Genomic DNA, 44990 nt, shown 5'->3' on the forward strand with positions numbered 1-44990 from the left:
CTGAACCCCGGCGAGAACGCCTGAGCAGCTCGTCCCTGGTTCACCAAGCCTATGTGCGGATGGTCGACCAAGACCATGTTGATTGGCAGGGCAAGACGCACTTCTTCGCAATCGGTGCGACGGTGATGCGACGGATCCTGGTCGATCACGCTCGGCGGACCCAAGCTCAAAAGCGTGGCGGTGGTTGGATTCGGCGTCAGCTGGATGACGAAGTCACTTTTTTGTTGGACCAAGATGATGACGTTGTCGCACTGGATGAACTGCTGCTGCAACTGGCGAGCCTGAGCCCGCGTCAAGCCCGAGTGGTCGAACTGCGATTCTTTGGTGGGCTGGGCATGAAAGAGATTGCTGCGGAACTGAACCTTGGACTTCGCACCGTCGAAAAAGAATGGGCCATGGCTCGTGCTTGGATGCGACGCGAACTTCGCGACCCAGACGAAGAGAGCCGAGAAGAAGCTGACCCAGGAGAAGTCGACTCAGCACCCAAGGCCGATGACGTGCCCGCCGACGATCAATCGCCCACCTCATGATGGATGCGGATCGTTACCAACGTGTCCGCGACCTGTTCTGGGAAGCCGAAGAGATCGAAGAGGACGCGAGAGAGAAATTCATTCGCGACCAAGCTTCCGGCGACGAAGAACTGATTCGCGAAGTCCTTTCGCTTCTTGCCGAACATGATCCCAACGCGGCTCGTGTGGAAGGCGCAGCGGCACGGCCAAAGCCTGGCAATGGTTCGGTGCCCTTTGGGACAGGACTGCCAACACCTCGCGAAACGACGGAATCGGAAGTTATAAGAGCGATCCGTTCCATGTCGGCAACCGCCTCGGGTGCAAAGTCCGATTCCAGTGCGGATCTTTCGCGTAGCTCCACCCCAGGTTCGATGCCTAGCAACGCCAGTGCGGGACACACCGTGCACGCCGCGCAGCGAACCCATGCGATGCCGCGTCACGATGCGAACCGTCCGCAACCGTCTCGCAATCGGCAACGAAAAACGTTGACCTCGATTGGACCAATCAATCGAGCAAAGCAATACAACTGGGTCGTTTGGCTGCTCACCGCCGTCACGATCGCGTGCATCTGGGTGGTCGCCGCATGGGTGGACCGCCGTCTGCAACGACAAGCCGATTCGTCGATCCAGCGTTCACTTTCGTTAGCATTGAATCTATCCACGATCAAAGTGGAACAACTGCTGAACCGCGACAAACAATTCGCCATCGATTTAGCTCGTCAGCCAGGAGTTCGAAACGCGATCCGTTCACGGTCTCAAAATTTGTCACCAGCTGAACTTGCCGACTCGATCGACGATCAGACACAGCAATTCACCGACGCCGTTCGCAACGTGAACGCCGATCGACCTGAACTTGAGTCGCACGATCTTCCGACGTTCCAACCGCCTGACGTCATCTTCTTCAGTCGAGACCTTCAACCTTTAACCATTGTCTTCGGCAACGATCGCGGCCGCGCCGTGACCGACGAAGCCAATATCCAACTCCCGCCCGATGGGGCGGCTGATTTGGCTCGAGCACTCAGTGGACGGACCGTGCTCCATGCTCCATCGCCTCTGGCAACCTTGCTCGGCAAAACGCTCGCCGACGAACTGGATCATGCGGTGTCCAATCCATTGGCGTGGATCGTTCCCATTCACGAACAATCATCCACCGAAACTGAAAAACAGAACTCGCTTCGACCGGATGTACTCGGCGCGGCTGTCATCATTCCGCCGAACACGAATCGATGGTTGAATGAAACGCTTGCCTTTATAAGCCAAGCGAATTCGGTCGATGCCTACATGGTCGACCGCGAGGGTTTCATGCAAACTCGCAGTGTGAATTTGCCCGAACAGATCGCACAGTCGCTGGGAGCTAGATTTCGCGTCACTGAAATTGCCAACCCGTCCGAAGCGGAAGAACGTCTGAATCAGCTCGTCGCCCAACTCGACCGCCTGACCGAATCGGCAATGCTGAATCCAAACGGTGAATTGCCGATCGGTCGCACGATTCACCCACTGACAATTGCGGCAGCCTCGGTTTCACACAGCCCCGAACCTCAAGTGAGTGGCCAGACTTACCGCACCTACACCGGCAAGGACTGCGTCGGTGTATGGCGATGGCTGCCCGAGTTTGGAATGGGACTGATCATCGAGAGTGATTCCCATCAACTTACCTATCCGTTGGCGTCGACTTGGCCGTGGGCTTTATTGCTCTCGGTCACATCGCTGCTTCCGATCTTGGTTGCCAAACGCCTGTCCAAAAGCCCGGCACCATCGGCTCTGAAACAACCACTTGGACGCTATCACATCCATGAGGAACTTGGTGCCGGCGGAATGGGAGTCGTTTATCGAGCCAGTCACACGGAACTGGGACGCGAGATCGCATTGAAAGTGCTGCGGGTCGACCGGCAAGACGACGATGACCATCGCCGATTTGACCGCGAAGCACGATTGGCAGCAAGTTTGCGCAGCCCTCACAGCGTGACGATTTACGATTACGGGCACAACGAACACGGCGAAGCATTTTGCGTGATGCAACTGCTCGACGGTCTGACGTTGTCCGAAATCGTCGCCCGAAGCGGTCATCAAGAACCGGCTCGAGCGATATGGATCATGCGTCAGGTTTGCCAAGCCGTTCTGGAAGCTCATTCCCAAGGCCTGATGCATCGCGACCTCAAACCACAAAACATCATGCTCAGCTTTGACACGATTGTGGGTGACTGGGCGGTGGTGTTTGACTTTGGATTGGCCAAACCGCTCGAGCCCAATCAAGGCGTCTTCCAAACCGCCGAAACCGTTTGGGCGGGAACCCCGATGTACATGGCACCCGAACGATTCCGTGCCCCCTCGGTGATGGACCCGCGAAGCGATGTCTATTCACTGGGTTGTGTCTTATACTTTTTGTTGTCGGGTCGTCCGCCATTTGCCGAATGCGATCCCGAGTCCATGTTCGCGTTGATTTTGACGCAACAACCGCTCGAGATTGAAACGCATCGCGGCGAGTCGGTCGAAGACGAATTGAATGCACTGGTGCAAGCCTGCATGGCCAAGGAAAAACACGACCGTGTGGGCTCCATCGCGGATCTGATCCAGCGGTTGGATACACTCGCACCGCGGTATCCTTGGACACAAGAAAACGCACGCCATTGGTGGCAACGTCACGCCGATGAAGAACTCGCCAAAAAGCTTTGAACTCATGCGACGATGGTGGACACAACTTTGGCGACGTCCACGATCTTGGGTGATCCTTGTTCTCTTCGTTGCCGTTGCCGATGCCATGACGCCGCCGGACTGGGCGGTCGTGGTTGCTCATCTAATTTTCTTGCCGCTGGCCTGGCGAGTTCTCCACCGTCGCTTCATCACCTGGATGACAGCGATTCAAAGCGTTGCCGTCGCCGCGGTGGGTTTGTTCCATGTCTTTGGCCCGATCGCCCAACGGTTCGCGGGCGAGGTTGGTGCGGAACCATTCGCCTGGATCGAACCAGTCCGCCTCTGGACATTTTTCGCGTTGATGGCCACGGGCTATTTTCACATCTACTTGCAGGGCCGTTTGCGCACACGACTGAAACACCAACGGATGCTCCAGCACCGAGTGCATCGGCGATCGCTGCAGATCCGGCGAGTCAACCGAGCCCTGCGTAACGAAGTCACGCGACGGCAAGAGACTCAGCATCGTCTGGACCAGAGCGAAACAACGTTCCAATCGCTGATCGATCGCATGCACCTGCAGGTCGCACGCAAAAGCGCCGAAGGCGTGTTCACCTACGCCAACGAACAGTTTTGCGCCGACATCGGAATGACTCCCGTCGATGTGATCGGCAGTACCGATGCGGAACTTTTTGGTGATTCCATCGGTGCCAAATATCGCGCCGATGATTTGTCGGTGATGTCGACCGGACAAGCCGTCGACAAAGTGGAAGTGCACCCGGGCCCCGATGGTCGCATTGGTTTTGCCCAAGTCTTCAAAGCGCCGGAGTATGATCAAAACGGACAGTGCGTTGGCGTTCAAATCATCTTTTGGGACATTACCGAAAAACATCGCAACGAGATCGCCCTTCGAGACAGTGAGGCTCGAAAAAGAGCGTTGTTCGATGCCGCCGGTGACGCGGTCCTGTTGATCGATGACCAACGTGCGATCGTGGAAGCCAACCCGTCGGCCAGCGAACTCCTACAAGCCGGTGGCGGACGATTGGTTGGGCGTCCCCTCAATGATTTGATATCGCCGGTGTCCGATCAGTGGAGTGGATTGCCACTGGCCGAACGCCATCAACTACGACTCCGACGCGGCGATGGCAGTTCGTTTGAGAGCGAAGTGTCCATCCACCACATTCCGGTCGGTGACGCGACCGGCCAAGCCGTCATCATTCGCGACGTCACGTTGCAACGGGCCGCGTTTGAAGCGATGCGGGAAGCGAAAGCAGCCGCTGAACAAGCCAACCGTACCAAGACGCAATTCATGGCGGGCATTTCACACGAATTGCGGACACCACTCGGCGGCATCCGAGGACTGACGGATTTATTGGGTCAGCAAACCCTTCCCACGGCGGCGCGTCGTTACGTCAACCTCATTGCTCAAAACACAGAATTGCTTCGTGATGTCATTGAAGACATCCTTGACTTCGCCGCCATCGAAGCCGGTCGCGTTGCCATCGATCCGGTCCCAGTCGATCTGCATGAGGTCGTCGGTGACGCCTTTGGTTGCCTCGCCGTTCGCGTTGCCGACAAACCTGTTCGCTTGTGCTTGTCGATTGCTCCCGACACACCTCGACGAGTGATCGCCGACCCAAAACGCATTCGCCAAATCGTGATCAACTTGGCTGGCAACGCGATCAAGTTCACCAATCGAGGCGAAGTTAGTTTGCGACTGAGTCCCATCGGCGACGCCCCCGGGTCAAACGACAATAATGGCGACTCGCTCGGAATCACAACCAGCGAATCCGCAAGCGACGCTCCGATGGCGTGGTTTGAATTGACCGTGTCAGACACCGGCATTGGTATCGCTCCCGAGAATCAATCGCGAATTTTTGACGCGTTTGAACAAGCCGATCGCGGCACCAACAAGCAGTTCGGCGGAACGGGATTGGGCCTGGCAATCGCTCGCGGTTTGGCTCAACGAATGGGTGGCGACATCACCGTGACCAGCCAAGTAGACCTGGGCAGCCAATTTCAGTGCGCCCTTGCATTGCCACTGGATACGAACCCGAAACATGCAGAAAAGAAGCGAACTGTTCCGGCCACCGATGGCGCCACCGCGGTGGTCTCGGTTGGCAACACAACCATGCAAGATGCAATCGCGGAAACGTTGTTGCACTGTCGCTGGCCAATCCGCACGCCGTCGATGCTGGAACCCGAATGCGTTCACCTTCACTGGATCCTCACGGACCAAACCGCGGACGCCGCCTTCCGCATCCGAGCTCGTAAATCGAGCGACCGAGTCCTCTGGGTCACCAGAGCCGGTGAACCTACGCCCAGGCGTGCCAAGCGTGAAGACGCGGTGGTGATCGAACCACTGCATCCCGACGAACTTCGTCGTTGGCTGGCAGGGAAACCGCTCTTGCAATCGAGCCGCGGACAACGCAAACGCCGCCGAGGAAACAAACTTTCGACAACGACCAAGAGCGATCCAACCACTTCGAAATCACAGGCTCCCGGCGCCGCGTTGCTTACCAATTCACAATCAACCAACGAACCGATCAACGCTTCACCGACCGACGCCGGCCAGGGATACAAGTTGCTCGTTGTTGACGACAGCGCCACCAATCGTTTGGTGATTCATGACCAATTGGTTGCTTCGGGCCATCGCGTCCAAACCGCGGACTCAGGTGAAGCGGCCGTTGAGCGATTGGCATCCAACACCTTCGACTGCGTCCTCATGGATCTGCAGATGCCGAACATGGATGGAACCGAAGCGACCCGAATCATTCACCAACATGCCTCACAAGCGGGCAAGACTCCGCCACCAATCATCGCGTTGACCGCCCATGTCACCGACCAGCATCGTCAGCTTTGCCGCGAAGCAGGAATGGATGGCTACATCACCAAACCGGTCGACCTGGATCTCTTACTGACGGAAATTGAACGGGTCCTTGGTGTTTCTCAGTCCTCGGAATCGGATGCAATGTTGCCGCCGACATTGTCGCAGGCAACGAATTCACAAACGCCCTCCAACCTGAACATCGCGAATTCAAGTTCCGATGATTCATCGTCTTCCACCGAAGCAGCATCCGACGAAACAAGCGTCGTGACGGAAGACAACCATCAATGGGATTGGCGTTCGCAATTGTCGAAGCATTGCGGCGGTGATTCCGAGACGATGGATTCCGTTTGCGATGCGTTCTTGATGGAAGTCCCTTCGTTGCTGACCAATCTTCAACAAGGTGCCAAACAAGGCGACGCGAACAAACTGAGATCGGCATCTCATACGCTGAAATCATGTTTACGTTACTTCGCGCCAAAAGAAGACGTGGCGATGGCCGCTGAAGTCGAATCCGCTATCCAGGATTCCGATTGGGTGGAGCGACTGAAAGATGCCACCAACAATCCCAACACCAACGATGCCGATTCGCCGGAATCCAAAGCCATCGCGGATCTTCAAAGCAAAGCAACCGATTGGGTCTCTCGCATTCGCGAATCGGTCAGGCAACGCTAAAATATTCGCTCCCAATGCGATGATGATCGTCCACGACGATCTTCCCCTCCTCTTTTGATGAATGACTTCTTCAGCGAGTGCCCCCATGAAAGCCGCCTTCATCACCGAAACAGGACCTGCCGACACTCTTCAAATCGGTGAACTGCCTGACCCTACTCCGGGTCCCGGCCAAGTTGTGATTCGAGTGTACGCCTCCGCAATCAATCCGATCGACACTTACATCCGGAACGGCACCATCGCGATGGAATTGCCGCAACCGTTTGTTCCCGGATGCGATGCTGCCGGCGTGGTCGAAAGCGTCGGCCCGGGTGTCAAGCGATTGTCTATCGGTGATCGGGTTTGGTGTACCAACCAAGGCTTGCTTGGACGGCAGGGCACCCTGTCTGAATTGATTGCCGTCGATGAACACTGGACATTCAAATTGCCTGAACCGGTGCCGTACGAAGACGCCGCCGCGTGTGCATTGGTTGGAGTCACCGCTCACCTTGGTCTCTTTCGTGAAGCTCAGTTGGAACCAGGCGAAACAATCCTGATCATCGGCGGCAGCGGCGGTGTGGGTTCCATGGTGGTGCAAATGGCGGCTGCAACCGGTGCTCGCGTGATCACGACTGCCGGCAGTGAAGCGAAGGCACAAGTATGCCGCGATCTCGGTGCTGAAGAAGTGATTCTCTACAAAGATGAATCCATCGCGGATCGCACCAAAGCATTCGCTCCCGACGGAGTCAATGTGCTCTGGGAGACGCGGCGTGAGCCAGACTTTGACATGGCAATCGATCTGATGGCCGGTCGGGGACGCATGGTCTTGATGGCGGGACGCGATGCCAAGCCCGCATTCCCCGTGGGTCCGTTCTATGTCAAGGAATGTTCGCTGCATGGCTTTGTGATGTTCAAAGCCACCCCGATGGAAATGAAAAACGCCGCCGAAGACATTTCCCAGTGGTTGGCGTCCGGCAAATTGTCCGCGAACATCAGTGCTCGATTCAGCCTGGACGAAGCCGCCCAAGCACACGCCTTGCAAGAATCCGCGACGCTCGAAGACAGCAGTCAGCTGGCGGGCAAAATCATTGTCAAACTCAACACCTGATCATCCTCATGTCATCCCCCATTCCCAACTTTGATGCTGGAATCCCGTGTCCCAAGACCGGTCAACCATTGCTGCCCGCCATCGCCCAAGACGCCACGACCGGGCGAGTGCTGATGCTGGCGTGGATGAATCGCGAAGCTTGGGACGAAACCATCTCGGGCAACCGAGCGGTTTATTTCAGCCGCTCGAGAGGCAAACTTTGGCGGAAGGGTGACACCAGCGGCCACGCTCAAGTCGTGCGAGAAATCCGAGTGGACTGCGACGCCGACACGATCCTGTTGTCCGTCGACCAAACCGGAGCAGCCTGCCACGAAAACTACGAAAGCTGCTTCTTCCGACGCGTCGATCCCGATGGCACAACCCACATCACCGAAGAACGCATCGCTTAGATGAGATGCATGGCAGGTGATAGGCCATCTGGAAGAGGGTGGACTTCAGGGTGAAGGGCATTGGCGAGAATTTCTAGGCTGTCGACTAAGCGTGGGCCTGGCCGGCTGAAGTAGGCCGAACCGTCGACCACGTAGACACGTTCTTCGCGAACACACTTCATGTCGGACCATCCGGGATAGCCACGCAGAATCGGCATGTCTTCCAATGTTCGCGACACGCTGAAACCGCAACACGCGATGAACAACACGTCCGGATCCGCTTCTCGAATGCGGTCCCAAGAGGTGGTCTCCGAACGCTCACCGGCCTCGCCCACACATTCGTGGCCGCCGGCTAGTCGCACCAACTCCGGACTCCAGTGACCGGCACTGAACGGAGGGTCGATCCATTCCAACAACATCACGCTCGGTACCTTTGTCTCGGGCCGTGACAACAAATCCTCCGAGCGTTTTCGTACTCGAGCGACTCGTGATTGCAATTGGTCAATCAGAGCTGTCGCCCGGTCCGGACAACCTGCGGCTTCACCAACCAAGGTGATGCAATCAAACATCTCCGACAAAGAAGTCGGTTCCAGGTTCACCACACGAGGCTGTCCGGGCAAGGAGCACGCCGCCGCGTTGACCTCCGACTCAGCCACCGCGCAAACGTCGCACAAAGCTTGGGTCACGATCAGATCCGGCGCCAGCGATTCCACCACCGGCATATTCAGTGAGTACAAAGCTCGCTCGGTCTGCAATCGCTCTCGCACCATCGTGTCGATCTCGCCGCTGGTCGCATCATGCGGAATCAACGTCTGAGTGACCTTCGCAAGACGATCAACTCCGGATGGATAATCGCACTCATGTGTGACACCTACCAATTGGTCCTGCAATCCCAACGCGCAGATGATTTCGGTCGCACTGGGCAGAAGTGAAATGATGTTCATGAAACGTTTGCTGAGGTGAAGTGGCTTTGAAAGCAACTTATCAGGCCGGAGCAATCTTCCCACCCGTGATGTTCATCTGTTCGCGGCACTTGCTTGGCAACTCTCCAGCAACGATGATCAGATCCCCCTCACGCGATCTTACGCGGAAGGATCCCACCCCAACAGCATCCCACCGAGCGATTCATCATGCTTCACCCCGTCGATCCGATAGCAGTCTTTCCAGCGAAGAAGCATTTCGCTTCATGGATCCGGTCGTGCTCCTGTCTTTGGATGCTCGCCGCAGTTTTCGTTGCCTCGACCGCACTGAGTGCAAACGCAGACGACGAATCGCTGCGAACGGTTCAGGATGACGTGCCACAGGGCGAAATCACGAAGGGAGTGTTCGACACCAGCGAGATCTATCCGGGGACTCGGCGAGACTACGCCGTCTATGTTCCGTCGCAATACGATCCCGAGTCACCAGCCAACTTGATGGTGTTCATGGACGGAATGAACTACGCCAAACCAAACGGCGCGTTCCGCGTTCCGATCGTCCTGGACAACTTGATCGACAACGGTTCCTTGCCTCCGACGATCGCCGTCTTTGTCAATCCAGGCACCGTCCCGGCCACCAAACCCGGTGCCAAGAACCGTAGTAACCGTTCATTCGAATACGACTCTTTGGGTGATCGTTATTCGAACTTCCTGATCAACGAATTCCTCCCAGTTGCACTGAAGGATTTGAAAGTCTCGACCGATCCCAAACGCCGCGCCGTTGCGGGCATCTCTTCCGGTGGCATCTGCGCCTTCACCGTGGCTTGGGAACGGCCAGATCAATTTGGCAAAGTGCTTAGTCACATCGGCAGCTTCACCAACATTCGTGGCGGTTGGGCCTATCCCGGTTTGATTCGCAAAACAAAGTCAAATCCGAAACCCATCCAAGTCTACTTGCAAGAAGGCCGCGATGACCTGAGCAACCTACATGGCAACTGGCCGCTGGCAAACCGCGACATGGCCGCTGCACTTCAATTCGCGGGCTACCAATACAAGTTCGTCATGACCGAAGGCGGACACAGTGGTCAGTGGGGCGGCAAAGAACTGCCCAGTGCCTTGCAGTGGTTGTGGAACGACGACGCGGAGTCCACTCTCATCCCGCCGTCATCCACCAAACCCAAGTGGGAACCACACCCGCTCGCGATCGTGAACGAAAACGTTCCGCAAGGCAAAGTGGAATCGATGCCGCCTTGGCACTCAGAGATCTTTGGCAACACCATTCGCGACTGGTCCATCTACGTTCCGGCTCAGTACGACGCGAGCAAACCAGCGACATTGATGGTGTTCCAAGACGGTGAGCGGATGCGTGACACAAAGGGTCGCTGGCGTATCCCAACCGTGTTTGACAACTTGATCGCAAGCGGTGACATGCCGCCAACCATTGCGGTGTTTCTCAATCCAGGGCACGACAAATCCAAACCTCGAAAGGGCCGCAAGTCTTCCAATCGAGGTTTCGAATACGACAGCTTGGGCGATCGGTACAGTCGATTCTTGTTGGAAGAGATCCTTCCCGAGGTTGAAAAGAAATACAACCTTTCCAACGATCCCAACATGCGTGCGATTGGCGGATCCAGCTCCGGTGCGATCTGTGCCTTCACCGTTGCATGGGAACGCCCCGACCAATTCCGCAAGGTTTACTCCAATGTCGGCAGCTTCGTGAATTTGCGTGGGGGAGACCTTTATTCGTCTTTGATCCGCAAGACCGAACCCAAACCCATTCGCGTCTACATGTCAGATACCAGCGGCGACAACGACAACCCGTTTGGTCATTGGCCGATTGCCAATCAACGCATGGAATCATCTTTGTCCTACATGGGATACGACGTTCGCCTGGATTGGGCAGAAGGTTTCGGGCACAACGCTGACTTCGGCAGCATGCAGTTTCCCGAGGCAATGAAATGGTTGTGGCGCAGCAAAAAACACACACCATCCATCGACACTTCCGATGACCTTCGTGGCGACCTGACGCTCTTGAATCTTCTCGTCCCAGGTAAGTCATGGGAAGTCGTCGCTGACAACCTTGGATTTTCTGACGCTCCCTGCAGCGACGCAGACGGCAATTTTTATTACTGCGACATGCGTGCTCCGGCAGTGGTGCGAGTCGACGCGAAAGACCAAAGCAAATCGGTCATCGCGAAGGAATCCATCAGCGGATTGATGTTTGGTCCCGGCAATCTGCTCTACGCCTGCCAAGGATCCAAGAAGCGAGTGATCTCAATCGATCCAAAATCAGGTGAAGTGAAGACGATCGCTGAAAACGTCGCCCCCAACGATCTCGCGGTTTCGGACGAGGGCTATTTGTTCATCACCGAGACTAGAGCTCACCAAGTCACTCGAATCGACATCAAGACTGGTGAAGTGACCGCGGTCGATGTGGGCATCACCCGTCCCAACGGCATCGCACTGTCCAACGACGGCGGCACGCTGCTCGTTTCGGATCATGGTGGACCATCGACATGGACATTCCGAGTCAACAAGAACGGTGTGCTCGATGCAAAGATGCCAACCATGCCGATGCGATTGCCGATCGATCCCAAGGGCGATTTCAATTTCAACGAACCACCCCAGTACATCCAAGCGTCCAAGGGAGACGGCTCGGCGGTTGACAAGCTCGGCCGCTTCTATGTCACCAGCGAACTGGGCGTGCAGATCTTTGATCCCACCGGTCGCCCCTGCGGAGTGCTTCCCAAACCCGATTCGGATCAACCTTTGACCAGCTGCGTGCTGGCCGGTCCGGAACACTCACACTTGTACGTGACCAACGGTACGACCATCTATCGGCGTGAGCTGACCGTCGAGAAGTGATCTTTGTTTGATCCCGTCCCTTCAAGGCATCCAGGCAGGATTCCTTGAAGGGGTCTTATCGGCGACTTGTTCGTCCGTTCAGGCGGACAGATTCTTGGGAAGCAGTGCTCGCAAAAATTGAGGCATCATGCCCATGTAGCAAGCACACTTCGGGCACACCGTGGACTGATCGCTGACCAAGTACTCGCACCGCGGGCACGGCCGGTGTGATTCTGGATTCGCTTGATTCGCGTCCGGCTGGGTTTCGGTAGCGGGAGCCACCGCGGTCTCACCTAGAATTCGCATGACGCCGGTATCGGACAGCGTGTCGCGTACGGGGGGTTCTTCAGGAACCGTGAACGCTTCTTCCCACGGAATGGTGACTGCGACACCACATTTCGGACAGGGCAGAGTCTTGCCGGACAGCGCCCCGGCGGCTCGCAAATGGTGCCCATTGCTGCAAGTGATTGATTTTCGATTCATTTTTTCCTCCTGTTGGTGAAACCGTGTGAGTCTCCACTCACGGCAAGGCTTCAATGCCGATACGGGTAGGAGGTTCCGCCAAATTGAGTCGAAAATTGGTTTCAAGTCGGTTTCATCACCGCCCCCCGTTTCCGCCGGAACCTTTGACGGGGACTGGGGTTTCAGTCGGTGAACGTTCATGTCCGAGAAGGAATAGATGTAATGCAAGATCGACTGCTATTGGTCGAAGACGACACCCATTTGGCAGCGATGGTGAGTGACTTCCTTCATGAAAATGGATTTCATGTTGAGGTCGAAAACGATGGCAAACTCGCTGCTCAAAGAATCGTCCACGACCGATTTGATGCGATTGTTTTGGACATTGGATTGCCCAGCATGAACGGGATCGATGTGTGTCGATCGGTGCGCAATCAATTCTCGGGCCCAATCATCGTCCTGACCGCACGCGGCGAAGAAATCGATGAAGTGGTCGCTCTAGAAGTGGGTGCGGATGATTTCATGAGCAAACCGGTTCGTCCGCGTGCATTGCTGGCCCGGCTAAAGAATCATCTGAAAAAATCAGACGCTCAACTGACCGACGAAGATCGAATCATCGTTGGTGATTTGGTCGTGACGCCCGCCCGACGACAGGTCACCATTGCGGGCGACCCGGTCGACATGACCACCGCGGAATTTGACTTGATCGAATACTTAGCACTTCGTGCGGGATCAGTGGTCGCTCGCAAAGACATCTATGTCGATTTGCTGGGGCTGCCCTACGACGGACTCGACCGATCGATTGACCTGCGTGTCTCACGAGTTCGACGCAAACTGGGCGATGACCCCAATCAACCCACGCGAATTAAATCGGTCCGCGGGGTTGGATACCTGATGGCAAAGTAGTGCCGCTCGACGAGCCAGTTAGGCATTCGTCCTGGCTACGAAGAGACAGGATCACTTGGCCGTCGCGTGTTGCTCCATTCTCTTCGCCAGCTCTTTCGCGTGCTCACCCAACAGCATGGTGAAGTGATCACCATCGGTTTGTTCAACAAGCACTTCGCTATCCAGGTGAGAAGCCCAATCCAAGTGATCGGTCCAACGTTCTCCTGAAGAACCTTCCAAGGCCGTCGTCTTCGCCGGAAGAATCAACTGCACACTTGGACTGGACGGGTCGATCTCATACGACTTGATGAACTGCACGTGCTGACGGCTGGTATCGATCAACTTACGAACCATTTCTGCCGATGCGGACTGGGTGAGGACTCCGGCACGCTGGGCTTCTTCCAAGACACGCTGCCAAATCTGATCGGTCCCACGAGCGTCCTCCAACTCTTCCGCCGACAAGTGCATGTCTGTCCCAGAGAATGCATTGGAGAACTGGATCAGATCGGCGACGAACTGCACATCATCATTCGGATCCACATTGCGGTAGATCGATGGAAGAGGCGTGTCCAACAACGTCACCGCGACGTTGACTCGGGCTTCGCTTTCCAATCGGCGTGCGAGTTCAAGAGCAAAGACACCGCCCGCAGACCAACCAATCAGACGCAACTCATCATCGCCGAACTGTTCTTGCACGAGCTCAACATACTCTTGCATCATGGCATCCAACGACGCCGGCGGTTCGCTGACGCCATCGGATCCTCCACCGACCAAAGCGTACACCGGTTGGTCGTCGTCGACCTGTTGCGAAAACTCGGAGTAGCAAGCGGTCGATCCTCCCAGCGGATGAATACACAACCAAGGCGAACGAGCACCATCGGCTTTCAAGGGCACGATCAACGCGGTTCGGTCGCCGCCAGGTTGTTGTGACTTCTCCGACGTCTTCTTCATCTCGCCGTCTTCGTCGGCAAACTGAGAAACCACATGACCGACCAAACTGTTAATCGACGGCGACTCGACAAGTGCTGACATTGGAATCGTGATTGCCAAGCGTTGCTCGAGATTATTCTTCAGTTCCATCGCGATCAGCGAATCCATGCCCAATTCACTGAGTTTTTGCTTCACGTCAATCTGCTCCGCTTCCCAGCCCATCAACCGGGCCAGTTCAGAAGCAAAATACTGACGCAAAAGGTCGGTTCGTTCGCTTTCAGAAACTCCCGACAATTGGGAACGGAACTCCTGGTCGACTTGATCCACGCTCGCTTTGCCATCGACATCGGAGTGATCCGCAAACTCGGCGAAGAACGGCCGACTGCGCCGCATGCTTTTCGTCATCGCGGGCCAATCCACATCCATCACGGCCACGTATCGATCGCCGGCATCGATGAGTTGCTGCATTGTTTGCAGACAAGCATTGGCGGGAAGCAATCGCATTCCTCGCGATTCAAGTTGCGACGACCGATCCTCGGTGGCCGCCATTCCGGACTCAGCCCACGGGCCCCAAGCGATACTAGTCGCCGGCAAACCTTTGCCACGGCGATATTCTGCCAGGGAATCCAAAAAGCTATTGGCTGCCGCGTAGTTGGCTTGTCCGGGTGATCCTAAACAAGCGGCGATGGAAGAGAACAGCACAAACGATTCGATCGGAAGATCCTTCGTTGCCACGTGCAGGTTCCAACCACCTTGGATTTTGGGTCCCATGGGAACATGCAACTGTTCTTCGGTCATGTCCATCAACAATCCATCCTGCAGAACTCCTGCTGCGTGATAGACATGCCCGATAGGCGGCAGATCGCCGGGCAGTTGTTTGAGTGCCGACTTCAACGAATCAAGGTCACCCACGTCACCTTGCAACACAGTCACCCGCACCGAATCAACGTCCTGCGTCAACGCATCGATCTTAGCCGCGACTTCACCAACCGGTTGTCGGCGAGATAGCAAAGCGATGCTGGTCGTACCTTCGTCGATCAATTGCTTCGCGAGCTTCAAACCAATCGCACCGGTGCCTCCGGTGATCAACACGGTCGAGTCGGATGCTTCTTGTTGCGGCACAGCATCAGTCGTCGCATGCGTCGACATTCGCGTGATGACTTTGCCGATGTTCTTTCGCTGCGCCATGTAACGGAACGTTTCGACCATCTCGGTCTGATCAAACTCGGTGCAAGCGATCGGTTGCAAGTCGCCGGCCTCGAATCGCTCAGCAAGTTCCGCCCATAACTTCTCGATCTTCGCCGGACGCTGTCGCAACACTCGATCCAAATCGATCGCGTGGTAGGACAGGTTGTCTTGGAATGGCAACAATCCAACCTTGCGATCCTGGTAGATATCAGTCTTTCCGATCTCTAGAAAGCGACCGTATGCGTTGAGCACACCGAGACTTTTTGGAATGGCCTCGCCGGGAAGCGAATTCAAGACCACGTCCACACCTTCACCTGAGAATGCACGACGGATGTCGTCGGCAAACTCCGTGGTTCGAGAGTTGAAGACATGCTTCACGCCGCATTCACGAAGGAAATCACGTTTCTCGTCGCTGCCGGCGGTCGCGATGATTTCGGCACCGAGGTATTGAGCGATTTGGGTTGCCGCCAATCCGACACCGCCCGCCCCCGCATGAATCAACACACGTTCGCCAGGCTGAACGTCAGCCAAATGCACCAATCCATACCATGCGGTCAAGAAAGCGATGGGGATGGTTGCGGCTTCGACATCGTCCATTCCAGCCGGGCGTTTGACCAACGTGTACTCAGGCGTTTTCGCGTGCGAACCAAAGCTGAACGGAGCGACCCCCATCACTTGATCGCCAACTTGAAAACGCTTCGCTTCTTTGCCAACCGCGGTAACCACACCGGAGCATTCAATCCCCAATGGCACCACTTTGTCAGTGATTCCGGGATACAGCCCCATGACTTTCAGGACATCGCTGAAGTTCAGTCCCGCCGCATTGACCCGCAGTTCCACCTCACTTCCCTGAGGCGTCTCGCGTTCCATCGGCTCGAAATACAACGAATCGAAACTACCGGTTTGTCGAAAACGCAGCCGGTGCGGCTGTGACGGAATCGTGACTATCGTGTCGCTTTCTGATGCCGCTGGGGCACGTCGCTTCACCAACCGTCCCAGGTGACGCATGCCATCTCGGTAAGCAACGTGATCCTCGTCATCCGCAGCAATCATCTCGGCCGCGATGGCTTGCCCATTGGATTGATCGGAAGCGGACGGATCCACCTCCAGCAACGAAGGTTTCAGATCGGCGAGTTCCATCATCGCGACGCGAATCATTCCCCACAAAGGTGAATGGACCAAGTCGATGGACGACTCCGATTCCGAAACTGATTGTGCCCCCTGTGTGACATGCCACCAACCGCGAAAATGTTTGCTCACCGGTACGTGCGTGATCGCCGAGCGAATCTGCTTGAGGGCCAACTGACAAACCGCCTCCGCATCATCGGCTGGATTGCTTGATTCGTCGCTCAGGTCCCAAAGCGTGATGAGCGCCGAAAGTGGTTTGGTCGATTCGGTTTTCTCCGCGAGTGTTTTCAGATCATCTCCCAAGTCTCCCTCGACGACTTCAGCACCGAAGTCAACCAATTGCTTGGCCAAAGATTCTCGACGCGATCCTGATTCGCCCAACAGCCAAACTTGCTTACCGTCCAAGTCAATGTCATCGGACAAGGATTCGGTCACCTGCCAATCGATTTGGTAAAGCGAATCGTCGAGTGACTCTGACTTTCCACCACCGACGCGTCCAACCCGGGTGACGCGAACGCCAGTCCATTCGGCAACGACTTCGTCACGCTCATTGACCAACCAAACATCGCCTTCGACGAACTCGGGGTCCAAGACGTCGCCCGGCGATGACCTACGTCCATAGGTACGAAGTGTCCCTTCGGGTCGCTGGTACACAACTGCCCGCGAGACTTTCGTCGGCATGTACGTCGCTTCGCTGAACGTGTCATGATCAGGTCGCGGAACCAACGCCGAGAATGTTTGCATCAACGCGTCGCCCAGAACGGGATGCAGAATGTAATCATCCAGTTCGGCACGCGTGGCCTCATCGCATTGAACTTGCCCCAACGCTTCGTCAATCGAGTAATCGACACGATTCAGCATCCGGAAACGGGGGCCGTACTCCAGTCGGCGATGCGCCATCAGGTCATAGAACTCGTCGTGATCCTTGCCACCCACAAATCGCTGAGCGACGGTCGACAAACCTGATGGAGGCGGAACAACTTCCGAATCGGCCGACTCATCGGTTTGCTCGGCAGGAACCAACGACGCCGACATGTGCCGCTGCCATGAATCGCTCGTATCGACCCGATCGCGAGAATAGACTTCCAGCGATAGACTCTCATCGACGATCGTTTGGAACGTTTTCCAGCGTTCCTCGCTGACGAACATGGCTTGTTCGATATTGGCATCCGTTACCGAATGTGCCCCCGGACCGAAGCGGTCTCTCGCCGCGGCAAAGGCAACCTCAACAAAGGCAGCTCCGGGCAAGTTGACGGAACCTTGCACCGCGTGATCCGCCAAGAACTCCGGCGACCGGGCCGACAATGCGTTCTCATACAAACGACTTCGCAGTGCTGATGGCTGCAAGCGACCAAGCATCGGATGTAGTGGTTCACCCGATCCCGAGCGATTGCGAGATGGATCCTCGACGATCTCATCGGATGGATCCAACCAATAGCGTTGACGATCAAACGGATAGGTGGGCAATACCAAACGCTGCCGCTTCCACGGCTGATCAAACGCTTTCCAATCAATTTTTCCACCACGAGTGTGCACGTCGCCCACCGCTTCGAACAAAGTCGTCTCGTCGTCTTTGCCCGACCGCAGCGAGGTGGCCCAGGTGGCGGAGGATTCCGGCAAACAACGCTTACCCATGCCGGTTAAAATCGGCGACGGTCCCACTTCCAACATGACGTCGATGTCCATCTCCGCCAGAGTTCGCATGCTCGGCTCAAAGCGGACCGCGTTGCGGATGTGGTCGCACAGATAGTTAGCGTCCCAAGCCTTGGTCCATTGCTCACCGGTCAGGTTGCTGATCAAAGGGATGCGCGGCGTTTTGAATTCGCACTGTTCAGCGATCTGCCGGAACTCATCCAACATCGGTTCCATCAATTGCGAATGGAACGCATGCGATACTTGCAGAGCCTTCGAAGCAATGTCAGCTTCTTCGCAGTGTTTTGCAAACGCATCCAGATCCGATTGTGGACCGGAAACAACCGTGTTCTGCGGACCGTTTTCAGCGGCGACTGACAGCGATCCTCCGCCCGATGATTCAAATTCGCGAAGATGATTGGCGATGACTTCCGCCGATTCAAACATCGCTGTCATGCCGCCACCGGAAGGCAACTCGCCCATCAATCGCCCACGGTGTGCGATCAAGCTCAGCGCGTCCTCCAGCGACACGACACCGGCGATGCAGGCCGCCGCGAATTCTCCGACGCTGTGTCCAAGCACGACGTTCGGCTTCAATCCCCATGACAACCACAACTGTGCCAGCGAATACTCGATCGCGAAAAGAGCGGGTTGGGTGTATCGCGTTTGGTGAACCAGTTCGGTGTCGGGACCTTCGCCGTACAAAACATCCAGCAATCGCTTTGGCAGAACCTTTGCCAAGAGTTCATCGCAACGCTTCATCGACTTGCGAAACACCGGCTGCGTTTCAAACAAGCCACGCCCCATACCTGCAGCCTGCGAGCCTTGTCCGGTGAACAGGAACGCGGTTCGAGTCGCGCGACTGGTCACCGTTTGCCCGCTTCGAATGCCGGGGCCTTTCTTGCCATCGCTCAACTGAGTCAGCTGACGATGAAGTTGCTTCGCGTCTTCAAAAACCACCGCGGTTCGGTGCGTGTGATGAACGCGGCCGACATTCATCGTGTGTGCCACATCCACCACGTTGTCGTCGGTGCGATCGAGGTGCTGTTTCAACCGTGAAACGACCTCCGCGATGGCAGCGTCACTCTTGCCGCTCAGACTCAACACGTGCTGCGTTCGATCTGTCGTGGCTAAATCCGTCGAACCGGTAGGCTCGACCGTTTCCTTCGCCGCGTACTGCTGCATCACAAGGTGAGTGTTGGCTCCACCAAATCCGAATGAGCTGACTCCAGCCACCAACGGCTCATCATCGACCGGCCAAGGTGGTGACTGAGCGGGTATCACGATGCGTGACCGCTTCAGCGACATTCGCGGGTTGAGCTTGTTCAGATGAAGCTGACCAGGAATGGTTTGGTGACGCATCATCAGCAACAACTTGATGATGCCGGCCACACCCGAAACGGTTTCCATGTGCCCCACGTTGGCTTTGACGCTGGTCACATAGCAAGGCGGATCGACTCCCGGTTTGCCAGAGAACACTTGCGTCAGCGCATCGACTTCGATCGGATCACCCAACGGCGTCCCAGTGCCGTGCGCTTCGATGTAGTTGACTCGTGACGCGGGCAGTCCGGCTTCGCGAAGGGCGGTTCGAATGACCGCTTGTTGTGACACACCATTGGGTGCGGTGATGCCGCTGGTTCGGCCGTCTTGATTGGTCGCGCTGGCCAGGATCGTTCCCCAGATACGATCGCCGTCTCGCTCCGCATCGCTCAAACGTTTCAGCAACAGCATGCCGCAACCTTCACCGCGGACATAGCCATTGGCGTCGGCATCGAACGGTCGGCACTGACCATCCGGCGACAACATGCGTGCCTTCGAAAACGCGATCGTTGTTTCGGGGGTCAAGATTGCGTTGACGCCACCGGCCAACGCAGCATCGCACTCGCCGGCACGTAGACTCTGCACGGCCAAGTGAATCGCCATCGTCGAAGACGAACACGCCGTGTCGATCGCCATGCTAGGACCGCGAAGATCCATGATGTAAGACAATCGGTTGGCGGCGATCGAAAGCGCGTTGCCGGTCCCGACATGCGCGTCGATGTATTGGTAGTAACCATCGTACGTGGAGGGGACTTTGGAATAATCCGTGCCACCAATTCCGACGTAGGCACCGACCGGCGTTCCCGCCAAACTGCTCACCGGAATGCCGGCAATCTCTAACGCTTCCCAACTGACTTCCAACAGCAGTCGTTGCTGGGGATCCATCCGCGCCGCTTCGCGAGGTGAGATACCAAAGAACTTTGGATCGAACTGATCAATGTTGTCGACCATGCCCGCGCGACGGACTGACATCCGGCCCGCTTTCTGACCGGTCGGGTCGTAGAGAGAATCGACGTCCCAGCGTTCCGGTGGGATCTCCGCGGTCGCATCGATGCCTTCGGAGACGACCTTCCAATACGCATCCAAATCAGGTGCACCGGGAAAGCGGCACGAGACGCCGACAACCGCGATTGGCTCGACAGACGATTTGGATTGACCCGAATCGGCGGGCTGGGCGGCGGGAGCAGACGTCGAAGATGACGAACGGGCCAAGCGTTTTCGCAGTGCTGCTCTCTGTTCGGGAGAGAGCTTCGCGAGACGGTCGGAAAGATCACGTTCGGGTGAATTCACGATGCAGTGTTCAGGTTAGACGTTCAGGCGGAGGGCGAACCGATTCGCGGAGCCGAGGATCCATCACAAGTTTGCTTAAGCGACCAAGAATTACTAGCACGGAGGTGAGTTATCAAAGACTCAATTGTGAGTCGTCGTTTCGGCCATTTGCATCTATACTAACGCCGAAACCGCCTCACCAATTGGCCCGCATCTCGCTGGAGCGGCCCGCCAGGTTTCGCGAGACGCCCTCCATTCCTTTTGCCAACGATTTCTAGATGCCGATTCGCTTGCAATGCTCCTGTGGCAAACAACTCAGCGTCCGCGATGAATTTGCCGGAAAAGCGGTCAAATGCTCGGGCTGCAGCAAAGCAATTCGCGTGCCCGCATCAGGCGGGGGGGGTAAAACCGCCGCCGCGAAAACGGCAAAACCCAAAGCCGCCGCCGCTCGCCCCGCAGCGGCTCGACCAGCCCCCGCGGCATCACAATCAGACTCTCTCGACGATTTGTTCGCCGAAGAAGGTTTCGATCGCCAAGTTTTCGCGGTCTGCCCGTCCTGCAGATCCGAGATGGCAGCCGGAGCGGTTTTGTGCACCAAATGTGGCTACAACAAAGAAACTGGCACGAGCCTGGAGAGCCACAAGGTTGCCGGCGTCGACATCGACATGGGCACTCTGGCGCTCATGAAAGCGGAACAGGACATGGTCCGCGATGTGGCTTTGCAAGAAAAAATGCACAAAGGTGCAGGCATGCCTCCGTGGATGCTGGCTTTGATCCTCTTCATCCTCGGCAGTGCCGTCACAATCGCGGTCTTGGCCGTGAACGCTTCCCGCCGGGTCGAGCAGTTGCAGTTCAAACCACTGCAAATGTTCTGCAACCTGGGCGGAGCCGCGTTTGCGATGGTAGCCATCGGTGCAGTGCTGACCCTGATCGCCCGCGCTTTCAAAGTCAGTCGCAATGAGGGCCTTTTGTCGCTGACGATCCTCTACGTCCCGGTCTTCGTGATTCGACATTTCCGTGACAACTGGAAAACGGCAATCACCGCAATCATCTGTGGCGGTTGTGCCGGCGGCTTCTTCGCCGCGGCTTCTCGCATGTGATGAATTAGGATTCGCCGTCCCTCGGCGATTCGATCTGAACGTCGCCTTCTGACGTCCAACAAACTTGCCGCGGTCCAACACGAAGTTGCCCGCCGGCGATCCACCGCTCACAGCTCGACTCTGGATTCCAGATCGAAGTCAGATTCTTATCCGTCATTTGTCGGATACCGATGTAGGACGTCGTCAGTCGAGGATTGATTTCGATCACGCAGTCGTCTTCGATTCGGTCCCCCAAGACAACGTCGATCCCCAAGAACCCACGCAGCGGTTCAGGCAAAGCACGCGTGACTTGCTCGGCAAGCGAAACGACTCGCGATTGCAGTTCGGATTCAATCGGTCCGCTGCCGCCGGTGTAGCACGCCTTCCAAACGTCGGATCGATTCGCGGAATCGGAATCATCCTCGTCTAACCGACAGTGCTGCCAAACCGCGGGACAAATGACTTGATCGGCGCCTCCCTTTGTCGTTCCGCCAACCACCAACACAGAAGCAGGCCGCCCCTCGACCCATGCTTGAACGAGGTCGCCGCTCGCCATGGTCGAACAAGCCGCTTGCAAATTGTGGAATACGAGAACGGAATCGGAACCACATCCGTCACGCGGCTTTCGCACCCAACGTTTCGCTTTCAATCCGATGGTACCGAGTCCGCTTGGTCGTCGTGTCCCATCCGCATCGAGCCTCGATTCGCTCGACCAAGCCATCGGCGTTGGGATGTCATTTTCCACCAACCATTTCGCGCTCAACCATTTGTCGCTGGCCATACGAAGTGTCGCCTGATCGGCCGAGAGCACGTCCAGTCCCGCCTCGCGAAAGGACTGGACCATCTGCCCGAGTTCATCATCGGTTTCGGGCGCAACGACGAGGGCAATGTCACAAGTTTTCGCGATGGCCAACCACTGCTCGCGGACGTTTTCCCCGGATCGAAGCGGAACGCAACGAACCGAATCTCGCATGCGATCGAAGCTTAAATTCAACCTGGGATCGATCGGCGTGACCACTTCGGCCCAGTCGGCGAAATCGGTGACCAAGGCTCGCCACATCGCGAGTCCTTCGCTCAGCAGCGAAGAAGGGATTTGATCATCGGGCGTGGACGCCATGCCACCGCCACAAAGAAATTCGCCGACAAAGACTCGCATGCGGGGATCGCCGTCAGCGAGTTTCCAGGTTCGGCAAACGAGCCAATTTGCCGGTTCGATCGACGCACGCGATTACCGAATCCGCTTCGACGATCAATTGGTCGCCACGGTGAATTTGGTAGAGATGCCGCATTCGAACTTTGCGAATTTCGACAACGGTGGTCGTCAGCTCCAACCAATCATCGAACTCGGCAGGAGCGAAATACTTCACGTTCATTTCGGCGACGACCAACATTCGGCCGTCGTCTTCGATCGTTTTGTAATTGTGTCCGAGATCGCGCAGCATCTCGACACGCCCACGCTCGAAGTAATTCAGGTAGTTGGCATGGTGAACTCGACGTTGCCCATCCGTTTCCTGATAGGCCACGCGAAATCCGTATTTATGCATGGGCAGCGAATCCGTCACCGCGACTAAAAGATGCCGAGGTGATCGCGAGCTTCGTCGGTCATGCAGTCCGGAGTCCAGGCTGGCTCCATGACAACTTTCACGTCACAGGTGTCGACTTCTTCGAGTGACTCAGCGGCGTTCTTGGTTCCTGCGACCAACTGAGGACCAGCTGGACACATGGGGCTGGTCATCGTCATTTCGACATTCACGTCGTGACGGCCGTCCTCTTTTTCCTCACCGACTTGGACGACATACACCAATCCCAGGTCAACAATGTTGACGTACAACTCGGGATCGATGACCTCTTTGAGGGCTTCGCGGACTTTGTCTTCGGCCAGAGCCATTGGAATGCTCGTTGAATCACGTGGTTGGGAATCGTTTGCCGACGTCGACGTGTGGACGCGGTCAGTCCGAAAGTCGGCCGGAGGCGACTCTCGCGAGATGTTCATCATGGCCGCCACCCCCGAAATCGTCAAACCGATCGGTCGCCGCCGTCGGATTTGCTGTCGAGGGCTGATCGGCTTTTCGCCCGTGCTTCGTTGAGGTTTCCCCGAATCCCGAGCGATCGGAGCCCGCCAATTGCTCGGGCGACGCCGGCGCAGGTTGCGTGACGTGAACCCAGGGTCGCAGCGAATGCAACAACTTTGGGCCGACGCCGTGAACTGCCAACAAATCCTCGACCGATGCAAATGGGCCATGAGATTCTCGATGCCGGACAACCCGATCGGCCAATTTGGGACCAATTCCCGGCAACAATGACAATTCACGAGCGTCGGACGAGTTCAACCCAATGCTCAACTTGGCGGACGCTTCCGGTGATTGACCGGCGGTTTCCAGGCTCGATCGCGAAGAAGTCGTTTGCATCCAAGCGACCGCCGCGATCAGGACCGCGACGCTCATTCCCAACTGCAATCCGGGATGAGTCAGAACGCACGTTGTCCGATCAGCGGGCCCCGCGTCAGCAGCAGTCTCATTTTGGCCGTCAGTGGCGGGCATCGACATTCCTAATCGAGCGTCCCTCGTGGAAATTTGCTGCGAACGTCTCTTCGCTGCGAGCTCATTCTGGATTTGGGGCAGGGCGGGACAATGCGTGAGAGTCGCACATCGTTATTCAAAGGCTAACAACGACAAAAAACATGACTCCATGGGCGGCCCGTCGTCCGACCTGTTGGTTCGTTTGTGGGGTCGCTAGATTGAAGCCTTCGCGGTGTGATCGCAGTTCATTTCCTCTCACAGACGGTTCCATTCGGTGGCAGATTCAACAGGCCCGATTTCTCTTACAGTTCATGGTGCAGCCGGTCGCATGGGACGCCGCGTCGTGGCTCTTGGTTTGGCGGATCCCAACTTTCAATTGGTCGGTGCCATCGATCACGCCAAGTCGGATCACCTCGGCCAAGATTCAGGTGCCGTGGCCGGCGAAGCCCCCTCGGGCATTCAAATTTCTTCGCATTGGCCAGTGCTGGACGATTCAGCCACCAACCAAGCCGTGATCGACTTCTCGCTTCCCGAAGCCATCGACGGCTGCGTCGAACACTGCGTGAAAGTCGGCTCGCCGTTGGTGGTGGCGACGACGGGTTTGTCTGATGAACAAAAGCAAAACCTGTCCGAGGCTGCTTCGTCGATTCCGGTCGTCTGGGCACCGAGCATGTCGTTGGCGGTCAATTTGTCGATGAAGATTTCCGAACAGATCACCGCCGCATTGAAAGATGTCGCCGGTGGTCTGGACGTTGAGATTTTGGAGCGGCACCACCGCTTCAAAGCAGACGCTCCCAGCGGCACCGCTTTGAAGTTTGGCGAATTGATTGCTGGACAGTTGGGTGAATCCACCACGCATGTTCACGGTCGAGAAGGTCACACGGGCGTTCGAACTCGCGAAGAAATCGGCTATCACGCCATTCGCGTGGGCGACAATCCGGGCGAACACACGATCGTGTTTGGGATGTTGGGCGAGAAAATTGAGCTCAACGTCGCCGCCAGCAACCGCGATTGCTATGCGTCGGGTGCGTTGGCTGCCGCGAAATGGTTGATCCACCAAAACAAGGGCCCAGGCCTGTACAGCATGTTTGATGTGCTGGGCATGTCCAACAATTGAGCCCATCACAGCCCCGAGGCTTGGCCCTCAGATTTGCACGGGCCCACAGACGCTCGGCTGCACACTCATGGCCCCTAGATAAACGGAACCGGTGAACTCGATCCAATCTGTCCCGCACGAAGTTCGAATCGGCGAAGGCCCTGAGCTTCACCTGGGAATTTCCACGTGCCCCAACGACACCTTTGCTTTTTCGGGGTTGTTGGATGCGGCGATGGCCCCCGGCGAGTCGTCGTTTGACACCGGTGGCTTTACATGGCGAATCGAGTTGTTGGACATTGACGAGCTGAATCAGCGCCTACTGGCAGGCGAATTCGACTTGGCGAAGACCAGTTTCCATGCGGCGTTGCTGATGGCCGGTGAGACTCAGGTTTTACCGGTGGGATCGGCACTTGGGTTCGGCGTCGGCCCATTGCTGCTTTCAGCCCACAACGGAGCCAAGCCACAAACTCCGGATCAAATCACGCTGTGCCCCGGCGAACACACGACCGCACATCTGTTGTTTCGGCTGTTCTATCCAGACTCCACTTCGGTGCGTCAGGTCGTGTTTTCCGAAATCATGCCGGCTCTTCAGCGTTCCGAGGCGGATTTCGGAGTCTGCATCCACGAAGGGCGTTTCACCTACGCGGAATCGGGCCTGCATTTGGCTGCTGACCTCGGAAATCTCTGGGAAAACGCAACCAAACGTCCCCTGCCGCTGGGCGGCTTGGTGATGCGAGACCGGCATTCCCCCGCCACGATGGGGGCGGCCTGCGACGTGATTCGCCGGTCGCTCCAATCAGCTCGGCAGAATCCTGATTCTGCGCTGCCCGCGATGCGTCGATACGCCCAGGAAATGGACGATTCGGTGCTGATGCAGCACGTGGACCTGTACGTCAACGACTGGACCGTGGACCTCGGATCGGTGGGTCAAGACGCGCTCACGACACTCTCGGAAATGGCCCAAGAAGTCGGCTTGGGATCGGCGAAGCTACGTTTTTTCTGCGGCGAAACCGGTATCTAGCCGTTGAGTTTGTTTGCCCGCGCCGGTTGAAAGAACTATCCTGAGTGGGAATGGACTGCCTCTTCTCTTCTGTCTTTTCCGCCGCTGCGTCGCATGGATTCCCGGTCGCTCTCATCAGCCGATTCCTCGCATCCGGACCGTTCCGCGGTTTTGCCGGAGGGATCCACGGTGCACCGACCCAAACCAGCACCGGCAAACCAAGACGACTCGCCGCAAGAATCATCCGACCCTTCGTTGGTCGAACCGATCGTCGATGCGGATGATGAATCGTTGCAGGACGATCAGCGAGCATCCGGTGGATCGAAGTCAGCTCGTTCGAATCAGCCGTATCCGATTGATGAGGTGATCGAGGGTGCTGACACGGTGATCCGCGCTGGATCGAGCCGATCAAACATCTCGGCCACTCGATCGCACAGAATGTCGGGTGAGCCGTTTCGACTTCGAGACTCTTCGCACGCGTCGCATCGACACAACACGCCCGCATCAATCACGCGAGATCTTGGTGGCCAGCGTCTCAATCACTTCTTGCTGCTAGATCAAATTGGCGGCGGCGGGATGGGTGCCGTCTTCCGCGCCCGCGATGAACAACTGGGACGGACCGTGGCGGTGAAGGTCATCCCGTTCGCGGCCGATGACCCCGACTTGCAACGACGCTTCCGAAACGAAGCCCAAAGTGCCGCGAAGCTGGATCACCCGTTGATCGCTCGCGTTTTCGATGTCGGCAACGATGGCCCGTGGCACTACATCGTCTTTGAATACATCGACGGTGCCAATGTTCGCGACATGGTCGCCAATGGCGGACCGTTGTCACTCGATGACGCGTTGTTCTTCACGACCCAAGTCGCCGAGGCAATCGGACACGCATCACGGCGAGGCATCGTTCACCGAGACATCAAACCATCCAATGTGATCGTCACGACCGATGGTGAGGTCAAGCTCGTCGACATGGGGTTGGCTCGGTCGGACAACTTCGACACCAGCGAAGACATGACAGCCAGTGGCGTCACGCTGGGAACGTTCGATTACATCTCACCCGAACAAGCCCGCGACCCAAGATTGGCCGACATCCGCAGCGACTTGTATTCGCTGGGATGCACGCTGTTCTACATGTTGACCGGATCGCCACCGTTCCCTGGCGGAACGATGCTGCAGAAGTTGCTCAGCCACGGCAACGCTGCGATTCCAGATATCCGCGAACACCGTGAGGATGTACCGCCGGAGATGACGGCGATCCTGAACAAGATGCTCGCGAAACTTCCCGAGGAACGTTATCAGCGCAGCGAAACGCTGATCGCGGACCTGCGAGAACTGGCCTCGCGAGAGAACTTGCCACGCAGTCGCGGCGTCACCGTTCCGACCGTGGAAGATCATGATCACCGCGAATCGATGCGACGGTTGCGTCGCCATTTGCCTTGGATGATCGCCGCAGGAATTCTGCTCTTCAGTGCACTCGCGGTGGAACTGCTTTCCATGCCGTCGCGGCGGGACTTCAGTCTCGCGATCGACAATTCGGTCTCGCCTGATGCAACTGAATCCGTCGCACCGCGATCGACCGAAAACCTGCAAGACGTCATCGGTTCAACCGATTTAGAGACGTCGCGGCCGTTTTCGCAAGGTGCACCAACTTCGACATCAACGAGCTCTCCAGCGACCGAAACCGCCGGCGCAATGGACCCGCGAAACGGGTCGTCGGCAGGGCAGGGTGCCTTGCTGCCGCCAGGCCAACTGCCGGCAACATCCGTCGGCGATCGGCTGCCCAGCGGAACATCCGCGACTGGAACGGCTGCTGAACAAGCTCGCGCCACCGGCATCGGCGGAACCGAACCTTTGACGGCGATCGATCAAATCGCTGAAAGCGGCATGACGGGACGCAGCACAACGCAACAAGATCCATCAATCCCACCGTCGATTGATCCCGATTCTGTCATCTCAGCTTCGACGCCTCTCGCCGGTGGAATGACGGTCAACGATTCCGCGACATCCGTAGACGGGAGCGGCACCGACGGTTCACCTTCAATCGGAATTGATCCGCCTCGCATCAGCGGCCTGCCTCTTCCGCCTGGAATGACGGGTGAGCCCTACCAAACACTGCCGTTGGCCCCAACCGTCCCCAGCGTTGTCAATCGCGAAGGAGCCTCTGGCAACAACCCGATCTACACCGCGACTCCAATGACGGGCGGACCGATGATTGGGCCCGTCAACGCAAACCCACTGACGGGCGAATCGGTTGGTTCGGCGACCACGTCCGACTCCGTCGCAGCCAACATGCTGCCCCCAAATGCCACGAGCTCCTCGCGACCGCTCGCCGGCGGCGACTCGTCCGGCGATTCCGTTGCCACCAAGGATTCGGATACCAATCTGCCAGTGGCGACAACGCCGCCCGAACCCATTCGAGTTCAGATCGTTTCGACCGAAGCACTACGAGTTCCCCAGCTTCGCGAAGAAGCCGCTCGCGCCGGCGTGCAGCTTGCCACGACTTTGTCTGATGCATTACAGCTGGCCGACGAGTTGGAAATCGATCGCATCGACATTGCGACACCACAACTCGTATCCGCGCCGGTAACGATCCCGCGCAGTGATTTGATTCTTTCGTCCAGTCTGCCTGGTGGGACTGAGATTTTGTTCCGTTCAACCGAGAACGTGGACATGCAACGCAGCGAGATGATGACTATCGGTTCTCACCGAATCGAGATGTCAGGGCTGCATTTTTTCTGGACCGTGCCGGCAACGGAAACCGACGGCGGAGCCCTGTTCGCCATCAACGACAACCGCCGCGTCCGCCTGCGTGATTGCACGGTGACGATCGACAACGCTTCGCGTCGGGACGATGTGCAAGCTTTCAGCATCGTCACCGATCCAGAACGGCTGCCTTATGACCGAATCGAAAGCGGCGGTGTCTCAGATACCAGCGGAGCGTTGCCGTTGGTTTCCATTGAACTGTCCAACGTGATCGTTCGCGGTCAAATCACGATGTTGCGGATGGACGTCGCCGCCGAACTTCAATTGCTTTGGGAAAACGGATTGCTGGCGGTTTCACGCCGAATGATCGAAATGGGCGGTGCACTTCAACCACCTCACCCCTCATCGGGATCCGTGCGATTGTCGCTGGAGCAGCTGACCGCGATCACGCCCAAAGGGCTGCTGCAAATGCGGATGGGCGTCAGCGCGCCCTACCCGGTCGAGATCGAGCGACGAGCCGAGGAATGCGTCTTTGTCGTCGACACGGGAATTCCTCACATTGAATTAACGGGAATCCCACGTGTCGACCGAGATGAAATTTGGGTCCGTTTGCGTGGCTCAGGCAACGCCTACGACACCGACACCGCTTTGGACGACCCAATGCTGCTGATTCGCGACGAATTGGGGCAAACCAGACTCACTACGATGAGCGATATCCTGGAAATCCTTGAAAATCCGCCGCCTTGGATGAACGAACGCCCACCACGTTGGACCGTCCGTTGGACCGAACAACTGCCCGAATCCACCCCCTCTAGCCGGTGGTCACCGCGAGACTTTAGGCAAGATGGATCAGTTGTGGGTGGATTCCAGGAACGGTCTCTACCTAGAATGCCGATGGAACGTACATTTGACTTTCCCCCCACACCGTGACTTTAATGGTGCGTCGACGGCCTCGTCGGCTCCCGCCTAAAACCCACCTGATCTTTACTTGAGGAACCTGCTTGATGAAACGCTTGGCTCTTGTTCTGGGCATCGCTGCCTGCTTTTCCACCCCATCGTTCGCGATCAGCGAATTTGGCAAACAGTGGAAAGCTGACTACATCACTGAAGACACCGACGCTGATTTCGTGAAAGCAACTCGCAAAGCCGGTTGCAATCTCTGCCACGTCAAAGGTGCACCAGAAAAGAAAGAAGCTCGCAACGAGTACGGACGTGCATTGCACAAACTGCTCGACAAGAAGGACTTCCCCAAGGAATACTTCAAAGAGCATCCAGAAGAAGCCGCCGCAAAAATCTCGGCCGCTTTCAAGAAAGTTGCTGAAGTGAAGAGCAAAGACGGCAAGACCTTCGGCGAAAAAATCAAATCGAACGAATTGCCAGCGACCGACGCTGGTCTTTGATCGCCCCGGACCATGGTCTGGGTTTCAATGAAGCCCATGACGCATGCTGAGTTCGACTAAACTGCGAAGCCCGATGAGTGTCCCACTCATCGGGCTTTCTTTTTGACCTGCCCCACCATCCTTCCCCACCCGGATCCCAACCCCATGCGTTCCGCTGCTTGGAGCCATCGTCTGTCGATGTGCTCGATGATTCTTGCCACGTTGTTGCTCTTCCCCACCTCACGCACAAATGCTGAAACGTCCCACGACGTTGTCGTTTACGGTGGAACCGCAGCCGCCGTTACCGCAGCGATTCAATCTGCTCGCATGGGGCAGTCGGTCATCATGGTTTCGCCCGACAAACACTTGGGCGGTTTGACCAGCGGCGGACTCGGCTGGACCGATACCGGCAACAAAGGTGTGATTGGTGGCCTCGCGAAGGACTTCTACCACCGCGTCTACAAGCACTACCAAGACGACTCGTCCTGGAAATTCCAAACGCGAGAGAAGTACGGCAACCGCGCCCAAGGGCACCGGGCCAGTGACGATGATCAAGCAACGATGTGGGTGTTTGAACCACACGTCGCCGAAAACATCCTCGATGAGATGTTGGCCGAACACGACATCACCGTCGTTCGCGACGCTTGGCTGGATCGGGAAAAGGGAGTCAAGAAGCAGGATGGTCGCATCCAGTCCATTCAAACCCTGGACGGAAAAACCTACCCGGGAAAGATGTTCATCGATGCCACCTACGAAGGCGACCTGATCGCCGCGGCGGGAGTCCAAACAGCTCACGGCCGCGAAGGAATCAAAGATTACAACGAACCTCACGCGGGAGTTCAAACCGGCGTCCTGCATCACTCACACCACTTTGATGTGCTGCCCAAACGAGTTGATCCGTATGTCGTACCGGGCGACCCAAGCAGCGGCGTGATTCCCTTGGTCAGTCCCGATCCACCAGGCGAGTTCGGATCCGCTGACGATCACGTGCAAGCTTATTGCTTCCGCACGTGCATGACCAATCACCCAGAAAACCGCGTCGCGTGGAAGCGTCCGGAAGGCTATGACCCCGCAACATACGAGATCATGGCTCGTACTTTCGAAGCCGGTTGGCGAGATGTGTTCAAGAAATTCGATCCGCTGCCAAACCATAAAACGGACACCAACAATCACGGCCCAGTCAGCTTCGACAACATTGGTGCCAACTACGACTACCCCGAAGCGACCTACGAACGTCGCCAAGAAATCATTCAGCAGCACGAAGATTACCAACGCGGATTGCTGTACTTCATCGCCACCGACCCAAGGGTACCAAAGGAAGTCCAAGACGAAATCAATCAGTGGGGATTGTCGGCGGATGAGTTCACCGACAACGATCACTGGCCGCACCAGATCTACGTTCGCGAAGCCCGACGGATGGTCGGCCAATTCGTGATGACCGAGAACCATTTGCGAAAAGACTTGCCCACCCCTGACTCCGTCGGCATGGGTTCCTACGGAATCGACTCGCACAACACTCAGCGATACATCACACCGGAAGGCTACGTGCAAAACGAAGGCGACCTCGGCGTTTCAACCCGCGGCCCATACAAAATCGCGATGGGTGCGTTGCTTCCAAAACGCGACGAGTGCGAGAATTTGCTTTCACCGGTTTGTGTTTCAGCCACTCACGTCGCGTTCGGTTCGATCCGTATGGAACCAGTCTTCATGATCCTTGGTCAATCCGCCGCGACGATCGCCGCACTAGCCAACCGATCCGACACCGCCGTTCAAGACGTACCCTACACGGACGTTCGCAAGCGTCTGCTCGATGACGAACAAATCCTGGAAACGCCAGCGAGCGTTGCGAAATCCAGCCATCCTGAGTCGCTGGATCTGAAAACCGTCGAAGGCGTCAGCGTCGATGACACGCAAGCCGAACGCATTGGCGGTTGGATCCAAAGTCATGCTTCGGGCAACTTCTACGGCTCGGGCTATCACCACGACGGCAAAGTCACCGATCGCATCAAGCAAGCGATCTACCAGGCGGATCTGCCGAAATCGGGTCACTACGAAGTGCGACTGAGCTTTCCCACCAACTCCAACCGATCCAAACAAACTCGCGTCGATGTCCATCACAAAGCGGGCACGACGACACATCGAATTGATCAAACGCAGATCAAATCCGATTCCAAATCCAGCAAGCTGCTGTCGTTGGGCAACTATGCGTTCGACAAATCACAACCCGCGAAAGTGGTTATCTCGAATGAAGATGCCAACGGCTACGTCGTGATTGACTTGGTCAATTGGTTGCCAATTGACGCTGAATGAACTAGCCCTGCGAGTGAACTAACTCGGCGATTGAACCAGCCCTGAATGCTCGCGATCAATCGTCGAGGTTCAGGCCGTAGTCCTTCATCTTTTTGGACAATGTGTTTCGGTTCATCCCGAGACGCGACGCGGTTTTGGTCTGCACGCCGCCGCACCGCAGTAACAACTGAGAAATCAGTTCGCGTTCGACTTGATCGACGACGACCGAGTGCAAATCCTCGGCGTCGTCGGCTTCGTCCAAACCGCGTTGGACGACGATCCGAGCGAGCGTTTTCAGATCCATTCGATTGATATCAAGTGCCGCATTTGCACCGGCGGGTGCTCCCGGCGCGACGTCGGCCGGACGCACTTCATTCATTCCGTTGGAAACCGGCGGTGCCTGCAATCCACCCGCGGCACTGGTCAATTCGCGAACCGGCGCGCTGTGATGAGGATCGCGAACGCACAGAGGCAATGCGTCGAGCACCAACTCATCGGTGTCGCTCATCACGACCGCTCGCTCAACATAGTTTTGAAGTTCGCGAACGTTCCCCGGCCAATGGTAATCCTGCAACGCACGCATCACACCTGAGCCCAGGTGCGAGACATAGCGGTCGTTGACCTCGTTGTAGTGATCCAAGAAGAACGCCACGAGCGCTGGGATGTCTTCACGACGGTGACGCAGCGCAGGCAGCTCGATTGGCACCACGTTCAATCGCCAATAAAGGTCTTCCCGGAACTCTTCGAGCTGCACCTGACGCATCAAGTCGCGGTTACTGGCCGCAATGATTCTCGCGTCGGTCCGATGACTCGACGTGTCACCAACTCGTTCGAATTCCTTCTCCTGCAACACTCGCAGAAGCTTGACCTGCAACGTCAACGTGGTGGAGTTGATCTCATCGAGAAAGATACTGCCCCCGTCGGCGGCTTCAAAACGACCGGCTCGGTTGGCGACGGCACCGGTAAAGGCGCCACGCACGTGCCCGAACAATTCGCTTTCCAGCAGACTCTCGCTCAGAGCACCGCAGTTGACTTTGACGAACGGGCCGCCACTGCGGTGGCTCAACCGGTGCACCGCTGACGCGATTAGTTCTTTGCCCGTTCCGGTTTCTCCAAGGATCAGCACCGACGCATTGCTCACCGCGACCTTTCGCGTCACGCGATCAACTTCACGCATCGCGGGCGAATGGCCGATGACGCCAGGCAGGAGCTGTCCTCGAGAACTCACGAAATCACAACCAAGGTGCTGTTTGCCCGAACGCATCCATGAAGACTTGATTCTTCAATGGAGTTCTTTCCCGGACGCCGCTTTGACGGTCTTCCAAGACTTGCTCGGCGTCGGTGTTGGGTTCACGTTCGTCGGCGTACCCGATGGCGATCGCCGTGGCCGGTTCGTAGCCTTCGGGAAGCTGATATTGGCCTCGAACTTGGCTCAAATTGACACCGGCCATTTGATGCACCTGCAAACCCAAGGAGGTCGCTTGCAGTGACATGTGAGCCGCCGCCGCACCGAGGTCGTGTAGAGCGACTCGGTTCGGTTTTTGGTTGTACGAAAAATTGGTGCGAATGACGGTGCAAATCAACACACCGGCTCGCGACGCCCAATCCCGGTTGGCTTCTAATAGACACTGCAACATCGCCTCGAACGCTTCACCGTCTTGGCGACGTGCGACAATCCATGACCAAGGTTGATCATTGAAACTGCTGGCGGCCCAACGAGCGGCTTCCAAGCACCGACGCAACTTGTCATCTTCGACTTCACGCCCATCAAATCGATACGGGCTCCATCGATCAGCGATGACGGGCAATACTTCCAGATCCGTTTCGTTGACTGCCATCTTCCATCCAACGCTTACAAGATTGTTTTGAACAACGCACCCCAGGTCGCCACGTCAGAAAACGCGAATTCAAACCGTCCTGGTGCGGAGCGGATAGGTTATCACGGCGGCTCAAACTGGGCTACGTGGTCGATTCGCGAGCGATGTCAAATTGTGGGTCGAGCACGCGACGAAATCGCATCACGAGTTGATCAGTTGACACGCTTGAGTCGAAGCGAACAACGCACCGACGACGCAGAAACGGTGGCGTCGGAATTGATCCCCTTGTGCGACGCATTGCGGTGGATCGGCAAGCACGGCAGGAAAACACTCGCACCCCGAAAGGTCGGTTTGAAGGGCCGTCCGGTGTGGATGTGGGGCGTCCGCAGCGTTGTCGAGCGAGTCCCGCTTGGGCGCGTTCTGATCCTCGGAACCTGGAACTACCCGCTGCTTTTGACGGGAGTGCAAATGGCTCAGGCTCTGGCGGCCGGCAACGACGTTTGGCTCAAACCGGCTCCCGGATCAGAAACCGTCACGGCGGAGTTGGTCGCCGCATTTGTGGCCGCGGGTGTTCCCGAATCGGCCATCACATTGTTGGACTCATCCACCGAGGCGGCGATCGAGGCACAATCAAAGGGCGTTGATTTGGTCGTCCTGACTGGATCAGCGCAAACCGGAAAACAGGTCCTCAAGCAATCTGCTGATACACTGACTCCATCGATCATGGAATTGTCAGGCGTTGACGCGGCGATCGCTCTGCCCGGTGCCGATGTGGACCGAGTGATTGATGCCCTTGCGTTTGGGTTGCTGTTCAACAGCGGAGCGACCTGCATCGGCCCACGTCGATTGATCATCCCCAATCATCCAACGACGTCGCAGATCACTCCACGACTCATCGATCGACTGCGAAACGCGAACGAAGTGTCCGTCCATCCGGCCGCACGTTCCGGCGTCGCCGACTTGATCGACGATGCGTTAGAAAACGGTGCCGAGGATAATCTAGGTCAATACAAATCCGATAGACTTCGCCAGAAGGGCAAGATGCACCCGGTGGTGCTTCAAAACGTGCCGGATGACCACGCGATCCTGCGGAGCGATGTGTTCGCACCGGTCATCTCGATCATCCCGGTTCAAAAAACCGAACAAGCCGTGCGAATCGTCAACGAATGCCCGTACCGTTTAGCGGCTTCCGTTTTCGGCCCAGTGTCCGAGGCTCGCGAGTTTGCGGAACGCTTGGATGTCGGCGTGGTCACGATCAACGACGTGGTCGCACCAACCGCCGATCCACGTTTGCCCTTTGGCGGTCGAGGTCAAAGCGGCTTTGGAGTGACCCGGGGGCCGGAAGGGTTGCTCGCGATGACGGGGTGCCGAGTCATTGCGACTCGGCGTGGCCGCGGGGCAATGCACTTGTCACCTCGAAACGATGCAGACGCCGAGTTGTTGTCGGGCGTGCTGCAATTGTCCCACAGCGAGGGCTGGGGGCGGCGAATTGCAGCTCTCCGCCGCGTCACCACTGCCGCCTCCCGGTGGCGTGCATTAAAAAAGTAGGGCGTTTCGAATCGAAACCGCCCACATTTGCCCGGAACGTTTCCCCACGGATCGAAAGCCCCAGATGATCGCCACCCAATCCGCCGCAAATGCCCCGTACGCTCCAGCCGAGAAGACATCCAATCCGCAACACGTGGTTGTCGTTGGTGGTGGATTGGCCGGATTGTCATCCGCATGCGTGTTGGCAGCCCGCGGTCACAAAGTCACGCTTTGCGACAAAAATGATTGGGTCGGTGGCAAAGCGGCCGTGCACCAGACCGAGGGCTACCGGTTCGACATGGGGCCGACCATCTTGACGCTGCCCAGCGTTCTCAGGCGAGTCTTCACGGAAGCTGGTCGGAAGATGGAAGACTATCTGGAACTCGTCGCATTGGATCCGCAGTGGCGTTGCTTCTTCGAAGCCACCCCGCAATCCGGCACCACCGACAACACGGTGTTGGATTTGGTCGCTGACGTCGAGCAGATGAAACGCCACCTGCGTGAGTTCACGGGCGGCGAATCAACCGGCAAAGGCTACGAATCGTTCATCGAACGAAGCAAGCAACTTCATGGCGTCTCGGATCGTTTTTTCTTTTGGCGATCGATCGGTGGACTGGCGGACACAATGGAAGTCGGCGGTGCATTCTCCGCCGCGGTGCTGAAAGATGTTCTATCGCTCAAAATGGGGCGCAGTGTTGCTTCCATCGTTCGCTCACACGTTCCGGAACATCGTGTGTCACAAATGATGGATCACTTCACTCAGTACGTTGGCTCATCGCCATACGCATCACCGGCGGTATTGTGCAGCATCGCTCACATGCAAACCGAAGAAGGCATTTGGTATCCGATCGGCGGCACGCGAGCGGTCCCCAAAGCCTTGTCAAAACTTGCCGGTGAACTCGGCGTCGACATCCGAACCGGAACGGACATCCTTCGGATCGAAACCGGTGGTGGGTCCGTCAGCGGAGTGACCACCGCGGGTGGCGAAACGATTGCCTGCGATGCCGTGGTGAGTAACTGCGACGCGGTTCGAACCTACCGCGAATTACTCAGCGGTACACCGGAGTCGACCAAATTTGAAAAGTCCAATCGCTACGAAGCCGCCTGCAGCGGCGTGGTTCTGTATCTGGGACTGAACCGGCGATACGAACAGTTGCTACATCACAACTTCGTGTTCTCCAAAGATCCCGAAGAAGAGTTCGACTACATCTACAAAAAGGGTCAGCCGGCTCCCGACCCAACGGCCTACGTTTGTGCTCCCGCGATTAGCGAACCCGAAGTGGCACCGGACGGTTGTGAATCGCTGTACATCCTGGTTCACACACCGTATCTTCGCCCCGGTCATGATTGGAAAGCGATGCTACCGGGTTACCGTGACGTGATCTTGGACAAATTGGAACGGACTGCCGGAATGGAAAGCATTCGTGATGCGATCGTCACGGAAGATTCGCTGACCCCCGAAGGCATCCACAACCGTTACCGAGTCCTCAACGGCGCGATCTATGGTTTGGCCAGCCATGGAAAGTTCACCGGCGCATTCAAACCAGGCAACCGCCGCAAGGATCTGCATGGTCTGTACTTGGCCGGCGGCGCTGCCCACCCCGGACCTGGCATGCCTATGGTTCTGATGAGTGGCTGGATCGCGGCGGATTCTTTGGACCAAGACGTCACCAACGGAAAATTCGCGTGACGGCAGACTCCGACGTCATTGCGAAACCAGCGGATTGGTTTCAGAACGGATTCCATCGATTCCTACACTCTTACCTCCGTCGCAACTTTCATGCGATCGCGTTCGCTCGCGAAACGGAACTGCAGACGCAGTTTCAATCGTTGGCCGCAGCGAATCCGGATGACGCGCAAGCCTCACCGATGGCGGACGGCAGCGTTCCGCTGATTGTTTACAGCAATCATGCCTCATGGTGGGATCCGCTGCTGGCGCACTTCATCAACGAACGATTGCTGTCGCCACGACAGTTCTACGCACCGATCGATGCGGAAGCTTTGCAGCAATACAAGGTGTTCGAAAAGCTCGGATTCTTCGGTGTGCAATCGGATTCGAATCGGGGCGCAGCCCAATTCCTAAAGACCACGGCGGCATTGTTCGGGCGTGAGCACAGCGCATTGTGGGTCACACCGGAAGGTCGTTTCGCGGACGTTCGTGATCACGAGGCGGAGTTGATGCCTGGCCTATCACATGTGTGCTCGAAACTTGACCGAGGCTGGGTCGTGCCTCTGGCGATGGAGTACGTATTCTGGGACGAGCGATTGCCGCTTGTCTTGTTTCGATTCGGCGATGCGATCGCAATCCCCACCGCGAGCGACTGGGACAAACAACAATGGTCAGAAGAACTCACCGAGCGTCTTCGGTTCAGTCAGTCGCGACTGGCAAAACTTTGCATTGATCGATCCAGTGAACCATTTGAAAATTTGCTTCGCGGTAAACGCGGCGCCTCCGGAATGTATGACACCGCGAGACGCTTGAAGTCTTGGATGACGGGTCGATCATTCCAAGCCGGCCATGGAGATCAATTCCAATGATCGCTTGGCTTCAATGGTTCATCATCGCCGTCCTTCCGTTTGTTTCGCTGGCTTTGGTAGCTTTGGCAGCGGGCATGTTCGTTTCCAACCTGTCGCTGTTCATGGATGGCGAGTCTGCTGAAGCGATCAAGGCCACCGAACCGAACGATGACAGTCCATCTCGGGTGTCGGTGCTGATCCCAGCGAGAAACGAAGAAGGCTCGATCCGTGCTTGCGTCGAATCCATTTTGCGGTCCGTGCAAGTTACCCTCGAAGTCATCGTGCTAGACGATGGTTCAACCGATCAAACAGGCTCGATCGTCCGCGAACTGATGCAGCAAGATCAACGGGTCAAGTTGATTGAGGGCATCGACTTGCCGAAAGGGTGGAACGGAAAGCAACACGCTTGCTACCGATTGGCTCAGCATGCCGAATTCAAACACCTTTTGTTTTTGGATGCCGACGTGCGACTGGAACCAACCGCTATCATCGGTCTTTGCCGACGACGAAGGGTTCAACACGAAGGCGGCGACATCGGCTTGCTCAGTGCATTCCCTCGGCAAGTGACCGGCACGCTGGCGGAGAAACTGCTGATCCCGATGATGCATTTCATCTTGCTTTCTTACTTGCCGTTCGCTCGCATGCGAGGCAGCCACCATCCTGCGTATGCATCCGGATGTGGGCAGTTGTTCTTTACAACGCAGGACGCCTATCAAGCGGCGGGAACCCACGCCGCGATTCGATCCAGCCGTCACGATGGGCTGAAGTTGCCCAAAGCATTTCGCGAAAATGGAATGTTGACGGACTGCGTGGATGGATCGCAATGGGCGAGTTGCCGGATGTACACAACAACAGGCGAGGTCGTGCAGGGACTGCTTAAGAATGCTCACGAAGGCATCGCGAATGCTCGGTTGCTGATTCCATTCACGATTCTGTTGGGCGGAGCAAATCTGTTGCCCTGGATCACACTTGCGTTTGCTTTTTCAAAGCGCTCAAGTTTGGTCGCAGAAGGCTTGCCGGTCTCGACGTCTGTGGTGATTGGGATCCTGGTCAGCACCATCGCGATCTTAGTCAGCTACGTGCCTCGATTGACCGCCGCGATCCGTTTGCGTCAAAGCATCGTGGGTTCGATCCTGCATCCGATCGCCATCCTCGGCTTCCTACTGATCCAGTGGTGGGCGTACGCAAACCACCTTCGAGGCCGCCAAGTCACCTGGCGCGGCCGCCTGGGCTGATGCACGCTGCTTCACAGCGAAGCCTGGCGTCTCATGCAGGAGTCAAGGCACTCCGTTGTTTTGAAGCGAGGTCGCGAAATTTGTTTAGGCTGCTCACTGGTCTGCTACCCATTTCAGTATGACCTTGGTAGTTCGCCTCGTTCCCGTCGAGCGTGCCAACTCCGAGGAATTCCTTCTGGAGCGTTGTTGGTGGGCGGCCGTCGTCTCGCAAGGTTGGGGAGATCGTCAGGGAAACGCGTCAATTGCTCCAGCAATTCTTCGTCGTGATCGCTAGCAAGCTGCACGATGCGAATCCATTGATGACGCCACTTTCTCATTACCGGAGAATCAAGGTCGAGCTGCAGGATCAGTTTCCACGTTTCTGGATCAGTGCCAGTGATGGCTCCGTCGAGATGCGACACGACAGTTCGGTTAGTTAGGTACTCCAACGGATCATCAACTGGGTGTCCTGACTTAACCAAATTGCAGCGATGGCAGGAGTAGACAAGATTCAGATAGTCGAGCGTGCGGCTGGTGGACACCGACTGAGGTGAGAAATGATCAAGGTCAAACTCGCCGATAGTCGTTCCCCAAGTCTCTCGTTTCAAGCAATAGACACATCGGAAACAGAAGTCATCGCGAAGCCAAGGCCGATAGGATTCGTATCGTCTATAACCGCCTGGATGGTGGCGGCGATGGGTGCGAGGATCGGGGTAATCGAAAATCAATTCCCTGGCTCTTCGTCCCGAACCGACAGTAGCTTTGCGTGCAAGGCTTTCATTCCTTCCATCGGCTGGCTTTTCTCTGAATCGACCACCATCCGCATCGCCTCCGTCAGCCGCGCCAATTCAATTTGCTCTTGAACCGTGATCGTCTCCTGAATTTGACGGTCAATCAGATCCATACGACGAGCGTTCATCGCAGAAGTCCACTGCGTCGCATTCGTCGATGATTGTTTACCCTCGATCTTGGCGATCGCCTTAGCAACCAACGAAGGAAAATCATCCAATGCCATCCCGGAGTCCAGCAGCGTTTCAACCACGGCTTGTAGCGTCGCAGCTTGGTACTCGTCCTGGGAGGCACTTGGTGGGAGCCCAGTGATCACATCGAGGAGGTTGAGTTCAATGTGCTTTAGAAACTGCCGTGACCAAAAATCCTGGTCATCCGAGATGAGATCTTTGTTCGGATGTGGCGTTTGGCTAGGCGGCTTTTCGGTCGGCATAGACAGTCTGTTCCCTGGCAATCGCCAACATGAGTGACTGCATGGCAATCGGGGCAGCCTGTTGGTAGTGCGAGAGCGTCACGCAATTGGTGGAATCACTCTTCGCCGCAATCTGCTTTGCCTGTTCCGTCACCTCGTCAGCGAAAATCGTTTTCCACTGGGCGAGAGCTTTCGCAGCTTGAGTTTCGATCGAAACCTTCATTTGCAACCTCCTGTTTGCACGATGCCGGTCTCTCCGATTATTGCGATTTGCATGACACGTCACAAGCTCAGAACTTTGAGCGTGCGGAGGCTGGTTCGCTCTGCTTGGGATCACAGAGGTAGGCGAATCGCCGCAGGGCCGTTTCCCTGCGTCTTTTTTTCCGGTTGGCTCTTGTGGGCAAATGTGCTCCGATTGGGCGTTTGACTCGTTTTCAAGTGCAAGGATTTCTTCGTTGTTTGGGCCTCATTCACGTCTTTGGTTGCTGGCCGCTGCGTGCTGCCTTCCCGTTGGGGTCGGCTGCAGCGACGGCACGATGGAGTTTGAATCCAATCGCGTTCATGCGATGGCACTCGAACGCTCTCGCGATGTCCCCACCGAAGCGGCTCTCGCCGATGTGGAATTGGTCATCGCCGAGCTGTTCGGAACGCCGGAAGAGCCCGCTTGGCCGGCAGATCATCTCACCGGCGAACTTCGCGAACTGGTGTCGCTGGAACGATTGCAACAAGCCTCCGGGTCCGTCGAAAGCGACGCAGAGAACGTGCACCGTGGGCTGTACACCGAACACTGCGTCATTTGTCATGGGGTTTCGGGCAGCGGAACCGGTCCTGCATCGATGTACCAGTGGCCTTACCCACGCGATTTTCGAGCTGGTGTGTTCAAGTGGAAATCGAGCGAGCGAGATGCCAAACCGACTCGTGATGACCTGAGACGACTGCTGCTAAACGGGATCCCCGGATCGCCCATGCCTTCGTTTGCGACCGTCACGCCCGACGACCGCGAAGCGTTGATCGACTATTTGATCTACCTCTCCATTCGTGGTGAAGTCGAACGTCAGCTTTTGGCTGCCGCGATCGATGACCTTGGATACGAAGAAACGCCGCCGAGCGATGACTTGCGGTTGCGAGTAGCAACCACCGAAGAAAGCGATCCGGGGAAAGATGAGGATGGGAATATCATTTTCACGGACCTGAACCAGTCCAGCCGTGACGAACCGAAGTCGGATGAATCGGATACCGTCGATGCTCAAGTCGTTTCGACCGAAGGGGAACTCGTCGCGATTTCTGTTTTGCAAGACGTTGTGAGCGAGTGGAACGAGACAACAGTGGCTCCCGTGCCCGCGGAACCGATTCCCAACGCCGCCGACGAACTGCACGCCTCGATCGCCCGGGGTTCGATGCTGTTCGGCGGCCAGATCGCGAATTGTGCTGGGTGCCACGGACCGGGAGGGCAGGGTGGCATGCCGCTGAACGACCTGGATGATTGGACCAAAGAATTCACGACGCGGATCGGTATCACGCCGACCGATGCTGATGCGGTCAAACCCTTCCAAAAGGCGGGTGCGTTACCACCGCGAATCATCCAGCCCCGGCGATTGGCCGGCGGGGTGCTGCGTGGCGGCGATGATCCCGAGACGATTTTCCGCCGAATTCAGCATGGAATCGCGGGAACACCGATGCCGGGCATCGATTTGAGCAAGTCGGCGGCGGGCACAACCGGTTTGACCCCTGGAGACGTTTGGGACTTGGTTCATTACGTTCAGTCCTTGGTCCAGCCCACGCCCAAACCGTCCGTGCGTGTGGCGGAGGACAAAAATCCCCCTGCCGCCGCAGAAACAGGTGTTTCCTCATGAGTCGCGACAATTATCGAACCATCGGTGCGATTGTGGGTTTGGCCTTGGGCATTGGCGTCATGTTCTTGTTCGGGATGTCGGGAATTGTCGCCGGAGCCGCATTTGGTGCTGGCGGATGCGTGATCGGTGGGATCGCGGGAGAACAGATTTTTGACCGACGAGGACAGCGATGAGCGAAGTTGCTGATTCCGAAAACAGAACATCGCCGCAGATGCCCGAGACGCCGGCCAATTCGCATGGCGAAGAGAAATCAAACGAGCCAACCTCTCAATTGGTCCCAAAATGGCCATTCCGGCTGACCCGCGTGATGGTTTGTCTGACCTGGCCACTGATTTGGGTCGGCGGCTTGGTAACGACCTACGACGCTGGGATGTCGGTGCCGGATTGGCCGGGGACATATGGGTACAACCTGCTTCTGTATCCAATTTCGACCTGGTTGTTTGGACCGTTTGATTTGTTCATCGAGCACGGTCATCGCTTGCTGGCCGCGTTGGTGGGATTCATCGCGATCGGATTGGTGATCGCCTCTCTGAAAACCGAAAAACGCCGCTGGGCAATTGGACTGTCCGTGATGGTTCTGGCGGCCGTGATCGGGCAGGGCGTTCTGGGAGGTTTGCGGGTGACGCTGAGTGCCCGGACGCTGGCGATGATCCACGGATGCGTCGGCCCCGCGTTTTTTGTCTTGTGCGTGATTGCCGCCTGCGTCACCGGACGAAAATGGTTGGCCGCTTCAGTGCGACAATCCGCCGAGGGAACTTCCGAGCGAACGCCGACCGCATTCTGGCCGATCTCGCTGCTGGTTTTGGCCTACATGCAGTTGGTTTTGGGGGCGATGATGCGTCACGCCTTGCCCGGATTCAGCCCGGTCGGATTCGCTCATATCGTCAAGACTCACATCACGATCGCCTTCGTGTTGTGGCTGACAACCGGATTGGCGTACTGGCGAATGCGACGCTGCGGCGATTTGACGCTGTCGCGACCGGCGGGTGCCTTGATATGCTTTGTGGCCATTCAAATCGGCTTGGGGTTCGCGACCTGGATCGTCAACTACGGCTACCCACGGATGCTGGCTTCGTTTTCAGCTTCTGACTCGTATCTCCTGCACAGCAAGAACGTGTTGGATGCGTGGATTGTGACGGGGCACGTCGCGACGGGGTCGTTGATTTTGGCGGTTTCATCGCTCCTGCTGGTCCGGTTGCTACGCCGCCGCCGCGTTTTATCCTTTTCTGTCTCATCCTGAATCCGGAACGATCATGGCATCTGATTGCCGCGAAACGCTCGAGATTGTCGCCGGGAGCGGTCTGTCCCTCGATGACCGATCTCTCCAGAACTTGGGCTCGCTTCCTCGCAGTGTTGCTGCGAATGGACCGGTTTCTGCGAGTGGATCGACCGCCGTGCTGGAACCCAAGCCGCGGATGAAAACTGTTTCCCGCCCGCGTCCCTCGACCGATCGAGCCAGCACGTTGAATGATGAAATTCCCGTGCAAGAAACCAACGCGAACGCCGAAACCTTGAACGCTGACTCGCAAGCGAAAACGGGTGTCGCCGCGAGTGCCAATCGCAGTGTCTTCGCCGACGTCATTGAGCTGACCAAACCTCGCATCGTCACGATGATTCTGGTCACGACCGTGGCATCGGCTCTGATCGCCGGCAGCGCGACGCTGACGTTGATCGATTGGTTTTGGTTGATGATCGGAACCGCTTTGATCGCGGGCAGTGCGGGCGCAGCCAACCAAGTTTGGGAATGCCGAATCGACCGCAACATGCCGCGGACCGCGAATCGGCCCGTCCCCGGTGGCCGGATGAGCTACGCCGTCGCGGTTGCTTTGACCGCCGCCAGCGGAATCGCTGGAGCAGCCATTCTGTGGCTGGGCAATGGAATGATTCCCGCGTGCGTTGGCATCGCGACTTGGTTGATTTACGTGCTGGTTTACACCCCGATGAAAACCCGCACCGCTTGGAACACAACCGTCGGCGCGATCGCCGGAGCTCTTCCTGTGTTCATCGGTTACACCGCCGCCGGTGGCACCCTGACGGAATTGCCCGGTTGGATGTTGTTTGGCGTGCTGGCGTGTTGGCAGTACCCCCACTTCATGGCCATCGCCTGGTTGTACCGAACACAATACGCCAAGGCCGG

At 56.8% G+C, this 44990-nt stretch carries 33 protein-coding genes; 21 read left to right on the forward strand and 12 right to left on the reverse strand.

Features of this window, described 5'->3' with window-relative positions:
- From B2R17_RS02370 to hisI, 5 genes are all read left to right on the forward strand, one after another.
- The coding region (locus B2R17_RS02370) for an ECF-type sigma factor (protein WP_286762686.1) at positions 1-530 on the forward strand (530 nt) is incomplete at its 5' end.
- On the forward strand, positions 527-3181 hold the full coding sequence (locus B2R17_RS02375; protein WP_286762687.1) for a serine/threonine-protein kinase: 2655 nt from the start codon (positions 527-529) through the stop codon (positions 3179-3181). The genes B2R17_RS02370 and B2R17_RS02375, both read left to right, overlap by 4 nt.
- A gap of 4 nt (positions 3182-3185) precedes the next feature.
- On the forward strand, positions 3186-6638 hold the full coding sequence (locus B2R17_RS02380) for a hybrid sensor histidine kinase/response regulator (protein ID WP_339887548.1): 3453 nt from the start codon (positions 3186-3188) through the stop codon (positions 6636-6638).
- A gap of 85 nt (positions 6639-6723) precedes the next feature.
- Complete coding sequence (locus B2R17_RS02385; protein ID WP_286762689.1) at positions 6724-7722, forward strand: NADPH:quinone reductase; 999 nt, start codon at positions 6724-6726, stop codon at positions 7720-7722.
- 8 nt (positions 7723-7730) lie between these two features.
- Positions 7731-8111: a phosphoribosyl-AMP cyclohydrolase gene (hisI, locus tag B2R17_RS02390; RefSeq protein WP_286762690.1), complete on the forward strand. Its 381-nt coding sequence runs from the start codon at positions 7731-7733 to the stop codon at positions 8109-8111.
- Here the strand turns inward: hisI and B2R17_RS02395 are convergent.
- Complete coding sequence (locus B2R17_RS02395; RefSeq protein ID WP_286762691.1) at positions 8108-9034, reverse strand: cobalamin-binding protein; 927 nt, start codon at positions 9032-9034, stop codon at positions 8108-8110. The genes hisI and B2R17_RS02395 overlap by 4 nt on opposite strands.
- Positions 9035-9304: 270 nt before the next feature.
- Between B2R17_RS02395 and B2R17_RS02400 the strand changes: the two genes are divergently transcribed.
- Positions 9305-11872: an alpha/beta hydrolase-fold protein gene (locus B2R17_RS02400; RefSeq protein WP_286762692.1), complete on the forward strand. Its 2568-nt coding sequence runs from the start codon at positions 9305-9307 to the stop codon at positions 11870-11872.
- Positions 11873-11950: 78 nt separating this feature from the next.
- Here B2R17_RS02400 and B2R17_RS02405 read toward each other — a convergent pair whose 3' ends face one another.
- A complete protein-coding gene (locus tag B2R17_RS02405; protein WP_008656754.1) occupies positions 11951-12334 on the reverse strand; it encodes a hypothetical protein in 384 nt (127 codons plus the stop codon).
- Positions 12335-12535: 201 nt separating this feature from the next.
- On the opposite strand from B2R17_RS02405, the gene B2R17_RS02410 reads away from it, so the two are divergent.
- On the forward strand, positions 12536-13216 hold the full coding sequence (locus B2R17_RS02410) for a response regulator transcription factor (RefSeq protein ID WP_236615971.1): 681 nt from the start codon (positions 12536-12538) through the stop codon (positions 13214-13216).
- Between the two features lie 51 nt (positions 13217-13267).
- Here B2R17_RS02410 and B2R17_RS02415 read toward each other — a convergent pair whose 3' ends face one another.
- Positions 13268-20683, reverse strand: a complete 7416-nt coding sequence (locus B2R17_RS02415) for a type I polyketide synthase (protein ID WP_286762693.1) — start codon at positions 20681-20683, stop codon at positions 13268-13270.
- Positions 20684-20940: 257 nt separating this feature from the next.
- Between B2R17_RS02415 and B2R17_RS02420 the strand changes: the two genes are divergently transcribed.
- A complete protein-coding gene (locus tag B2R17_RS02420; protein WP_286762694.1) occupies positions 20941-21762 on the forward strand; it encodes a hypothetical protein in 822 nt (273 codons plus the stop codon).
- 4 nt (positions 21763-21766) lie between these two features.
- Here B2R17_RS02420 and B2R17_RS02425 read toward each other — a convergent pair whose 3' ends face one another.
- From B2R17_RS02425 to B2R17_RS02440, 4 genes are all read right to left on the reverse strand, one after another.
- Complete coding sequence (locus B2R17_RS02425; protein ID WP_286762695.1) at positions 21767-22897, reverse strand: ATP-grasp domain-containing protein; 1131 nt, start codon at positions 22895-22897, stop codon at positions 21767-21769.
- Positions 22898-22910: 13 nt separating this feature from the next.
- The gene (locus tag B2R17_RS02430; protein WP_414707206.1) at positions 22911-23285 is read right to left on the reverse strand and encodes an acyl-CoA thioesterase; all 375 of its coding nucleotides are present in this window, start codon (positions 23283-23285) and stop codon (positions 22911-22913) included.
- A 23-nt stretch (positions 23286-23308) separates the two neighbouring features.
- Positions 23309-23629: a metal-sulfur cluster assembly factor gene (locus tag B2R17_RS02435; RefSeq protein WP_007326213.1), complete on the reverse strand. Its 321-nt coding sequence runs from the start codon at positions 23627-23629 to the stop codon at positions 23309-23311.
- A 61-nt stretch (positions 23630-23690) separates the two neighbouring features.
- Entirely contained in the window at positions 23691-24281 is a 591-nt protein-coding gene (locus B2R17_RS02440) for a ComEA family DNA-binding protein (protein WP_286762697.1), read from the reverse strand.
- A 253-nt stretch (positions 24282-24534) separates the two neighbouring features.
- Here B2R17_RS02440 and dapB point away from each other — a divergent pair, with 253 nt between their 5' ends.
- The 5 genes from dapB (at position 24535) to B2R17_RS02465 (ending at position 32745) form a co-directional block, all read left to right on the forward strand.
- Positions 24535-25377: a 4-hydroxy-tetrahydrodipicolinate reductase gene (gene dapB, locus B2R17_RS02445; RefSeq protein WP_286762698.1), complete on the forward strand. Its 843-nt coding sequence runs from the start codon at positions 24535-24537 to the stop codon at positions 25375-25377.
- Positions 25378-25468: 91 nt separating this feature from the next.
- Positions 25469-26377, forward strand: coding sequence for a 1,4-dihydroxy-6-naphthoate synthase (locus B2R17_RS02450; protein ID WP_286762699.1), 909 nt, complete (start codon positions 25469-25471; stop codon positions 26375-26377).
- A gap of 93 nt (positions 26378-26470) precedes the next feature.
- Positions 26471-29986, forward strand: a complete 3516-nt coding sequence (locus B2R17_RS02455; RefSeq protein ID WP_339887562.1) for a serine/threonine-protein kinase — start codon at positions 26471-26473, stop codon at positions 29984-29986.
- 74 nt (positions 29987-30060) lie between these two features.
- Positions 30061-30456, forward strand: a complete 396-nt coding sequence (locus tag B2R17_RS02460; protein ID WP_008656739.1) for a hypothetical protein — start codon at positions 30061-30063, stop codon at positions 30454-30456.
- Between the two features lie 144 nt (positions 30457-30600).
- Positions 30601-32745, forward strand: a complete 2145-nt coding sequence (locus B2R17_RS02465; RefSeq protein ID WP_286762701.1) for an FAD-dependent oxidoreductase — start codon at positions 30601-30603, stop codon at positions 32743-32745.
- 55 nt (positions 32746-32800) lie between these two features.
- Here the strand turns inward: B2R17_RS02465 and B2R17_RS02470 are convergent, their stop codons facing one another.
- Both B2R17_RS02470 and B2R17_RS02475 read right to left on the reverse strand, forming a co-directional pair.
- Positions 32801-33901: a sigma-54 interaction domain-containing protein gene (locus tag B2R17_RS02470; RefSeq protein WP_008669837.1), complete on the reverse strand. Its 1101-nt coding sequence runs from the start codon at positions 33899-33901 to the stop codon at positions 32801-32803.
- 55 nt (positions 33902-33956) lie between these two features.
- The gene (locus B2R17_RS02475; protein ID WP_008669839.1) at positions 33957-34562 is read right to left on the reverse strand and encodes a nitroreductase family protein; all 606 of its coding nucleotides are present in this window, start codon (positions 34560-34562) and stop codon (positions 33957-33959) included.
- A gap of 153 nt (positions 34563-34715) precedes the next feature.
- Here B2R17_RS02475 and B2R17_RS02480 point away from each other — a divergent pair, with 153 nt between their 5' ends.
- The 4 genes from B2R17_RS02480 (at position 34716) to B2R17_RS02495 (ending at position 39820) form a co-directional block, all read left to right on the forward strand.
- Positions 34716-36089, forward strand: coding sequence for an aldehyde dehydrogenase family protein (locus tag B2R17_RS02480; RefSeq protein WP_339887567.1), 1374 nt, complete (start codon positions 34716-34718; stop codon positions 36087-36089).
- Between the two features lie 64 nt (positions 36090-36153).
- Positions 36154-37758: a phytoene desaturase family protein gene (locus B2R17_RS02485; protein WP_286762702.1), complete on the forward strand. Its 1605-nt coding sequence runs from the start codon at positions 36154-36156 to the stop codon at positions 37756-37758.
- Positions 37755-38606, forward strand: coding sequence for a lysophospholipid acyltransferase family protein (locus B2R17_RS02490; protein ID WP_286762703.1), 852 nt, complete (start codon positions 37755-37757; stop codon positions 38604-38606). Before B2R17_RS02485 ends, B2R17_RS02490 begins: the two co-directional genes overlap by 4 nt.
- Positions 38603-39820, forward strand: coding sequence for a glycosyltransferase family 2 protein (locus B2R17_RS02495; RefSeq protein ID WP_286762704.1), 1218 nt, complete (start codon positions 38603-38605; stop codon positions 39818-39820). The genes B2R17_RS02490 and B2R17_RS02495 overlap by 4 nt, the downstream gene beginning before the upstream one ends.
- Before the next feature lie 113 nt (positions 39821-39933).
- Here B2R17_RS02495 and B2R17_RS28255 read toward each other — a convergent pair whose 3' ends face one another.
- From B2R17_RS28255 to B2R17_RS02505, 3 genes are read right to left on the reverse strand one after another with little or no spacing between them, the layout of a single operon-like run.
- Positions 39934-40527: an HNH endonuclease gene (locus B2R17_RS28255; RefSeq protein WP_339887570.1), complete on the reverse strand. Its 594-nt coding sequence runs from the start codon at positions 40525-40527 to the stop codon at positions 39934-39936.
- On the reverse strand, positions 40524-41021 hold the full coding sequence (locus B2R17_RS02500) for a hypothetical protein (RefSeq protein WP_286762705.1): 498 nt from the start codon (positions 41019-41021) through the stop codon (positions 40524-40526). Before B2R17_RS02500 ends, B2R17_RS28255 begins: the two co-directional genes overlap by 4 nt.
- Positions 40999-41223 carry a hypothetical protein gene (locus tag B2R17_RS02505; protein WP_286762706.1) on the reverse strand — a complete coding sequence of 75 codons (225 nt, stop codon included), beginning with the start codon at positions 41221-41223 and terminating at the stop codon, positions 40999-41001. Before B2R17_RS02505 ends, B2R17_RS02500 begins: the two co-directional genes overlap by 23 nt.
- A 313-nt stretch (positions 41224-41536) precedes the next feature.
- Between B2R17_RS02505 and B2R17_RS02510 the strand changes: the two genes are divergently transcribed.
- From B2R17_RS02510 to B2R17_RS02525, 4 genes are all read left to right on the forward strand, one after another.
- Positions 41537-42853: a cytochrome c gene (locus tag B2R17_RS02510; protein ID WP_286762715.1), complete on the forward strand. Its 1317-nt coding sequence runs from the start codon at positions 41537-41539 to the stop codon at positions 42851-42853.
- The gene (locus B2R17_RS02515) at positions 42850-43026 is read left to right on the forward strand and encodes a hypothetical protein (protein WP_008656728.1); all 177 of its coding nucleotides are present in this window, start codon (positions 42850-42852) and stop codon (positions 43024-43026) included. The genes B2R17_RS02510 and B2R17_RS02515 overlap by 4 nt, the downstream gene beginning before the upstream one ends.
- Complete coding sequence (locus B2R17_RS02520) at positions 43023-44093, forward strand: COX15/CtaA family protein (RefSeq protein WP_286762707.1); 1071 nt, start codon at positions 43023-43025, stop codon at positions 44091-44093. The genes B2R17_RS02515 and B2R17_RS02520 overlap by 4 nt, the downstream gene beginning before the upstream one ends.
- Before the next feature lie 13 nt (positions 44094-44106).
- On the forward strand, positions 44107-44990 hold an 884-nt coding region (locus tag B2R17_RS02525; protein ID WP_286762708.1), incomplete at its 3' end, for a protoheme IX farnesyltransferase.

Source organism: Rhodopirellula sp. UBA1907 (genome assembly GCF_002337565.1).
GTDB lineage: Bacteria > Planctomycetota > Planctomycetia > Pirellulales > Pirellulaceae > Rhodopirellula > Rhodopirellula europaea.

Bases quoted from the DNA above. Each gene is read 5' to 3' on its own strand.
- B2R17_RS02420 (WP_286762694.1), top strand. From the start codon at position 20,941: ATGCCGATTCGCTTGCAATGCTCCTGTGGCAAACAACTCAGCGTCCGC.
- B2R17_RS02430 (WP_414707206.1), bottom strand. From the start codon at position 23,285: ATGCATAAATACGGATTTCGCGTGGCCTATCAGGAAACGGATGGGCAA.
- B2R17_RS02455 (WP_339887562.1), top strand. From the start codon at position 26,471: ATGGATTCCCGGTCGCTCTCATCAGCCGATTCCTCGCATCCGGACCGT.
- B2R17_RS02375 (WP_286762687.1), top strand. From the start codon at position 527: ATGATGGATGCGGATCGTTACCAACGTGTCCGCGACCTGTTCTGGGAA.
- B2R17_RS02460 (WP_008656739.1), top strand. From the start codon at position 30,061: ATGAAACGCTTGGCTCTTGTTCTGGGCATCGCTGCCTGCTTTTCCACC.
- B2R17_RS02395 (WP_286762691.1), bottom strand. From the start codon at position 9,034: ATGAACATCATTTCACTTCTGCCCAGTGCGACCGAAATCATCTGCGCG.
- B2R17_RS02440 (WP_286762697.1), bottom strand. From the start codon at position 24,281: ATGCCCGCCACTGACGGCCAAAATGAGACTGCTGCTGACGCGGGGCCC.
- hisI (WP_286762690.1), top strand. From the start codon at position 7,731: ATGTCATCCCCCATTCCCAACTTTGATGCTGGAATCCCGTGTCCCAAG.
- B2R17_RS02400 (WP_286762692.1), top strand. From the start codon at position 9,305: ATGCTCGCCGCAGTTTTCGTTGCCTCGACCGCACTGAGTGCAAACGCA.
- B2R17_RS02410 (WP_236615971.1), top strand. From the start codon at position 12,536: ATGCAAGATCGACTGCTATTGGTCGAAGACGACACCCATTTGGCAGCG.
- B2R17_RS02485 (WP_286762702.1), top strand. From the start codon at position 36,154: ATGATCGCCACCCAATCCGCCGCAAATGCCCCGTACGCTCCAGCCGAG.
- B2R17_RS02380 (WP_339887548.1), top strand. From the start codon at position 3,186: ATGCGACGATGGTGGACACAACTTTGGCGACGTCCACGATCTTGGGTG.
- B2R17_RS02425 (WP_286762695.1), bottom strand. From the start codon at position 22,897: ATGCGAGTCTTTGTCGGCGAATTTCTTTGTGGCGGTGGCATGGCGTCC.
- B2R17_RS02500 (WP_286762705.1), bottom strand. From the start codon at position 41,021: ATGCCGACCGAAAAGCCGCCTAGCCAAACGCCACATCCGAACAAAGAT.
- B2R17_RS02515 (WP_008656728.1), top strand. From the start codon at position 42,850: ATGAGTCGCGACAATTATCGAACCATCGGTGCGATTGTGGGTTTGGCC.
- B2R17_RS02505 (WP_286762706.1), bottom strand. From the start codon at position 41,223: ATGAAGGTTTCGATCGAAACTCAAGCTGCGAAAGCTCTCGCCCAGTGG.
- B2R17_RS02435 (WP_007326213.1), bottom strand. From the start codon at position 23,629: ATGGCTCTGGCCGAAGACAAAGTCCGCGAAGCCCTCAAAGAGGTCATC.
- B2R17_RS02405 (WP_008656754.1), bottom strand. From the start codon at position 12,334: ATGAATCGAAAATCAATCACTTGCAGCAATGGGCACCATTTGCGAGCC.
- B2R17_RS02510 (WP_286762715.1), top strand. From the start codon at position 41,537: ATGGAGTTTGAATCCAATCGCGTTCATGCGATGGCACTCGAACGCTCT.
- B2R17_RS02475 (WP_008669839.1), bottom strand. From the start codon at position 34,562: ATGGCAGTCAACGAAACGGATCTGGAAGTATTGCCCGTCATCGCTGAT.
- B2R17_RS02470 (WP_008669837.1), bottom strand. From the start codon at position 33,901: ATGCGTGAAGTTGATCGCGTGACGCGAAAGGTCGCGGTGAGCAATGCG.
- B2R17_RS02520 (WP_286762707.1), top strand. From the start codon at position 43,023: ATGAGCGAAGTTGCTGATTCCGAAAACAGAACATCGCCGCAGATGCCC.
- B2R17_RS02465 (WP_286762701.1), top strand. From the start codon at position 30,601: ATGCGTTCCGCTGCTTGGAGCCATCGTCTGTCGATGTGCTCGATGATT.
- B2R17_RS02385 (WP_286762689.1), top strand. From the start codon at position 6,724: ATGAAAGCCGCCTTCATCACCGAAACAGGACCTGCCGACACTCTTCAA.
- B2R17_RS02495 (WP_286762704.1), top strand. From the start codon at position 38,603: ATGATCGCTTGGCTTCAATGGTTCATCATCGCCGTCCTTCCGTTTGTT.